At 60.9% G+C, this 57,429-nt stretch carries 48 protein-coding genes and 2 pseudogenes (1 of these 50 only partly in view); 37 read left to right on the top strand and 13 right to left on the bottom strand.

The genetic code is table 11. From position 1 onward, the window contains the following. Nucleotides 1–819, top strand: partial view of an alpha/beta fold hydrolase gene (locus ACIQV9_RS21930; RefSeq protein ID WP_403105818.1) — the 3' portion only. The gene continues 6 nt to the left of window position 1, outside the view; only the last 819 of its 825 coding nucleotides appear in the window; its start codon lies off the left edge, out of view; its stop codon occupies nt 817–819. Nucleotides 820–894: 75 nt separating this feature from the next. Further along, the gene (locus tag ACIQV9_RS21925) at nt 895–2,337 is read left to right on the top strand and encodes a catalase (protein WP_403105815.1); all 1,443 of its coding nucleotides are present in this window, start codon (nt 895–897) and stop codon (nt 2,335–2,337) included. A gap of 198 nt (nt 2,338–2,535) precedes the next feature. Here the strand turns inward: ACIQV9_RS21925 and ACIQV9_RS21920 are convergent, their stop codons facing one another. Next, nucleotides 2,536–2,952 (bottom strand): helix-turn-helix domain-containing protein, encoded by a 417-nt coding sequence (locus ACIQV9_RS21920; RefSeq protein ID WP_403105812.1) that lies wholly within the window; start codon nt 2,950–2,952, stop codon nt 2,536–2,538. A 207-nt stretch (nt 2,953–3,159) separates the two neighbouring features. On the opposite strand from ACIQV9_RS21920, the gene ACIQV9_RS21915 reads away from it, so the two are divergent. From ACIQV9_RS21915 to ycaC, 8 genes and pseudogenes are all read left to right on the top strand, one after another. Beyond that, entirely contained in the window at nt 3,160–4,146 is a 987-nt protein-coding gene (locus ACIQV9_RS21915) for an MBL fold metallo-hydrolase (protein ID WP_403105809.1), read from the top strand. A gap of 34 nt (nt 4,147–4,180) precedes the next feature. Continuing rightward, nucleotides 4,181–5,101 carry a LysR family transcriptional regulator gene (locus ACIQV9_RS21910; protein WP_403105806.1) on the top strand — a complete coding sequence of 307 codons (921 nt, stop codon included), beginning with the start codon at nt 4,181–4,183 and terminating at the stop codon, nt 5,099–5,101. 936 nt (nt 5,102–6,037) lie between these two features. After that, nucleotides 6,038–6,395: pseudogene (locus ACIQV9_RS21905) on the top strand (DUF6124 family protein). 181 nt (nt 6,396–6,576) lie between these two features. After that, nucleotides 6,577–8,337 carry a hypothetical protein gene (locus ACIQV9_RS21900; RefSeq protein ID WP_403105804.1) on the top strand — a complete coding sequence of 587 codons (1,761 nt, stop codon included), beginning with the start codon at nt 6,577–6,579 and terminating at the stop codon, nt 8,335–8,337. A gap of 218 nt (nt 8,338–8,555) precedes the next feature. Continuing rightward, nucleotides 8,556–8,972, top strand: a complete 417-nt coding sequence (locus tag ACIQV9_RS21895; protein WP_403105801.1) for a DoxX family protein — start codon at nt 8,556–8,558, stop codon at nt 8,970–8,972. Then, nucleotides 8,965–9,558: an antibiotic biosynthesis monooxygenase gene (locus tag ACIQV9_RS21890; RefSeq protein ID WP_403105798.1), complete on the top strand. Its 594-nt coding sequence runs from the start codon at nt 8,965–8,967 to the stop codon at nt 9,556–9,558. The genes ACIQV9_RS21895 and ACIQV9_RS21890 overlap by 8 nt, the downstream gene beginning before the upstream one ends. Further along, the gene (locus ACIQV9_RS21885; protein ID WP_403105795.1) at nt 9,555–11,393 is read left to right on the top strand and encodes an amidohydrolase; all 1,839 of its coding nucleotides are present in this window, start codon (nt 9,555–9,557) and stop codon (nt 11,391–11,393) included. The genes ACIQV9_RS21890 and ACIQV9_RS21885 overlap by 4 nt, the downstream gene beginning before the upstream one ends. A 67-nt stretch (nt 11,394–11,460) precedes the next feature. Next, a complete protein-coding gene (ycaC, locus tag ACIQV9_RS21880; protein WP_403105793.1) occupies nt 11,461–12,087 on the top strand; it encodes an isochorismate family cysteine hydrolase YcaC in 627 nt (208 codons plus the stop codon). A gap of 157 nt (nt 12,088–12,244) precedes the next feature. On the opposite strand, the gene ACIQV9_RS21875 is transcribed toward ycaC, so the two are convergent. Beyond that, complete coding sequence (locus tag ACIQV9_RS21875; RefSeq protein ID WP_403105790.1) at nt 12,245–13,681, bottom strand: mechanosensitive ion channel domain-containing protein; 1,437 nt, start codon at nt 13,679–13,681, stop codon at nt 12,245–12,247. A gap of 166 nt (nt 13,682–13,847) precedes the next feature. Then, on the bottom strand, nt 13,848–14,867 hold the full coding sequence (locus ACIQV9_RS21870) for an alpha/beta hydrolase (protein ID WP_403105787.1): 1,020 nt from the start codon (nt 14,865–14,867) through the stop codon (nt 13,848–13,850). 221 nt (nt 14,868–15,088) lie between these two features. On the opposite strand from ACIQV9_RS21870, the gene ACIQV9_RS21865 reads away from it, so the two are divergent. Next, nucleotides 15,089–15,985, top strand: coding sequence for a LysR family transcriptional regulator (locus ACIQV9_RS21865; protein WP_403105784.1), 897 nt, complete (start codon nt 15,089–15,091; stop codon nt 15,983–15,985). Nucleotides 15,986–16,132: 147 nt separating this feature from the next. On the opposite strand, the gene ACIQV9_RS21860 is transcribed toward ACIQV9_RS21865, so the two are convergent. From ACIQV9_RS21860 to gspG, 3 genes are all read right to left on the bottom strand, one after another. After that, nucleotides 16,133–16,759, bottom strand: coding sequence for a hypothetical protein (locus tag ACIQV9_RS21860; protein ID WP_403105782.1), 627 nt, complete (start codon nt 16,757–16,759; stop codon nt 16,133–16,135). A gap of 149 nt (nt 16,760–16,908) precedes the next feature. After that, nucleotides 16,909–18,096, bottom strand: coding sequence for a type II secretion system F family protein (locus tag ACIQV9_RS21855; RefSeq protein ID WP_403105781.1), 1,188 nt, complete (start codon nt 18,094–18,096; stop codon nt 16,909–16,911). A 15-nt stretch (nt 18,097–18,111) separates the two neighbouring features. Continuing rightward, entirely contained in the window at nt 18,112–18,546 is a 435-nt protein-coding gene (gene gspG / locus ACIQV9_RS21850) for a type II secretion system major pseudopilin GspG (protein ID WP_403105778.1), read from the bottom strand. Between the two features lie 194 nt (nt 18,547–18,740). Here gspG and ACIQV9_RS21845 point away from each other — a divergent pair, with 194 nt between their 5' ends. From ACIQV9_RS21845 to ACIQV9_RS21750, 20 genes are all read left to right on the top strand, one after another. Further along, nucleotides 18,741–19,349, top strand: coding sequence for a lytic transglycosylase domain-containing protein (locus ACIQV9_RS21845; RefSeq protein WP_403105775.1), 609 nt, complete (start codon nt 18,741–18,743; stop codon nt 19,347–19,349). Between the two features lie 424 nt (nt 19,350–19,773). Further along, nucleotides 19,774–25,599: a manganese-oxidizing multicopper oxidase MnxG gene (mnxG, locus tag ACIQV9_RS21840; protein ID WP_403105773.1), complete on the top strand. Its 5,826-nt coding sequence runs from the start codon at nt 19,774–19,776 to the stop codon at nt 25,597–25,599. Nucleotides 25,600–25,779: 180 nt separating this feature from the next. Next, nucleotides 25,780–27,732 (top strand): cytochrome D1 domain-containing protein, encoded by a 1,953-nt coding sequence (locus ACIQV9_RS21835; protein WP_403105770.1) that lies wholly within the window; start codon nt 25,780–25,782, stop codon nt 27,730–27,732. A gap of 13 nt (nt 27,733–27,745) precedes the next feature. Beyond that, nucleotides 27,746–28,402, top strand: coding sequence for an SCO family protein (locus tag ACIQV9_RS21830; protein WP_403105767.1), 657 nt, complete (start codon nt 27,746–27,748; stop codon nt 28,400–28,402). Further along, complete coding sequence (locus ACIQV9_RS21825; protein ID WP_403105765.1) at nt 28,399–29,019, top strand: SCO family protein; 621 nt, start codon at nt 28,399–28,401, stop codon at nt 29,017–29,019. The genes ACIQV9_RS21830 and ACIQV9_RS21825 overlap by 4 nt, the downstream gene beginning before the upstream one ends. Before the next feature lie 9 nt (nt 29,020–29,028). Then, nucleotides 29,029–30,579, top strand: a complete 1,551-nt coding sequence (locus tag ACIQV9_RS21820; protein ID WP_403105762.1) for an ABC transporter substrate-binding protein — start codon at nt 29,029–29,031, stop codon at nt 30,577–30,579. 14 nt (nt 30,580–30,593) lie between these two features. Next, nucleotides 30,594–31,547 (top strand): peptidylprolyl isomerase, encoded by a 954-nt coding sequence (locus ACIQV9_RS21815; protein ID WP_403105759.1) that lies wholly within the window; start codon nt 30,594–30,596, stop codon nt 31,545–31,547. A gap of 219 nt (nt 31,548–31,766) precedes the next feature. Further along, complete coding sequence (locus ACIQV9_RS21810) at nt 31,767–32,300, top strand: response regulator (protein WP_403105756.1); 534 nt, start codon at nt 31,767–31,769, stop codon at nt 32,298–32,300. Nucleotides 32,301–32,384: 84 nt separating this feature from the next. Further along, nucleotides 32,385–34,091 (top strand): GspE/PulE family protein, encoded by a 1,707-nt coding sequence (locus ACIQV9_RS21805; RefSeq protein ID WP_403105753.1) that lies wholly within the window; start codon nt 32,385–32,387, stop codon nt 34,089–34,091. After that, the gene (locus tag ACIQV9_RS21800; protein ID WP_403105751.1) at nt 34,072–34,875 is read left to right on the top strand and encodes a hypothetical protein; all 804 of its coding nucleotides are present in this window, start codon (nt 34,072–34,074) and stop codon (nt 34,873–34,875) included. Before ACIQV9_RS21805 ends, ACIQV9_RS21800 begins: the two co-directional genes overlap by 20 nt. 1 nt (nt 34,876) lies before the next feature. Further along, a complete protein-coding gene (locus ACIQV9_RS21795) occupies nt 34,877–35,422 on the top strand; it encodes a PilN domain-containing protein (RefSeq protein WP_094471713.1) in 546 nt (181 codons plus the stop codon). After that, nucleotides 35,409–35,957 carry a GspMb/PilO family protein gene (locus ACIQV9_RS21790; protein WP_403105747.1) on the top strand — a complete coding sequence of 183 codons (549 nt, stop codon included), beginning with the start codon at nt 35,409–35,411 and terminating at the stop codon, nt 35,955–35,957. Before ACIQV9_RS21795 ends, ACIQV9_RS21790 begins: the two co-directional genes overlap by 14 nt. Further along, the gene (locus ACIQV9_RS21785; RefSeq protein WP_403105744.1) at nt 35,957–36,475 is read left to right on the top strand and encodes a hypothetical protein; all 519 of its coding nucleotides are present in this window, start codon (nt 35,957–35,959) and stop codon (nt 36,473–36,475) included. Before ACIQV9_RS21790 ends, ACIQV9_RS21785 begins: the two co-directional genes overlap by 1 nt. Then, nucleotides 36,472–38,322: a secretin N-terminal domain-containing protein gene (locus ACIQV9_RS21780; protein ID WP_403105741.1), complete on the top strand. Its 1,851-nt coding sequence runs from the start codon at nt 36,472–36,474 to the stop codon at nt 38,320–38,322. Before ACIQV9_RS21785 ends, ACIQV9_RS21780 begins: the two co-directional genes overlap by 4 nt. A gap of 2 nt (nt 38,323–38,324) precedes the next feature. Further along, entirely contained in the window at nt 38,325–38,798 is a 474-nt protein-coding gene (locus ACIQV9_RS21775) for a type II secretion system protein (protein ID WP_403105738.1), read from the top strand. 3 nt (nt 38,799–38,801) lie between these two features. Further along, entirely contained in the window at nt 38,802–39,176 is a 375-nt protein-coding gene (locus ACIQV9_RS21770; RefSeq protein ID WP_042932745.1) for a type II secretion system protein, read from the top strand. Further along, the gene (locus ACIQV9_RS21765) at nt 39,151–39,696 is read left to right on the top strand and encodes a type II secretion system protein (protein WP_403105734.1); all 546 of its coding nucleotides are present in this window, start codon (nt 39,151–39,153) and stop codon (nt 39,694–39,696) included. Before ACIQV9_RS21770 ends, ACIQV9_RS21765 begins: the two co-directional genes overlap by 26 nt. Continuing rightward, nucleotides 39,693–40,085, top strand: a complete 393-nt coding sequence (csgE, locus tag ACIQV9_RS21760) for a curli production assembly/transport protein CsgE (protein ID WP_403105732.1) — start codon at nt 39,693–39,695, stop codon at nt 40,083–40,085. Before ACIQV9_RS21765 ends, csgE begins: the two co-directional genes overlap by 4 nt. Continuing rightward, nucleotides 40,082–40,501: a curli assembly protein CsgF gene (locus ACIQV9_RS21755; RefSeq protein ID WP_403105729.1), complete on the top strand. Its 420-nt coding sequence runs from the start codon at nt 40,082–40,084 to the stop codon at nt 40,499–40,501. Before csgE ends, ACIQV9_RS21755 begins: the two co-directional genes overlap by 4 nt. Nucleotides 40,502–40,532: 31 nt before the next feature. After that, a complete protein-coding gene (locus tag ACIQV9_RS21750; RefSeq protein WP_403105727.1) occupies nt 40,533–41,399 on the top strand; it encodes a CsgG/HfaB family protein in 867 nt (288 codons plus the stop codon). Nucleotides 41,400–41,992: 593 nt separating this feature from the next. On the opposite strand, the gene ACIQV9_RS21745 is transcribed toward ACIQV9_RS21750, so the two are convergent. Together ACIQV9_RS21745 and ACIQV9_RS21740 are read right to left on the bottom strand one after the other, a co-directional pair. Next, a complete protein-coding gene (locus ACIQV9_RS21745) occupies nt 41,993–42,382 on the bottom strand; it encodes a hypothetical protein (RefSeq protein ID WP_403105724.1) in 390 nt (129 codons plus the stop codon). Further along, nucleotides 42,375–43,718: a hypothetical protein gene (locus tag ACIQV9_RS21740; protein WP_403105721.1), complete on the bottom strand. Its 1,344-nt coding sequence runs from the start codon at nt 43,716–43,718 to the stop codon at nt 42,375–42,377. Before ACIQV9_RS21740 ends, ACIQV9_RS21745 begins: the two co-directional genes overlap by 8 nt. A 554-nt stretch (nt 43,719–44,272) precedes the next feature. Here ACIQV9_RS21740 and ACIQV9_RS21735 point away from each other — a divergent pair. Next, nucleotides 44,273–44,632: a DUF6124 family protein gene (locus ACIQV9_RS21735; protein ID WP_403105718.1), complete on the top strand. Its 360-nt coding sequence runs from the start codon at nt 44,273–44,275 to the stop codon at nt 44,630–44,632. Between the two features lie 190 nt (nt 44,633–44,822). On the opposite strand, the gene ACIQV9_RS21730 is transcribed toward ACIQV9_RS21735, so the two are convergent. From ACIQV9_RS21730 to ACIQV9_RS21715, 4 genes are read right to left on the bottom strand one after another with little or no spacing between them, the layout of a single operon-like run. Further along, nucleotides 44,823–46,271 (bottom strand): curlin, encoded by a 1,449-nt coding sequence (locus ACIQV9_RS21730; RefSeq protein WP_403105715.1) that lies wholly within the window; start codon nt 46,269–46,271, stop codon nt 44,823–44,825. Between the two features lie 27 nt (nt 46,272–46,298). Next, complete coding sequence (locus tag ACIQV9_RS21725) at nt 46,299–46,760, bottom strand: curlin (RefSeq protein WP_403105713.1); 462 nt, start codon at nt 46,758–46,760, stop codon at nt 46,299–46,301. A 60-nt stretch (nt 46,761–46,820) separates the two neighbouring features. Further along, complete coding sequence (locus tag ACIQV9_RS21720; protein WP_403105710.1) at nt 46,821–49,067, bottom strand: Ig-like domain-containing protein; 2,247 nt, start codon at nt 49,065–49,067, stop codon at nt 46,821–46,823. A gap of 35 nt (nt 49,068–49,102) precedes the next feature. Next, nucleotides 49,103–50,449 carry a hypothetical protein gene (locus ACIQV9_RS21715; RefSeq protein ID WP_403105707.1) on the bottom strand — a complete coding sequence of 449 codons (1,347 nt, stop codon included), beginning with the start codon at nt 50,447–50,449 and terminating at the stop codon, nt 49,103–49,105. Nucleotides 50,450–50,740: 291 nt separating this feature from the next. Here ACIQV9_RS21715 and ACIQV9_RS21710 point away from each other — a divergent pair, with 291 nt between their 5' ends. The 4 genes and pseudogenes from ACIQV9_RS21710 (at nt 50,741) to ACIQV9_RS21695 (ending at nt 55,724) form a co-directional block, all read left to right on the top strand. Further along, a complete protein-coding gene (locus ACIQV9_RS21710; RefSeq protein WP_403105704.1) occupies nt 50,741–52,189 on the top strand; it encodes a sensor histidine kinase in 1,449 nt (482 codons plus the stop codon). 186 nt (nt 52,190–52,375) lie between these two features. Further along, a pseudogene (locus tag ACIQV9_RS21705) lies at nt 52,376–52,597 on the top strand (hypothetical protein); the annotation flags it as partial. Nucleotides 52,598–52,834: 237 nt separating this feature from the next. Beyond that, on the top strand, nt 52,835–54,328 hold the full coding sequence (locus ACIQV9_RS21700) for a sensor histidine kinase (RefSeq protein ID WP_403105701.1): 1,494 nt from the start codon (nt 52,835–52,837) through the stop codon (nt 54,326–54,328). Next, nucleotides 54,297–55,724 carry a sigma-54-dependent transcriptional regulator gene (locus ACIQV9_RS21695; RefSeq protein ID WP_403105699.1) on the top strand — a complete coding sequence of 476 codons (1,428 nt, stop codon included), beginning with the start codon at nt 54,297–54,299 and terminating at the stop codon, nt 55,722–55,724. Before ACIQV9_RS21700 ends, ACIQV9_RS21695 begins: the two co-directional genes overlap by 32 nt. Nucleotides 55,725–55,727: 3 nt before the next feature. On the opposite strand, the gene ACIQV9_RS21690 is transcribed toward ACIQV9_RS21695, so the two are convergent. Beyond that, the gene (locus ACIQV9_RS21690; RefSeq protein WP_403105696.1) at nt 55,728–56,114 is read right to left on the bottom strand and encodes a hypothetical protein; all 387 of its coding nucleotides are present in this window, start codon (nt 56,112–56,114) and stop codon (nt 55,728–55,730) included. A 178-nt stretch (nt 56,115–56,292) separates the two neighbouring features. Here ACIQV9_RS21690 and ACIQV9_RS21685 point away from each other — a divergent pair, with 178 nt between their 5' ends. Beyond that, on the top strand, nt 56,293–57,099 hold the full coding sequence (locus tag ACIQV9_RS21685; protein ID WP_403105694.1) for a class I SAM-dependent methyltransferase: 807 nt from the start codon (nt 56,293–56,295) through the stop codon (nt 57,097–57,099). Nucleotides 57,100–57,429 lie beyond the last annotated feature (330 nt).

The following is a 57,429-nucleotide window of genomic DNA, read 5'->3' as shown; positions in this document are numbered from 1 at the left end:
ACGTTCACGACCCGAGACGGCACCGAGATTTACTACAAGGACTGGGGCACCGGCCAACCCATCGTCTTCAGCCACGGCTGGCCACTGAACGCCGACAGCTGGGAATCGCAGATGATCTTCCTGGCCTCCAAAGGCTACCGGGTGATCGCCCACGACCGTCGTGGTCATGGCCGCTCCAGCCAGCCGTGGAGCGGCAACGACATGGATACCTACGCCGATGACCTGGCGCAGTTGATCGAGTTGCTGGACCTCAAAGACGCCGTGCTGTTCGGCTTCTCCACCGGCGGCGGCGAAGTGGCGCGCTACATCGGTCGCCACGGCACCGGTCGCGTGGCCAAGGCCGGGCTGATTTCCGCGGTGCCGCCGCTGATGCTCAAGACCGAAGCCAACCCTGGCGGACTGCCGATCGAAGTGTTTGATGGCATTCGTCAGGCGTCCCTGGTCGACCGTTCGCAACTGTACATCGACCTCGCCAGCGGACCGTTCTTCGGCTTCAACAAACCGGACGCCAAGCCGTCCCAGGGCATGATCGACTGGTTCTGGATGCAAGGCATGCTGGCCGGCCACAAGAACGCCTATGACTGCATCAAGGCGTTCTCGGAAACCGACTTCACCGAAGACCTGAAGAAGTTCGACATCCCGACGTTGGTGGTGCATGGCGACGCGGACCAGGTGGTGCCGTTCGAAGCGGCGGGCATTGCGTCTGCAAAACTGGTGAAAGGATCTACGTTGAAGATCTACCCGGGCGCCCCTCACGGCTTGACTGATACCCACAAGGATCAGCTCAACGATGATCTGCTGGCGTTTCTCAAGGGTTGATGTACCCCGGCGCGGGCGTAGATCCGCGCCGGTTTTCGCTCCTGATGAGAGCAGACAACCATCGAGATCACGTTCATGAAAAAGCTCACAAATGCCACCGGCGCCCCGGTGGTCGATAACCTCAATATCCAGACCGCCGGCCCCCGTGGGCCGGCGCTCTTGCAAGACATCTGGCTGCTGGAAAAACTCGCCCACTTCGACCGCGAACTGATCCCCGAGCGGCGTATGCACGCCAAGGGCGCGGGCGCCTACGGCACGTTCACCGTCACCCATGACATCACGCGTTACACCAAAGCCAATATCTTCAGCTCAGTGGGCAAGGAAACGCCGTTGTTCGTGCGCTTTTCCTCGGTGGCCGGCGAACGCGGCGCGGCGGATGCCGAGCGCGACATCCGTGGCTTCGCGGTGAAGTTCTACACCGATGAAGGTAACTGGGACATTGTCGGCAACAACACGCCGGTGTTTTTCTTCCGCGACCCGCTGCGTTTCTCCGACCTCAACCACGTGGTCAAACGCGACCCGCGCACCGGCCTGCGCAACGCCACCAGCAACTGGGACTTCTGGACCCTGCTGCCCGAGGCGCTGCACCAGGTGACCATCGTCATGAGCGATCGCGGGATTCCCACCAGTTTCCGCCACATGCACGGCTTCGGCAGCCACACCTTCAGCCTGATCAACAGTGACAACCAGCGGGTGTGGGTGAAGTTTCACTTTGTCTGCCAGCAAGGCATCGAAAACCTCTCCGACGCCGAGGCGGCCGCGGTGGTTGGCAAGGACCGCGAAAGCAACCTGCGCGACCTCTACGAAGTCATCGAGCAGGGCAACTTCCCGCGCTGGAAGCTGTGCATCCAGGTGATGGAAGAAGCGCAGGCGCTCAACTACCGGCATAACCCGTTCGACCTGACCAAAGTCTGGCCGCACGGCGAGTTTCCGCTGATCGAAGTGGGCATCATGGAGCTCAATCGCAACGCCGAGAACCATTTCGCTGAGATCGAGCAAGCGGCGTTCTCGCCGGCCAACGTGGTGCCGGGGGTGAGCTTCTCGCCGGACCGCATGCTTCAGGCGCGGCTGTTTTCCTATGGCGATGCCCAGCGCTATCGCCTGGGGGTGAACTTCAATCACATCCCGGTCAACGCACCGCGCTGCCCGGCCCACAGCTACCACCGCGACGGCGCCATGCGCACCGACGGCAACCTCGGCGGCACCGCCAGTTACTTCCCGAACAGCGTGGGCGAGTGGCAGGATTCACCGGAACTGGCCGAGCCACCGCTGCCGCTGGAAGGCTTCGCGCAACACTATGATCATCGGCTGGAAGAGGACCATTACGAGCAGCCGGGGAACCTGTTCCGCTTGCTCGACCCGGTGCGCAAACAGCTGCTGTTCGACAACACCGCGCGGGCCATGAACGGCGTGCCGCAGGCGATTCGTCAGCGCCATATCGACAACTGCACCAAGGCTGATCCGGCGTATGGGTTTGGCGTGGCCGAGGCGTTGGAGCGCCTGACCCCGTTGGGCTGAAATCCCTGCGATCCGTAGGAGCCAGGCTTGCCGGCGAAGGCGATTTTACGGACGCCTTCGCGGGCAAGCCTCGCTCCTACAGGTTTTTGGGGGGGGCGAGGTGTGGATTCACATGAGACTTGTAGGAGCCAGGCTTGCCGGCGAAGACGATTTTACGGGCGCCTTCGCGGGTAAGTCGGATCGCCCCACCGCTCGCTGCTACAACGGCCCGCGAGAGAGGGCGCGCACAACACGGCAACGCCACGCAAACGGATTGATGCCTTCGCTGCGGGTGAAGATGTGGCAGAAATGCGCCTGATCGCAGAAGCCGCATTCGAGGCTGATTTGCGTCAGTGTCAGGTCGGTGCTCTGGATCAACTGCTTGGCCCGGGCGATGCGTTGGTGGCGAATCCAGTCTTGCGGCGAGAGCCCGGTGCTGCACTTGAACGCGCGGGAGAAATGACTGCGCGACAGGGCGCAGGCGCGGGCCAGTTCGGTCACTTCAACGGTTTCACCAAGGCGTTCGAGGATCAGCTGCTTGACCAGGCTTTCGCGCCACGGGGTCAGGCCGCCGGTGGTTTTCTTTCGCGCTTCAGTGACAGTTGCGCGGGCGGCGTTTTGCTGAGAATGGGCCATGACAGATGTCCGTGTCGGTGAGCTTCATTCTTGGTCGCAGGGCGCTGGCAGGCGAGTTAAACGTTGTTAATTCCATCGGTGCACAGGGGTGGCAACGGCGCTAACTCAGCACATTGCTGCAATTTCCAGGGGCACGATCCGTGCAAAATCGCCCTCATCCGGCGTCGTTCACATCGCCGCTTTTATGACTCGATCAAGGGTGAAGGCATGAAACATTCTCTGGTTTGCGCGCTGGGGCTCGCGGTCGCGCTGGCGTCCGGTATTGCCTCGGCTCAGGCACCGGCTCAGGTCGGCACACAAGTGCCGGGCTACTTCCGTCTGGCGGTCGGCGACTTTGAGGTAACGGCGTTGTTCGATGGCTACAACGACCTGTCGCCGAAACTGCTCAAGGGCCTGACCCAGGGTCAGATCCGCGCGCTGCTGGCCCGTCGCTCGATTGAAACACCGGGGGTGCAGACCGCGTTCAACGCCTTTCTGATCAACACCGGCAAGCAACTGATCCTGGTGGACACCGGTGCCGGCCAGTGCATCGGCGAAACGGCCGGCATGCTATCGGACAATATAAAAGCGGCCGGTTACGAGCCTGCGCAAGTCGACACGATCCTGTTGACTCACCTGCACCTGGACCACGTCTGCGGGCTGGTCGACGGCCAGCAGAAACCGGTTTTCGCCAACGCCACGGTCTTTGCTGCGAAGGCCGAGGCCGACTACTGGCTTGATCCGCAAGCCCTGGCCAAGGCACCCGAGGGCGCCAAGCCGTATTTCAAAATCGCCCAGGACTCGACCGCACCGTATGTGGCGCAAGGGCGTTTCAAGACCTTCGCCGCCGGTCAGTCACCGGTGCCGGGGGTGGTCGATGCCGAGTTGGAAGCCGGGCATACGCCGGGCAGTACCACGTACCGATTTACCTCGCAGGGGCAGAGCATTCTGTTCATGGGCGATCTGGTGCATAACCTCGCGGTGCAGTTCGAACACCCGGAAGTGTCGATCGGTTTTGACGTCAACAGTCAGCAGGCGATCAAGAGCCGCGCCAAAGTGTTCAGTGATGCGGCGGCGAGCAAGACCTGGGTGACGGCGGCGCACTTGCCGTTTCCCGGCATCGGTCACATCGTCTCAGAGGGCAAGCACTTCCAGTGGGTGCCGGTCGAATACGGGCCTTATAAACGTGCGGCGAAAGTGCCGTTGATCGAGTAAAGTCCTCGACTGAACACACAAGGAAACCGTGCCTATGAACCGTAACGATCTGCGCCGCGTCGACATGAACCTGCTGGTGATTTTCGAAGCGTTGATGTTCGAAAAGAACCTGACCCGTGTGGCCGAAAAACTGTTCATGGGGCAACCGGCGGTGAGTGCGGCGCTGGGGCGGTTGCGGGATCTGTTCGATGATCCGTTGTTGCTGCGCAATGGCCGCGGCATGGAGCCGACGGCGCGGGCGCTGGCGATTCTCAAGGAGCTGCAACCGGCGATGGATGTGATTTCCGGGGCGGTCAGCCGGGCTAAGGAATTTGATCCTACGACCAGCTGCGACGTGTTTCGCATCGGGCTGTCGGACGATGCCGAGTTCGGTTTGTTTCCGCCATTGTTGCGGCAATTGCAGGAAGAGGCGCCGGGGATCGTGGTGGTGGTGCGTCGCGCCAATTATCTGCTGATGCCGGCATTGCTGGCCTCGGGAGAAATTTCCGTGGGGGTGAGCTACACCACGGATTTGCCGGCGAATGCCAAGTGCAAGAAGTTGCGGGACATCCCTTGCAAAGTGCTGCGCGGGGACAAACGACCGGGGACGCTGACGCTCGACGAATATTGCGAACGTCCGCATGCCATGGTGTCGTTCTCTGGCGATCTGAGCGGCAACATCGATCTGGATCTGGCCAAGGTCGGCCGCAGCCGCCGGGTGGTGTTGGGCGTGCCGCAGTTCAGTGGGTTGCGGGCGTTGCTGGCCGGCACTGAGATGATTGCCACGGTGCCGGATTATGCGGCGTGTGCGTTGGTTGAAGGGTGTGCGTTGCGGGCGGAGGATCCGCCGTTTCCCATTGATGCGGCGCAACTTTCGATGGCGTGGAGCGGGGTGCATGACAATGATCCGGCGGAGCGGTGGTTGCGGTCGCGGATCAGTGAGTTCATGTCGAGGCCTTTGCCGGTTTCGGCTTGAACGTGGCGGCCTTCGGGCCGACCAGGTTCTTGGTGGTTGTGTACATATCCATTTCTGCGGTAACGGCGGCTGGCGGTTTCGCCCTTACGGCGACTCACTTTTTTTACAAACGCCTAAAAAAAGTAAGCAAAAAAACGCTCGCCCCAAGCGTCCGGCCCCTCGCTAAGGCTCGGCGTTCCTTCGCTCCGGTATCCATCCGGGGACACTGCCCTCCGGTCTGCTTCGCGACGACCTACATGCAGCGTGTTCGACTGCGTCGAACGGCGCTGCGCGCCACTCCCCGGATGAACACCTCCACTCAGCCTCCCGACGGGGCGGGTGGATCAAGATCAAGAGCTGCAGGCGAGCTAACGCTCGACCTGATGAGTGGTGAGAAGCGAAGCGTGTACACCGAACCCCTTGTAGGAGCGAGGCTTGCCCGCGAAGGCGGCCTGACAGCCGACCAGTCTCTTGCTGGTACACATCATTCCACTGTGGGAGCGGGCTTGCTCGCGAAGGCGGAGTGCCAGTCAACATCAATGCTGAATGGCACACCGCCTTCGCGAGCAAGCCCACTCCCACAAGGGGAACGTGTGTTGATGTGAGGGTTGTGTTTAATGGTGTTTAGCGTTACTTCCTGAAAGCTACAGATCCTTGCGCCGTTGCCTACGACTGCGCCAGGATCCGCCGGCTTGTGCGCTTTGACCCCGGTCTTTATCGTTTCCCCATCGCTGCCAATCAGCGATCGGGTTTAGCGACCCGGACTATTCAAAGTGCATCATTGCTCCAGACTTTCTTGCAGGCTTTTGACGTCTGCAATTACGTTATGGTGGCTGTGTGCGGGAGACCTTCGGATCTGCCGGGTGCCTTTGACCGGTTCGCTAACCCGTATGCAGTCGCCTCCTTACTTGTTTCGCGACGGGTTCTGGTGGCGCTATTTTCCAAAGGAGATTCACCCTGTTCAAAGCCACACCCAATCCCCCGGAAGCCGACGACGTTTCCCCCTACGATCCCCTCGATCCGAAAAAGCTCCACGAAGCCGCCGACCGCGCTGGATCACTACCTCAATCCGTCTGCCCTCAACGCCCCCGTCACCCGCAAGGCCTGCGCAATGTTCATCGTCGCCCCCGATATCGATAACGAAAGCCTGATGGCCCACGCTTGTGAGTCCCTGGCTTCGGCGAGTGTGCTGGCCAGTGATTTTGCCGGGCATCTGGAAGGGCCGCAGCGGTATGCGATGCTGGGCATTCAGCAGGTCATCATGCTGGCTGAGCTGGCGGTGAGTCGGACGCTGGATGGTGTTGGTCCGCGGTAGCTTCGTCGATTTAAAACGGTCTCGGCAGAGGTCGTTTTTTATGTCTGGCACACATGCCGTTCGTCTGTAAAAGCTGTCGACCTGTAAGTTCTGACAGTAGCCGTTGCTCTCTATTCGATGTGAGATAGGCTCGCACCCCAAAAAGCGGGGGGCCAGGTCAATCCCGCACAGAGAGCGAACGATGAACAGTCTGTCTACCTTAGTCACCAACGACCTGCCGCCCCCGTATGTCAAGGAAAACCCGGCCTTCACTCTCCTGAATCCAGTATCGGTCAGGCATACCCTTACTGTGGTTGTGAACTATGAAATGCAACCCACGGACCGGTTTAGCGTGAGGTGGCAGGGGGCACCGGGGACGCCGGCGGAGGGGTCATACACTTCGGACTTCGTCCAGGTCGGAAACACACGTCCCGTGGAGCTTCGCATTCCCAATTCGCTGGTGACATACAATCTGGGCCAAACGATTACGCTGACTTACACCGTCATCAGCGGCGACTCGGAGCCCAACACCTCACAGCCCTTGATTTTGTATGTGTTGCCACTGGCACAGGGCGATTTGCCCAGACCGTTTATTCCGCAGGCCGACAACGGTGGCGAAGGTTTGACGCTGGATGTGAAGGCTCTGACTGAATTCACCCTGCGAATAAACGGATGGCCTCTGATTGCTTACGATCAAAACTTCTGGCTTCGGCTCAGAGGGACCAACGCCAACGGCAGCCCTTTCGACGTTGTGTACTGGCCGAGCACCGTTGTCGATCAACCCTTTATCCTTAGGGGCTTTCACGCGCAAAACCATGACGCCGCCCCGCTCAATGGGCTCAGGAATGGCAGCACACTGATAGTGGAGATGATGGCGACTCTGGATGGGAGCCAGGATGAGGCCAAGGCTCTGAAGTTCGCGCCGCGAAACTACATCGTCAGCACGAACGCATCGAGACCCCCGGTGATCTTGTCGGTGAAAGATCCACTCGGTCGGGACATTGTCGATGGGGGGGAGACCGAGCACGGCATCGTGACGGTTGAAGGTACCGCAATGGCGGGTGGGGAAGTGGAAATCTTTGACGGGGACATTTCCAAAGGCACGGCCACGGTCGCGGCCGATTCCGGTAGGTGGACGTATGTGCTCACCGGACTGACTGACGGAATGCACGAGTTGCAGGTCAAAGCGTTGTATGGCGATGAAGCGGTATCCAATGTGTGGACGATCAACGTGATGCTGAAAGATCGGCAGTTGTCGATCAAAGAAGCACTCGATAACGTCAATCTTGATCCCCTCGCGGCTACGCAAAGTCTGACAGCCGTCCTGAATTACGAGATGGAGCCCAACGACAGCCTTACTGTGCAATGGACAGCCGCGCCAGGCACGCCGGCAGCGGGTTCGCACACGACAACCCCCGTTTTGGCTGGCACCGCTCGCCCAAGAGAAATAGCGCTGCCCGTTTCCTTGGTGGCGTTTAGTGTGGGGAAAAAGGCGGAGGTTACCTTCACCTACACACGCGGAGCATCACCTCCGGTGACCTCACAACCGTTTCCCCTTAACGTGCTGGCGATCCCGTCAACTGCGCTCATTGCTCCGGTGATTACCCAGGCGAACGGTACAGACGAACTCGATCTGAAAGACGTCATGGCCGGGGCAGCTCTCAGGTTTGGTGGCTGGCCGCATACCGCCACTGGGCAGCGGATCTGGCTGGATCTGGAAGGCGAGAACGCCACCGGTGAAAGTCACAATCGCACCGTGTGGACGGGGGTGCGCAATTCGGTTCATCGAAGTTGGGTTACGACCAATAGCCACAGCATTACGATTGCGTACAGCTATTTGCAACTATTGGCTGTCGGCAGCACATTGTCCATTCGCTTCAGGGTCAATCTGGATCAGGTCCCGGATCCCGCGACGGCGGTGGTCTTTGATGTCCGTGAATATACCGTTCGGGCCACTCCTTAAGCAGGGCCAGCGTCATGCCTGCGGTTTCGATGCGTTGAAAAAAAACGGCCTCGGTAGAGGCCGTTTTTTGTGCCCGGCATAAATCTGCCGAACGATGAAGATCCGGCTCATTGGCAAAAACAGCACGTACATCCAATTTCCCCCGCCCCCGTCCCGGCACTATCAAACCAGGTCCCGGCGCATGAACGCCGGTGGTTTTTTATTAGTGCGGGTAGCCCATGAATACGTCGCGATGGGATGAGCGGGCGCAGGATCTCGGACTGCTGTTTTTGCGGGTCAGTGGCGGTGTGTTTCTGCTGTGGGTGCACGGTTTGCCGAAGCTGCTTAACTACAGCGCTCAACTGCAAGTCATCGAAGACCCGTTTCACCTGGGCACGAACGTCACGCTGATGCTGGCGATTTTTGCCGAGGTGCTGTGCCCGTTGCTGATTATCGCCGGGGTGTTGGTGCGTCTGGCGTGCCTGCCGATTTTGGCGGTGCTGCTGATCGCGCTGCTGGTGGTGCACGCGCAATGGAGCCTCGAGGAAGGGCAGTTCGGTTGGCTGCTGTTGATTTTGTTCACCAGCCTTTTTATCGCCGGGCCGGGACGGCTGGCGCTCAATGTCCGATTTGCCGGAGCTTTGCGTTATGCCTGAATCCAATCGTTTCGAGGAAGTCGTGACCCTGGTCATCAAGCACCGGGTCAAGGCCGGTTTTGAAGCGCCCTATGAAACCTGGTTGCGCAACATAGTCAGCATCGCCGGGCAGCAGGAAGGGCACTTGGGCGTGGACGTCATGCGCGGTAAAAACGCCGGCCTGGACATGTACACCTGTGTGCTGCGCTTTTGCTCGACCGACGCGATGCAGCGCTGGCTCGATTCGCCGCAGCGCCTGTCGCTGGTCAACGAAGCCACGCCGATGCTCGCCGACGGCGACCAGACCGAGGTCAACCCGGTCAACGAATTCTGGTTCGCGCCGCAGGCCGACGACGCTTCGCCACCGCCGCCGCGCTGGAAGCAGGCCGTGGTGACGTTGCTGGTGATTCTGCCGCACACCTTGCTGGTGCCGCTGCTCTGGGGCCCGCTGCTGCAACTCAACGCCATCCTGTCCAATTACGTGGTCGCGACGTTCCTGATCACGCTGACCATCGTTGTCTCGGTGGTGTACCTGTTCATGCCGATGGCGACGCGCCTGTTCGCGCCCTGGCTTTCTCCTTCCACTCCGTCCAAGGAAACGCGATGAACGCCGATCTGATTTTATTCAATGGCCAATTTCATACCGTTGACCGTGAAAACCCGCGCGCCAGTGCGGTGGCGATCAGCGAGGGTCGCTTCGTTGCGGTCGGCACCGACGCCGAAGCCATGGCCCTGCGCGGGTCGGGCACGCAGGTCATCGACCTCAAGGGCCGTTGCGTCATTCCCGGCCTCAACGACTCGCACTTGCACCTGATTCGCGGCGGTCTGAATTACAACCTCGAACTGCGTTGGGAAGGCGTGCCGTCGGTGGTCGATGCCTTGCGCATGCTCAAGGACCAGGCCGATCGCACGCCCACGCCGCAATGGGTGCGGGTGGTCGGTGGCTGGAACGAATTCCAGTTCGCCGAAAAACGCATGCCGACCCTCGAAGAACTCAATCAGGCCGCGCCAGACACCCCGGTGTTTGTCCTGCATTTGTACGACCGCGCCTTGCTCAACCGCGCCGCATTGCGCGTGGCCGGTTATACCCGCAACACGCCGAATCCGCCGGGTGGCGAGATTGTACGCGACGCCAATGGCGAGCCGACCGGCATGTTGGTGGCGCGCCCCAACGCGATGATTTTGTACTCGACGCTGGCCAAGGGGCCGAAGTTGCCGCTGGAGTATCAGGTCAACTCGACCCGCCAGTTCATGCGCGAACTCAATCGCCTGGGTCTGACCAGCGCCATCGATGCCGGCGGTGGTTTCCAGAATTATCCCGACGATTACCAGGTGATCGAACAGTTGGCCAAGGACCAGCAGCTGACCATTCGTATCGCCTACAACCTGTTCACGCAGAAACCGAAAGAAGAGCTGACCGACTTCAAAAACTGGACGTCCAGCGTGACCCTGCATCAGGGCGACGATTACCTGCGGCACAACGGCGCCGGGGAAATGCTGGTGTTTTCGGCGGCAGACTTCGAGGACTTCCTCGAACCGCGTCCGGATCTGCCGCAGACCATGGAAGATGAGCTGGAACCGGTGGTCCGCCACCTCGTCGAGCAGCGCTGGCCGTTCCGATTGCACGCGACGTACAACGAATCCATCAGCCGCATGCTCGACGTGTTCGAGAAGGTCAACCGCGACATTCCGTTCAACGGTTTGCCGTGGTTCTTCGACCATGCTGAAACCATCACACCGCAGAACATTGAGCGGGTGAGGGCGTTGGGTGGCGGGATTGCGATTCAGGATCGCATGGCGTTTCAGGGCGAATATTTTGTCGAGCGTTACGGCGCCAAAGCCGCCGAGGCCACGCCGCCGATCAAGCGCATGCTGGCCGAAGGGGTACCGGTCGGCGCCGGCACCGATGCCACGCGGGTGTCCAGCTACAATCCATGGACCTCGTTGTACTGGATGGTCAGCGGTCGCACCGTCGGTGGCCTGGAACTGCACGCCGAGGGCCTGTCGCGGCAGACAGCGCTGGAGTTGTTCACCCACGGCAGCGCCTGGTTCTCTTCCGAGCAGGGCAAGAAAGGCATGATCAAGGTCGGCCAACTGGCGGATGTCGCAGCGCTCAGCGCGGACTTTTTCAGCGTCGATGAAGAAGCGATCAAGTGGATCGAGTCAGTGTTGACCGTGGTCGGCGGCAAGGTGGTGTACGCCGCCGGTGATTTCGAAAAACTGGGACCTGCCAGCGTGCCGGTGCTGCCGGACTGGTCGCCGGTGGTCAAGGTGCCGGGTCATTGGCGTCCGACGTCGCCGACGCATGCGCAGGTTCACCATTGCAGCGGGCCGTGCGGCGTGCATGCCCACAGCCATGAAAAGGCCCGTTTGTCGAACGCGCCGGTCAGCGATTTCGCCGGTTTCTGGGGCGCGTTCGGCTGTTCGTGTTTCGCGTTCTGAAGATCACAAAACGCGCCGATGCACTCGTCGGCGCCTTGCGTAATACCCATCCATCGAGGATTTTCACATGAGCAACGTTCCGTACAAACGCCTGAACAAAGACGATGCGGTAGTGCTGTTGGTCGACCACCAGACCGGCCTGATCTCACTGGTCCAGGATTTCTCGCCGAACGAATTCAAGAACAACGTGCTGGCCCTCGCGGACCTGGCCAAGTTCTTCAAGCTGCCGACCATCCTCACCACCAGTTTCGAAAACGGCCCGAACGGCCCGATGGTGCCTGAGCTCAAGGAACTGTTCCCGGACGCGCCGTACATCCCGCGTCCAGGCCAGATCAACGCCTGGGACAACGAAGATTTCGTCAAAGCCGTTAAAGCCACTGGCCGCAAGCAGCTGATCATCGCGGGTGTGGTAACCGACGTTTGCGTGACCTTCCCGACGTTGTCGGCACTGGCGGAAGGCTTTGAAGTGTTTGTGGTGACCGACGCCTCGGGCACCTTCAACGTCTCCGTACAGCAAGCGGCATGGGCGCGTATGTCGGCGGCCGGTGCGCAACTGGTGAACTGGTTCTCGGTGGCGTGCGAGCTGCAGGGCGACTGGCGCAACGACATGGAAGGCCTGGCGAACCTGCTGTCGCCGCGCATTCCGAACTATCGCAATTTGATGAACAGCTATGCGGTGCTGAGTTCGAAGTAAGCCCGGCGATCCACAAAAATGCCCGCGACCGTGCGGGCATTTTTTTGTCTGGCGAACAAGCTTTCTGTAGGAGCGAGGCTTGCCCGCGAACCAGGCGCCCAGGTGTTTCTGTCGGACCGCGTGATCGTTCTTCGCGGGCAAGCCTCGCTCCTACAGGTCACGTCTGTTGGCGTTTTTGCAGCCAGCTGAGGAAGCCGCTTTTCTTGATTTGCACCGGTTTGGCCATCAACGCCAACCGGCTGTTCTGCTGCCGCACCGCCTGCAGCTTGTTCAACGCCCGACCCACTTCAACCCGTTGTTCCATGCAGCTACGGGTCAGGGATTTGTCGATCCGGTAAATGATGCACGAGGTCAAGGTGGTGAAGGTGGCCTGGGACGGCGTATCGGTGAGAATACTTTGCTCACCCATCACCTCACTTGGCCCCATGCGACCCGCTTCGGTCTGACTGGTGCCATCGGGCACGGTGGCGCTGACCACGCCCGTGGCAATCACCATCAGGCTGTCCGGCACTTCGCCCAATTCCAGCACCACCTGACCGGCCGCGTATTGTTGCGGGACCATGGACTGAGCCATTTGATCGCGCTCGTCCTCGCTCAAGGAACGGAAGACCTTCACTTCATCGAGCAATGCCCGAGCGCGGGTTGTCGGTTCAATCACGCCATCGATCTGCCGGGAAATGCCCGCCGCTTCGAGGTGCCGATGCGCCAGGTCAAACAGCTGATTGCGCACGTCGCTCTTCTTGCCGAGCTCGGCGATAAAGCCGCTGGCCACGTATTCGGACAGGGTTTCGCCAGCCTCTTTGAGCACCGCTTTCGGTGCCGGGTTAAGCAACAAACTGCTGCTGCCTTGAAGCGTGCGCTCCAGTGCATCCAGCACCCGACGCGGGCGAATGTGGTTGGGTACCTGAATGCTGATCGACACGCCGTGCATGTTGTTCGGCCGGCTGAGGTTGACGATCTTCGCCTTGGCCGCCACCGAGTTCGGCACCACGGCGGTGCTGCCGGCGCTGGTCAACAGGTGCGTGGCGCGCCAGTCGATGTCGAGCACTTTGCCCTCGACGCCATCGATCATGATCCAGTCATCCACCTGATACGGCTTGGTGGTGTTCAGCACGATCCCCGAAAACACGTCGCTCAAAGTGCTTTGCAACGCCAGACCGACGACGATTGCCACGACGCCGGATGTCGCCAGCAAACCTTTCACCGGCAGCTCCAGCACGTAACCGGCCGCCGCGACGATGGCGATCAGAAACACCAGCGCGCCGATGACGTCCTGCAACAAGCGACCGCTGTGACCGATGCGGCGCATCAGCACCAGGCCGATGACTTCGGTGAGTACCCGCGCGGCGTACAGCCACCAGAGAATCCCCAGCGCCGTGGCGCCCAGCTGCGCGACGCGATCCTCAGCCAACTGCGGCGCCTGCAACGGGCTCACACCGGCATTGATCACCAGCGCGCTGAACAGCACAAACAACGCCAGCCGCACACCAACCCGCGTGACGCGATGCTTGAACGGCGCGAGATGCCAGAGCACGGCGTCAATCACCAGCAACAGGGCACTCCAGGACAGCAGATGGGCGAGGACAAAGGACATGGGGAAACTCCGAAGGATGGGTGCTTGTTGGCGGGGAATCGCTTTGCTTTTTTGTAGGAGCCAGGCTTGCCGGCGAAGGCGTCCTCAAGTACGCCGTCGCCGGCAAGCCTGGCTCCTACAAAAAAGCAGCTTCGCCACGCATTTCTGTGTGGCGAAGGGGAGGGACTCAGTTCAGATACGTCTTGAGCTCCAATGCCACCTGGCGAACCGCCGCTTTTACCTCCGGAATCTGGCTCAGCGGGTTGAGCAGGCCGAAGTCGTGAATCATGCCGTTGTAACGTACTGCCGTGACCGGCACACCGGCTGCGTCGAGGTGGCGGGCATAGGCTTCGCCTTCGTCACGCAACACGTCGAACTCGGCGGTTTGCACCAGGGCGGCGGGCAGGCCTTTGAGCTGTTCGGCACTGGCTTGCAGCGGTGAGGCATGGATCTGTGCGCGCTCGGATTTGTCCGTGATGTAGCTGTCCCAGAACCAGTTCATCATGTCCTTGGTCAGGAAGTGGCCTTCGGCAAATTGCTGGTACGAGCCGCTGTCGAACTGCGCGTTGGTCACCGGCCACATCAACAGCTGGAAGCGCAGTGCCGGGGTTTTCTGTTCCTTGGCCATCAACGCCACGACCGCCGCCATGTTGCCGCCGACGCTGTTGCCGGCCACCGCCAGGCGTTTGCCATCGACGCCGATGTCCTTGCCATGCTCGGCCACCCAGCGGGTCGCGGCGTAGGCCTGGTTGATCGCGGTCGGGTAATGCGCTTCCGGTGACGGCGTGTAATCGACATACACCGCGACAGCACCGGAGCCCACCACCAGGTCATGGATCAGACGCTGGTGAGTCGGGTAATCGCCCAGCACCCAACCGCCACCGTGGAAGAACATGAACACCGGCAATTCACCTTTGACCTTGGTCGGCCGCACGATTTTCAGGTTGATGGTTTGCCCGTCAACTTTGATCGCTCGGTCGCTGACGTCTACACCCGACAGATCAACCTTCACCGAATTTTGCGCACCGGCCAGCACCGCACGGGCATCCTTCGGGCTCAACTGCTCAAGCGGCTTGCCACCCCCGGCGGCGAGGACTTCGAGGAAGGCCTGGGTGGTGTGTTCGACACCCGGGCTGCCGGCGGCGAATGCGTTGCCGATGGAAAGGGCGAGAAGGGACGCGGTCAGGGTTTTGTTGACGATGTTCATGGGGCAAATCCTTTTTAATTGTCTGTCGGTCCCTGTAGGAGCTGTCGAGTGAAACGAGGCTGCGATCTTTTGATCTTGTTTTTAAAAAATCAAAGTCAAAAGATCGCAGCCTCGTTTCACTCGACAGCTCCTACAGGTGTTGGGTTGGAACACAGATTAATAGGTCGCCCAAAAGGGAAAAAGCGGCTATAAAGTGTTTGACTGTCAACCGAGACGTGACAATGAATCCGTTCGAAGATATGCGTATTTTTTGCCAGGTCATGGACTCCGGCAGCTTCACCTCGGCAGCTGATCAATTGGGCCTGTCCAAGCAGTTCGTCAGCCGTCGCCTGATGCAGCTCGAAGAGCGTCTGGGCGTGCGTTTGCTCAACCGTTCCACCCGCCGACTGGACGTCACGCCGCTGGGTCAGAGTTATTACGAGTCGGCGTTACGCTTGCTCGGTGAAGTCGAGCAGGTGGAGCAGGGCATCGCCGGCCAGACCACCGAGCCGCGCGGCACCATTCGCGTGAGCGCGCCGTTGTCGTTTGCGCTGGCGCACCTGGGGTGTCTGCTGCCGCTGTTTTTACAGCGTTACCGCGATGTCACGGTGGAAGTGGACTTGAGCGATCGGCCGGTGGACTTGCTCGGTGAGGGGTACGACCTGGCGTTGCGCATCGGCATCCTTGAGGACTCGACCCTGATCGCCCGCCGCATCGCCTCCATCCAGCGCGTGTACTGCGCCAGCCCGGCTTACCTGGCTGAACGCGGCACGCCGCTCAAACCCGAAGATTTGCACAATCATGACTGCTTGCCTTACGGCCACGGGCGTCAGGTGCAATGGCGTTTCGAAGGGCAGGGCAAGCCGTTGACCGTCAACGTGACGGGCAGGATGCGGGTCAACAACGGTGAGTTGCTCAAGGATGCGGCGGTGGCCGGGATGGGGATTACGTACTTGCCGACGTTCATCGTCGGCTCGGCGCTGAAGGAGGGGCGGCTGGTGCCGGTGCTGGATGAGTTTCGTCCGCAACCGCTGACGTTGTCGGCGGTGTATCCGCAGCATCGCCAGAGTTCGCGGCCGGTGCAGGCGTTGATCGAGTTTTTGCGCGAGCGGCTGGATCGGGTTGAGTGTGGTTTGTAGCACACCGGCTCCCACCATCCCTTGTAGGAGCGAGGCTTGCCCGCGAAGGCGTCGTGACATTCAAAACAAGCGTGGACTGATACGACGCTTTCGCGGGCAAGCCTCGCTCCTACAAGGGATTTGTGGCGTTTTTGAGGTTAGTGTTTGTCAGGACCTTTTGTCATCGCCTGGCTCGCCACCGACATGCACGCCGTGGTCATCACCGGCTTCGCCGGAACGATGCACGCCGTGGTCGTCGCCGATTTCGCCAGAGCGATGCACGCCGTGGTCATCACCGACTTCGCCGGAACGATGCACGCCGTGATCATCACCGGGTTCGGCGTGAGTGCCACTGCGTCCGGAGGAGGCTGTGTTGCCGGAGTGTCCCGAACCATGGTCGCTGCCACTGTGACCACTGTGACCACTGCCGCTATTGCCGCCGCTACCACTATTCCCGCCGCCGCCACTTCCGCCATGACCACCGCCATTGCCGCCGCTGCCGCTTCCACCGTGACCACCGCCATTGCCGCCGCTGCCGCTGCCGCCGTGACCACCGCCATTGCCGCCGCCACCGCTTCCGCCGCCAGAGCCGCCACCGCCGGAACCACCGCCCCCACCACCATTGCCGCCTCCGCCAGACCCGCCCCCACCGCCGCCGGATCCACCGCCGCCGCCACTACCACCATCCTTGGCCTGGGCACTCGACACCCCGGACAAACTATCCGGAATCAATACGGTCGACGCCGACAGAACTGCGCCAATAGCTACTGCAAGTAAAAGCTTGTTGATGTGCATATCGTTCTCCGTCTTCTTATCGGGTTGGAACGTTGATGAACAATGCAACTTGCTGCTCGATTCAATGGGTGAACACCGCAGCGCGCTGATTAATTCAGTTGCAACGTGGATGAACGATGAACGGTACAACTCAACCCTGTTCCAGAAGGTCAGTGAATACTCGAGGCCAGCTCGAAAATCGGGATGTACATCAAGATCACGATGACCCCGATCAGCAGGCCGATGAAGGTCATGAGCAAGGGTTCGAACAGGCGCACGAACCATTCGATCCAGCGGCTGATTTCTTCGTCGTAGAAGTCGGCGCTGCGCTCCATCATCTGGCCGAGGTTGCCGGATTGTTCGCCCGCTCGAAGCAAGCGCAGGGACACCGGGGTCACCAGGTGATTGAGTTCGAGCGCGGCCGACAGCGATTGCCCTTCGCGCACCCGCTCACAAGCCTGGTCCAGGCGCACGCGGGAGGCGGGGGTGAGCAGGCCGCGAACCATGCCCATGGCGGTGACGAGGGGGATGCCGCCCTGCAGCAGGATTCCCAGGGAGCGATAGAAGCGCGCCAGTTCGTACATGAAAATGCGTTGATGGACCGCCGGGAGTTTTTCGATCACACGATCGACGCCCCGGCGAAAGGCCGGTTGTCGCTGAAGAAAGCCGAGGGCGACGATGATCGCCGCCAAAGCGCCGAAGAATTCACCCTGGTGGGCGTGCAGGAACATCCCGCAGCTCATCAACACTTGCGACAGCCACGGCAGATTCGACCCCAGCCCTTCGAACACCAGGCTGAAGCGCGGCACCACGTAACCCATCAAGAACAACACCACGCCACTGCCCACCACCAGCAACAGCAGGGGGTATATCGAGGCACTGACGATTTTTTGCCGGACCTCGTCCATGCGCTGGCGATAGCTGACGTAGCGGCCCAGGGCATCGCCCACGGCGCCGGTCTTCTCGCTGGACTGAACCAGCGCCACGTAGAGCGGAGGGAACACCGCCGACAGCTGGGCCAACGCCTGGGAGAACGATTTGCCTTCATAAAGCAGGCGCACCAGTTCGCTCAGGGTTTTACGGGCCTGTGGCGCGTTCTCTTTTTCCGCCAGGCTTTCCAGCGCATCGATCAACGGCAGGCCGGCATTGAGCAAGGTGGTCAGTTCCTGGCTGAACAACACCAGGTTGAAAGTCTCGCGTTGTCGAAGGCGCAACGCGCGCCAGTGCCGCTCGACGTGCAGGCTGACCACCCGCAAGCCCTGGTCTTCGACGATGCGCCGGGCTTCGCTGTGGCCGGGCGCCTCGACGGTCATCGAGACCACACCGGCCTTGCCCACGGCCTTGAGATGAAAGCGCATGGTCGTCACTCCCCGTCATTGCCAGCTGGTGACTTCGGCGTTTTCGCCTTCGCCGCCGGGTTGGCCGTCCTTGCCCATGGACAGCAAATCGTATTCGCCGTTTTCACCCGGGTAGCGGTAGTTGTAATTACGGCCCCACGGATCCTGCGGCAGCTTTTTCTGCAAGTAAGGACCGGTCCATTTGGTTTCATCGCTCGGCGCAGTGACCAGCGCCTGCAAACCCTGTTCAGTCGACGGGTAATGGCCGACCTCCAGACGGTAAAGGTCGAGTGCTTTGCCCATGCCTTCGATTTGTGCCTTGGCCACCTTCACTTCGGAGCGGCCCAGTTGGGCGAAATACTTCGGCGCGACGATGCCGGCCAACAGCCCCAGCACCACCAGCACCACCAACAGTTCGAGCAGGGTGAACCCGCTTTGAGGACGCGGGGCGGAACGCAAACGCTGATTCATGATGACCTCACACAGTCGGCAGAAGGGTCGCCCTGAAGGCGTATGCAATTGCCATGCTCACCCCCGAACATCCTTGTGAAACCCCTGTATTACGGGCCTTTGCGCTTTCGGCACAGTGCTTGCGTATGGCTTGTTAACTACCGGCCATTGGGGCATTACCCCCATTTTTCGGGGCCGGGCAGGGGAGGCAAATAATGAAAACACTCACCACAGGACTGCTCGGCTGTTTGCTGCTGACGAGCGTCGCACAGGCCGATGTGTTCGTTTCCGTGGACGCCAAGGGCAGCTACGTGCTGTCCAATGTTCACCGTCCCGGCCGCACCTATGAACGGGTCATTCACGAGCCCCAATCGTCGCTGGTCGGTCTTGATCAGCAGCCCCAAATGATTGCCAGGCAACCTTATGCAGAGCTGGTGTCGGCGGCCGCCACGGCCAATGAATTGCCGGCGGCGTTGTTGCACGCCGTCATCCGCGAAGAGTCGCGCTACAACTCGGATGCGACGTCCCCCAAAGGCGCCGGTGGATTGATGCAACTGATGCCCGATACCGCGCGGGAGATGGGGGTGAAAAACGTCTATGACCCGAAAGCCAACATCCAGGGCGGCGCCAAATACCTCAAGCGCCTGCTGACCCTGTTCGACAACGACATCACCCTCGCCGTGGCGGCCTACAACGCCGGGCCACAAGCGGTCCTGAGCCGTGGCGGGGTGATCCCGCCATTCGCTGAAACCCAGCGTTATGTGCCCAGCGTCTTGCGCCAATACCGCCGCTTGCAGGGCATGGCCGTGGATGCACCGCTGTGATGGGGGGGATCCCCCATATGTGGGGCAACCCGGTTTGTTTTGGCGTGGGTGCTTGCCCCCGCATTGGTCCAAACACACCAGCCCGTTGTAGCAGCTGTCGAGCTTGCGAGGCTGCGTTCGGCTGCGAAGCAATCGCATTACCCGGCAACGCGGTGTTTCAGGAAAACCTCTCGCTCAGGTTTTACGACGGCTTTGCCGCCGAACGCAGCCTCGCAAGCTCGACAGCTGCTACGGGATTTGAGTTTTTGGGTGGAGGTTGTCATCCACCCGGAAAAGTGGGGGATAAGTGGGGATTATCCCCCGAGTTATTAGATCGTTGCTTCAAGTGGCTGAAAACTAACTGAAATATTTATGGCATGCGGATTGCTCTAGGGGATTTGTCGAGAATTATTGCCTGTGAGCACCCACAGCGAGGCCCGTTATCATGACCGGCATAACCAACGCTTCGTCCTTGTTTAAATTTGCGCTGTTGGTGGTGTCGATGTTCGGCATTGAGATGGCCGAGGCGGCCTTGCGCTGCGAGCGCAACCTGGTGGCGAACGTCGTGGCGCTGGATCAGCCGCTGATGTTCAACCGCCTCGGCGCGCAGAACGTCAACGGCATGATGTTCGCCCTGCGCCGCGATGTGGTCGACGACCACAATGTGTCCCTGGCCCAGGGCGGCGCGGCAGTGCCGGGCAAAGTCTCGCTGCGGCCCGACAAGCGTCCGCGCCCCCTGGTGTTGCGGGTTGCCGCCGGTGACTGCCTGACGATCAACCTGCAGAACCTGCTGGCTTACCAGGCCAACCCCGGCAGCCACGAAAACGGCGAGGAAGGGGTTGAGGGTGAGGTCGAAGTCGGTAATGTCGAGCAGTTCAAAGTCGATGAGCAGGTCGCTGACCGCCACGTCGGCTTCCAGGTCAACGGCATGCAAGCGGTCAACAGCATCGACGACATCGCCTCGTACACCGGGCGCAACGGCAATTCGCTGGTCGCCCCGGGCGCCACCCGTTCCTACACTTTATTCGCCGAGCGCGAAGGGGCGTTCGCCGCCAGCAGCCGTGGCGCGACCTTCGGTGGTGAAGGTGATGCGGGCAACGTTGCCAACGGCCTGTTCGGCCAGGTCGTGGTGGTGCCCAAGGGCGGCCGCAGCTATCGCAACACCGTAACGGAAGAAGAGATGCGCCTGGCCAGCGCCGGACGTACCCCGGCCGGTCAACCGATCGTCGATTACCAGGCGCGTTACCCACAACGCGAACCGTGGATCCGTGAAGGCAAGGCCGGCACACCGATCATCAACATGGTCGATGGCAATGAAATCATCTCCAGCGAAAGCGACGCGATTGTGATGGGCAGCAACGCCGACGGCAGCTTCCCGCCGTCGACCTATCCGCTGGAAGCCGTCGGCAAACGCAACCCGGCAATTCCGAACCGGCTGGAGCCGTTCCGCGATTTCGCCTCGCAGTTCCAGGATGAAACCGCCGCGACGCAGGCGTTCCCCGCTTATTGGGCGGACCCGGTGATGGCGCATGTGCTGGAGCCGACCCGCGATTCGTTCATGATCAATTACGGCTCCGGCGGCATGGGCGCCGAAGTGGTGGCCAACCGTTTGGGCGTCGGGCCGATGCACGATTGCCTGTCCTGCGCCTATGAAGAATTTTTCCTCAGTTCGCACACCGTCGGCGATGTGGCGATGCTGGTGGACGTACCGGCCAACGCCGGGCTGGAAGGCATTCTTCCGGGGCAGGTACCGCGCGCCGATCAGATCGGTGTCAAGGCGACCATGGCGCTGTACCCGTCCGAGCCGTCCAACGTCAACCACAGCTACATCGGCGACTTCGTCAAATTCCGCAACACCCACAACGGACATGAGCAGCACATCTTCCACCTGCACGGCCATCAGTGGCTGTTTAACCCCAACGACGACAACTCCGACTATGTGGACGCCCAGGGCATCGGCCCGGGCGCCGGCTACACCTATGAAATCGCCAACGGGGGTTCGGGTAACCGCAACCGCGTCGCCGGCGATGCGATCTACCACTGCCACTTCTACCCGCACTTTGCCCAGGGCATGTGGAGCATGTGGCGGGTCCACGACGTGTTTGAAGAAGGCACGAAGCTCGAAGTCTCCCAACAAGGCACCGACGGTTTCCACAACGAACCCTACGCGTTGCGCAGCGGCAAACCGGCGGCGGGCGCCCGGGCCTTGCCCGATGGCGAAATCATTGCCGGTACACCGATTCCTGCGGTCGTGCCGCTGCCGGGCAAAGCCATGGCGCCGATGCCAGGCAAGGTCGCGGTGGTGCCAAAAATCGGCGAAACCCTGGTCGCCGGTAGCGATGACGACGATGACGAGGAAGATTACGACGGGGAACATCACGGCGGCAGCGGCGGCGCTCAGGCCATCGGTTCCCTGGCCTTGGTGGATCGCAGCGAAGCCAACCGCAATGCCGACGGCAGCCTGAAAAACCCTGGCTATCCGTTCTGGATCGGCGGCATGGAAACCTCGGTCGGCCAACGTCCACCAACTCCACCGCTGGACATGCTCGACGCGGCCAAGGCCCAGTCCTTGAAAACCAGCGGCAACGCCTTGTGGGCCAACCTCGACCCGACTTCGTCCGGTGGTTGGGACGGCGGCCTGGGGCGTCATGCCCTGGACGGTTTCTCCGCCGGTGGCGTAGCGAACACCATTACCACGTCGCTGGATTTCTCCAAGGAAGTGACCCGCGCCAAACCGATCTACATGCCGGAAGAGGGCACCGAAGTCGAACAGGCGGCCATGGCCTTCCACGCCAAAAAGGACCACCCCAGCTTTGCCGTGCTGCCCGGTAATCAAATCGTGGCGAAGGCCTTCCGCACCAACGGTGCCTTGCCGATTGCCGGCGCGCCGTACTACGAACCGTGCATGGATGACCGGCAAAAACGCCTGACCAGCAGCGCCGGCACCGGCGAGTTTGCCAGCGGCGAACGGGTCGACGGCATGTCGTTCACCGGTTCCTCGACCTTCACCGCCGACCGCCCTCGCATCTATAAAGCGGCGAACATCCAGTTCGATGCGGTGTACAACAAGGTCGGCTACCACTTCCCGCAAGCGCGCATTCTGGCGCTGTGGGAAGACGCCTGGCCGGTCATCACCAAGCAGCGTCCGCCAGAGCCGCTGGTAATGCGCATGAACACCTTCGACTGCGTGCAATACCAGCAAACCAACCTGGTGCCGGCCACCTATGAGATGGACGACTATCAGGTGCGCACGCCGACCGACGTGATCGGCCAGCACATTCACCTGCCCAAATGGGACCTGACGGCGGCCGACGGTTCGGCCAACGGCTGGAACTACGAAGATGGCGTGCTTTCCCCTGGGGCCGTGCAAGAACGCATCCGCGCCATTCGCGAGTTCAACCAGTGCGAAGGCACCGATCCACGTGACGGCACTCCGGTCTGTCCGAAAGCCAAGAATCACCCGTACTTCGGTCAGTATGGCCGGGCGGATTGGGTAGGAGCGCGCACGGCGATGCAGCGCTGGTTCGTCGATCCGGTGGTGAACGCCAAAGGTGTCGACCGTGGCCTGGGGACCATTTTCACCCACGACCACCTGGGCCCATCGACTCACCAACAGATTGGCCTGTACGCCACCGTGCTGGCTGAACCGGCCGGTTCCACCTGGTTCCACGCAGAAACCGGCGAGCCGTTGTACAGCGGCGCACGTCAGGACGGCGGGCCGACTTCATGGCAAGCGGTGATTTCTACCGGTGACCTGGATGGCGACGGCAAGAACGACAGCTTCCGTGAGTTCTTCCTCGAATACAGCGACTTCCAGCACGCTTATGAAGCCGGTGTGTATGTAGGCGCCGGTCCTAACGGCGTGCCTAATCCGCAAGCCTTCCCGGCTACGGCGGACAGTTTCCGCTACGCGATCAATCCGCCGGTGCGTAACAACGCCAGCACCTTGCTCGACGGCATCATCGAAGTGCAGGGCGGCATGGTGCCGGGTTGTCCGACTCGGCCATGCCCACAGGCGATCTCGGTCGATGACCCTGGCATGTTCGTGGTCAACTACCGCAACGAACCGCTGGCCCTGCGGGTGTACGACCCGAACAAGGTGGGCCCGGACGGCAAGCGCGGCATGCAGGCCGACGGCCTCGGCGGTGACCTGGCGTACGCCATGCAAAGCCGCACCGACCGTGCCATCCCGGCGATGAACCTGGCACCGAACCTGGTCACCTCGGCCACCGGTCCAACCGGCGGCACCACGCTGTTCCCGCCGCACGTCAACCGTGGCGGCGCGGAGCCGGGTGACCCGTTCACCCCGATGTTGCGCACCTACACCGGTGACAACGTGCGGCTGCGGGTGCATGCCGGCGGTCACGAAGAAGAGCACAACGTGACCCTGCACGGCGTGAAATGGCTGCAAAGCGGTTCCGGCTTCGGCAACAGCTCCAACTCCGGCTGGCGCGCGTCGCAGATGGTCGGTATCTCCGAACAGATGGGCTTCAACGCACCGGTCTCGATGCTTTCCAGTTCGGCAGCGACCACGGGGGATTACCTGTACTCGATGGACGCTTCCATTGAAGGTTACTGGAACGGCATCTGGGGCGTGATGCGCAACTACACGGCCCAGCGCAGCGATCTATTCGCCGTGCCAAACAACCCAAAACCGGCGGGCATGCGCAACACCGTGGCGTTCGATGGCATCTGCCCACGGTACGGCGCCAACCCGAACGGCATCGGCACCCGGCCGACCGTGCAACGCAACTATGAAGTGGTTGCAGCGCTGGCCAACGACATCCTGCGCAATCCGTTGAACCTGACCATCGGCGATCCGGCCGGTATCGGGCAACACGTGGGCGGGCCGTTGAATCCGGCGGGTGGCACCCTGGTGTTCAACTCGCGACCGGTGAATATCCCTCAGGTCACCGTGGTCGATCCTGAAGATGGCGAAACCATCACCATAGGCGGTCAAAGCGGCCCGTTGCATGATCCGACTGCGATCCTGTACGTGCGCAAATCCGACCTCGATCCGGCCACCGGCAAGCTGAAAGCCGGCGTGCCTGTCGAACCGCTGGTATTGCGCGCGGCGGCGGGTGACTGCATCAACGTCACGCTGGAAAACCGCTTGCCTGTGGTCATGCCCGACCTGACCCAGACTGCCGTGATGCAAGGGCTGGTCAAGCGAGATCGTAACAATGGCCAGGGCTCGACCATCTTCACCAACAACCTGCTGCGGCCGTCGAGCCACGTGGGTCTGCACGCGCAACTGCTGGCGTACGACATCACCAAATCCGATGGCACCAACGTCGGCGCCAACCCGATCCAGACCGTGCCACCGCGCATCGGCAACAGCGGCGCGTACCCGACCCGTACTTATCAGTACTACGCCGGGCACCTGGAGCGCGAAGGCAAACCGGTCACGCAACTGGGCCGCAGTGTCGACAACATCTACGCCACGGCGGTGGAGTTTGGCGGACTGAATATCACGCCGGCGGACCTCATCAAACAACCGCAGAAAGGCTTGGGTGGGGCGATGACCATCCTGCCGATCGGCGCGACCTGGGTGGAGGATGCGCGCAAAACCAACGCAACGGTCACTGCGCCAGGGCAGACCACTTACCGCGACTTTGCGATGGTCTGGCAGAAAGCGTTGAACATCCGCTGGGCCGATGGTCGGCCGGTGGAAGGCATTGCCGCCGAAGGCTTCGGTGTACCGACCGATCCACAGGACAACTCGAGCATGGCCATCAACTACAAGGCCGAGCCGATCTGGTTCCGCTTCGGGTTGGCGCCGGATGCACCGTTCGGGCATGCCGATGGCGCCGGTTACGGTGACGTGCCGAACGCGCATATGGCCTACAGCAATGCGCTGATCGGGGGCGATCCTCAGACGCCGGTGCTGTATGTGAAACCGGGTCAACCGTTCCGCACCCACATCATGATGCCGAGCGGTGGCAGCCGCGGCACGACCTTCCAGCTGGATGGTCACGTCTGGTCGGTCAACCCGTTCCAGTCAGAGAAGAGCGACTCCGGTGGCTATCCGATGATGACACCTGGGGTGGGGTCGGTGCGGTTCGGCTACAACCCGATGTCGATGTACATCGGCGCGCGTGAAAGCATCCTGCCGGCGGCGCACTTCAGCTTCATGCACCCGAGCGCCGGGGGCAGCAATGCAATACCGGGCGACTACCTGTACCGCGACTACGGCGCCTACGGCAACACCGCCGGGCTTTGGGGATTGCTGCGGGTGACCAACGAGCCAGAACCGGCACCGGCACCGTAAAGCCAGGGATTGGGGGGTGGCTGACACCCCCCAATCCCTGTAGGAGCGAGGCTTGCCCGCGAAGGGTTCACCTCGGTGTAGGTGGTGTCACAGATGACGCCTTCGCGGGCAAGTCGGATCGCCGCACCGCTCGCGCCTACAAGGGACAAGGCAGGCACAGATCTGTAAGGGGAGAGGGTTATGAGCAGGACTACAAAAATCGCCGGTTGTGCGCTGGTCGTCGCAGTGGCACTCATCAGCTTCGGCGTCTGGCGCACCGCGCCGCCCAACCTGCTGAGCCAGGTCGCGCTGCCGGACACCTGGAGCAGTCAGAACCTCTCCCGTGACGGGATTTCGGTGGCGCTTGAGGTCAAGTCACTGGCCGCGGACGGCGTGTTGCGTGAAGGCGAGTTTGCCGACGTGCAGTTCCGCGTCAGCGACAGCACTTCGGGCCAGCCGCTGTCGGGCATCAATCCCGGTGCCTGGCTCGATCCGGAAACCGTCGCCGCCGACAAGGCTCAGGGCCGCGAGCAAAGTTGCAAATCCCGGGTCGGAGTCTTCCTGAAATCCAGCATCGGCGCACGGCCGATGCTCGATCTGAACAGCTACTTCCTGTTGGTGATGAACCGCGACGCCAGCGTCTCGGTGGTCGATCCGTCGGTGTCGGTGGGCGGCATCACCAGCACCATGGCGCGCATCGACATCAAAAAACCGCCGATGGACTGGACCACGCCCAAGGACAACAAACGGGTGTTCGTCTCCATGCCGACCGCCGATGAAGTGGCGGTGATCGACAGCGAGCAGTTCAAGTTGGTCGACTCGGTCGCCGCCGGCAGCAACCCGGTGCGCGTGGCCTTGCAACCGGACGAGCGCCTGCTGTGGGTCGGCAACAATGCCAAGACAGCTGAGCAGTCCGGGGTCACGGTGATCGACACCCGCAGCCTCAAGCCCCTCAAACACCTGGCCACCGGGGCCGGGCACCACGAAATCGCCTTCAGCAAAGACAGCCGTTTTGCCTTCGTCAGCAACCGCGATGACGGCACGCTGAGCATCATCGACATCGCCAGCCTGACGATAAGCAAGCAACTCAAGACCGGCTCGCACCCGTTGTCGGTGGCGTACTCGCCGCTGTCCCAGGCGGTGTATGTCGCCGACGGCAAGGACGGCAGCGTGACCGTGGTCGATACCGTCAGCCTTGCGGTACGGCGGGTAATCAAGATGAAACAGGGCCTGGGCCCGATGGGGTTCAGCGCGGACGGGCGTTTCGGAATCGTCCTCAACACCCTGGAAAACCAGGTGGCAGTGATCGACGCGGCCACCGATTCGATGATCCACGAGCTGGACGTGTCCGCCGAACCCTACCAAGTGGTGTTCACCAAGGCCTACGCCTACATCCGCGGACTGGCCTCGGCCAAGGTCACGATGATCAACTTGTCGTCTCTTGGAACTGGTCGCACGCCGATCAGCCAGGGCTTCGAAGCCGGGCCTCAGGCACCACGGCTGGCCGGTGATTTGCCGCTGGCCTCGAGCCTGGCGGTGTCGCGGGACGACAACGCGGTGTTCGTGGTCAACCCGGTGGACAACACCACTTACTTCTACGCCGAAGGCATGAACGCGCCGATGTCCGGCTACCCCAATCGCGGGCAAGTGGCGCGGGCGGCCATGGTCATCGACCGCAGCCTGCGCGAGGTCGAGCCAGGACTTTACAGTTCGCGGATCAAGCTGCCAGTGGCCGGGCGTTTTGACGTGGCGTTCCTGCTCAACCAACCGAACATCATCCATTGCTTCACGGCATTGGTTGAGCCGGACCAAAACCTCGCCAGGCTCCCCGGCGTGCCAAAAGTCGAGTTCATGCTCGACGCATCCACCGCCGCCCTCGGCAGCCGTTACACCGTGCGGTTTCGCATTGTCCAGGGCCAGCAGAAGGTACAGCGCAGCGGGGTCAAGGACGTTCAAGTGCGCTACTTCCGTGCCCCGACTTCCCGGGCTCAACAGGTCGCGGCCCTTGAAGTGGGCAACGGCATCTACGAAGCCCCGGTGACCCTCGACCAGAACGGCGCCTGGTACCTGCATGTACGCGCGGCGTCCCTTGGCGCGAGTTTCGATGACAAGACCTTTGCCAGCGTTCGGGTGATACCCGGCAACGCCCACTGAAGAGGAAACAGACATGAACCGATTCGCACACTGTGGACTGCTGACGTTCTGCCTGTTGGCCGTCGGCATCGGCCAGGCCCTGGCCCACTCGGCGGATGAGCACGCGGGGCACAATATGCCGCCCAAAAGCGCCCGTTCGGAGAGCGCCCAGGTCAAATTCGCCGACGTCGCGCTGGTGGACCAGAACGGCAAACCGGTGCGTCTGGAAAAGGATCTGGTGACCAACAAGATCGTGGTCATGAGTTTCATCTACACCAGTTGCACCACGGTGTGCCCGGTAGTGTCCTCGATCATGGGCAAGGTGCAGAAGCAACTTGGCGCCCGGGTCGGCGACGAGGTGCAGCTTGTATCCATCAGCATCGACCCGCAGCGCGATGACGCCAAGCGCCTCAATGACTACGCCCGCAGCTTCCAGAGGGGGCCGGGCTGGAGCTGGCTGACCGGCAGCTCGCAGTCGATCAACGAAACCCTCAAGGGCCTCGGCTCCTTTAGCGGTGACTTCAAAAGCCATCAGCCGCTGATTCTGGTGGGGGACGGCAACAGCCGCCACTGGACGCGCTACTACGGCTTCACCGACCCGACCGTGCTGACCCGTGAAGTCGAGAAACTAAGCGGCCAGCGCAACGCCCACGCCAAACACACGGCCATTGCCATGGAGCACCAGCCATGAAAGCCCTCGTTTTGATCTTCCTGACGATGAGTTTTTGCGTGATCAGTTTTATGGCGTTTTCCCACGAGGAGCATCACGAGCCCTCGCCGGCAGTCGCCGCCACACAACCGGCCAGCGGCACCCGGGATGCGAAAACCTGGTTTACCGACACGCCGTTGCAGGACCAGAACGGCAATACGCTGCGCTTCTACAGTGATGCGCTGCAAAACCGCGTGGTGGTGTTGAACGTGATTTTCACCAGCTGCAACGATGCTTGCCCGCTGATCACCCAAAAACTCAAGGAAGTCCGTGAGGTGCTGGGCGACAAAGCCGATGGCATCACCTTTATCTCCCTTACCAGTGATCCGCTGCGCGATACGCCGGCGGTACTCAAGGCTTACACCTTGAAGCAGGGCGTCGATGGCCCCCACTGGCTTTTTCTCACCGGCGACAAGGCGCAAATGGACCTTGTACTGGGGCGCATCGGCCAGATTGTGCCGACCCCCGAGCAGCACTCGACGCAGCTGATTGTCGGTGACGTGGCCAACAAGCGCTGGAGCAAGATCCGTCCCGATGCACCGGCCGCCGCCATTGCCCAGCGCTTGCAGTTGCTGACAATGCCCGTGGCCGGTCGTTGAGCGCGCGCCATGAAGACCGCCCTCGTCCTCGGCCTGCTACTGCTTGGCGGCATCAATCTCGCCGCCAATGCGTTGCCGCTGAGCCCCAGCGAAAGCGCCGGTAAACGGTTGTATCGCGAGGGCGTGTCCGCAAGCGGTGAGCCGATCATGGCTCGGGTGGGCGCGGCGGACATGCTGCTGCCCGCCACCAGCCTGCCCTGCGCCAATTGCCATGGCGCCGATGCCCAAGGGCGACCCGAAGGCGGGGTACGGCCGCCGGACATCAGCTGGTCGCGGCTCTCCAGCCATTACGGTCAACAGCAGATCAACGGTCGCAATTACCCGGCCTACACCGAGGGCACACTGGCCCGGGCGATCCAGGAGGGGCGCGACTCGGCGAACAATCGGCTCGACCCGGCGATGCCCCGGTTCGTGCTGTCGATGAATGATCAGCGCAACCTCACGGCCTACCTCAAGCGTGTGGCCGATGACCGCGATCCAGGGTTGACCGCCGACAGTCTGCACTTGGGCACTTTGTTGCCGAGACAGGGACCGCTGAGCACGGAGGGTGCCACGGTGGCCGCGGTACTCAAGGGCAGCGTGGCGCGGATCAACCAGGCGGGCGGGATTCATGGCCGGCAACTGCGCCTGACCATCCTCGATCCGGGCCCGGACCGCGTCAGTGCCGAACAGGCGCTGGACCGCTTGATTGATCAGGAACAGGTGTTCGCCCTGATCGCACCGCTGGCACCTGTGCTCGACATGGAGCTGGTCACGCGGCTGGAACGCGCCGGCATTCCGCTGATCGGGCCGCTCTCGCTGCAGGGCATGGCTCCGGTCAGTCGGCAGATTTTCGAACCGCTGTCAGGGCTGCGCGAGCAACTGATCGCCTTGGCCGACTACGGTGCCGCTCAGTTGCGCTTGCTCCAGGGACCGACGCTGATTGTCTATCCGGATGAGCCGAGCCAACGACTGGCGGCGCAAAACCTCGGCCAGTACCTGCAAGATCACGCCTGGCAGCAAGTGCGGCTGCAGGCTTACAACTCGGCGCAGGACGAACTGCCGCTGGGCTCGCGATCGGTGTTTTACCTGGGCAGCGGCGTCGGTTTCAGTCGCCTCGCCGAGCGCCTGCAAACGGCGGGGCAGGTGCCTTACCTGTTCGCCGCGTCGAATCAGGTGGCAGGCGACCTGGTTCAATTGCCCAGCGGTTTTTCCCGGCGGGTGTTTCTGGCCTATCCGTTCGTGCCCAGTGACTGGACGCTGGCCGGGCGCCTGGCTTTGACGCAACTGCGCGAGCACCAGGGGCTCGGCGGTGAGCACGCGGTGCTTCAAGTGGGCGCCTACAGTTCGATGCTGCTGCTCAGCGAAGGCATGAAGCAGGCCGGGCGCGACGCCAGCCGCGAGAAGCTCATCAGCGCCCTGGAAGGCTTGCACGATTTCGACACCGGGCTGACCCCGCTAATCAGTTTCGGTCCGGGCCGTCGACTGGGCTTGAGCGGTGCCCATATCGTCACCGTAGATTTGCCCGACCTGCGCTTCTTTCTGGTCGCGCCGTACAAACCCATTGCCGCGACACCCTGACGGGAGGCCTCATGATGAAATTCAAGACGCTGCTGATCCTACTGACGCTGTGGGCCCCCATGGCGCTCGCCAGCAATGGCCAGGCCGCCGCGCGCGTTAACGGCGAGGTCATTTCCGAGTTCCGTCTCGAGCGTTATTTCACCGAGTACCTGGAGGACCAGGGCCGGGCGGTCAGCAGCATTCGCAGCCCCAAGGCGTACAAACAATTGCGCCAGAAAGCACTGGACGCCCTGATCGACAAAGAGTTGCTGTGGCAGGAGTCGCGCAAACGCGGGGTGGAGATCAGCGATGAAGTGGTGAAAAGCCAGGTCGAGCAGACGCGGCAAGCGATCGGTGGTGCAGAGGTGTTCGCCCGCCGGCTCGAAGACGCCGGTTTCGACGAAGCCACCTATATCGAGTACACGCGCCGCGAGCTCGCGGCACAAAAGGTGTTTGCCGAGCTGGTCCAGGCGGCTGAGCCGGACGAAAAACAGGTTCGCGCGTTCTACGAGGAACATCGCGCCGAAATGAGCACACCGGAGCAAATCCAGGCGCGGCACATCCTGGTCAAAGTGCCTCAGGAGGCCGATGCCGCTACAGTTGAAGCAGCCCGGCTACGCTTAGAAGAGATGCGGGTGAAAATCAGCCAGGGCGATGACTTTGCCAGCGTTGCCCGGGCCGGTTCCGAAGATGCTTCCGCCACCGAAGGCGGGGATTTGGGCTATTTTCCGCGTGGGCGAATGATGCCGGAGTTCGAAGCAGTGGCGTTTTCCCTGGCGCGGGGGGCCGTCAGTGCGCCGGTGCGTACACCGCTGGGATGGCATTTGATTTACCTGCAGAACCACCAGGAGGCCGCCGATGTCTCAGAATCTCAGGGGCTTGAAATGGTTCGGGCTTACCTTGCCCGACAGCAAAAGGATCAGGCTCGTCTACAGGTTCTGGCGCAGTTGCGATCCAGCAATCGTATCGAACGGATTGACGATGATTGAAGCGTCCCCCCCAAATGTGGGGAAAGCTTCAGGGGCAATTCCGAGCGCTTCCCCGCCTTTGGGGGACGGGGTTCCTGAACGAAAAGATTTTTTCATGAAAATCATAGAGATGAAGCGGTCGAAAACCGGCGCTCAGTCTGGCATGAAGTGTGCGTTAGCCTAATTAAGGCGCGTACTCCCAGGCACGAATATCGGACCTGCGGTTTCAAGGAGTCCACCTTGTTAAACAAAGTACTGGTTGTTGAAGACGAACAGCTGCTGGCGGATAACCTCAAGAAATATCTCGAGGCGCAAGCACTGGAAGTCCGGATAGCTCACGACGGTGCCAGGGCAATCGACGAAGTCGAACGTTTTGCACCCGATGTGATGGTGTTCGATTACCGCTTGCCCGATATGGAAGGCTTTGAGGTGCTCGATGCCGTCCGCCAGAACAGGAAGTGCCATTTTGTGCTGATTACCGGGCACCCAACCGCTGAAGTCTGTGAGCGGGCCCGGCAACTGGGAGTCAGCCATATCCTGTTCAAACCGTTTCCGTTGGCGGAATTGGCCCGTGCAGTCTGTGACCTTCTGGGGATGGAGCGCGAACACCGGGCAGGCGCGAGCCCATCCGAAGGATTCGTCGAACGACGCCAGAGCAGGACCGAAAGCTTCCCACTGCAGTTGTATGACGGCAGTTGGGTGCTGGCAGATCGTCGACGAAGCCCATCGACCTCCAAGGCACCAGACGACCAGCAATTGCTCACCGGGGAGTAGTGGCGCGACAAGACGTTCCGGCCTACGCCGCAATGGCCTGCCGCGTCGACAGGGCTCAAAGCCCCCGGCGTTGGAGAGCATGCCATGGACCGTCTATCCCTTGCCGTCGAACCGGCGCTGTTGGAATGTGTACCGTCTCGCTTTTCCAGTGAACAACTGGCCCAGGCCCGGGCCCGGGCAACCAGTTCCGGCGAGCGGGTTCTGGAAGCCCTCGGGGTGTTGTCCGAACTGGCTCCCATGCCCTTCATCCAGTGCCTCGGCGCTACCCTGCATTATCCGGTGCTCGAAACCGATACCCTGTTTCAAGCCACCCCGGTGTTCGACCGGGTCACCCTGGCCCAATGCCTCAAGCGCGAATTCATCCTGCTGCGTCACGACGAGGCGGTCATTGGCGTGTTTGCCGACCCGTTCGACACGGCTCGTCTGGCCTGGATCGACGACTGCCTGCACGGCGCGCCGCTGTACCTGGTGCACGCCGACGACCTCAAAGCCTATCTGGCGCGTCATGAAGAGAGCTTCCACGCGGTGGAATCGCTCAACGCCCAGGCCGACGCCAATGTCGAAATCGATACCCTGCAAAGCCTGTCCCTGACCAGCATCAGCGAGGATGCCAGCGTCGTCGTCAAACTGGTCAACTCGACCCTCTACGACGCGCTGAAAATGCACGCCAGTGACATCCACCTGGGCACCACCGGCAGCGGCCTGGTGATCAAGTACCGGATCGACGGCGTGCTGAACAACATCAGCAAAATCCAGGGCAGCGAGTTCGCCGAGCAGGTGATCTCCCGGGTCAAAGTCATGGCCGAACTGGACATCGGCGAAAAACGCGTGCCCCAGGACGGTCGCTTCAAGATCGGCATCAGCGGCCGGCAGATCGACTTCCGGGTGTCGATCATGCCGAGCATTTTTGGCGAAGACGCGGTGCTGCGGGTGCTTGATAAACAAGACCTGGCGGACAAGGTCAGCGGCGTGCAGTTGCAGGCCCTGGGCTTTGAAGAAGACACCCTGCGCCAGTTGCGCCGGCTGGCCGCCGAACCTTACGGCATGGTGCTGGTGACCGGCCCGACCGGTAGCGGCAAGACCACCACCCTCTACGCGATGATCACCGAGATCAACCACGGCGTGGACAAGATCATCACCATTGAAGACCCGGTGGAATATCAACTGCCGGGCGTGCTGCAGATCCCGGTCAATGAAAAGAAAGGCCTGACCTTTGCCCGTGGCCTGCGCTCGATCCTGCGCCATGACCCGGACAAAATCATGGTCGGTGAAATCCGCGACCCCGACACCGCCCAGATCGCCGTGCAATCGGCCCTCACCGGGCACCTGGTGTTCACCACCATTCACGCCAACAACGTGTTCGACGTGATCGGCCGCTTCACCCAGATGGAAATCGACCCTTACAGCCTCGTCTCGGCCCTCAACGCCGTGCTCGCCCAGCGGCTGATCCGTTTGGTGTGCGCCAGTTGCAGCGCGCCGAGCAACCCGACCGATGAAGAACTGCGCCTCTCCGGGCTCGATCCGCAAAAGGTCGATCACTACCACTTCGTCCATGGCAAAGGCTGCGGCCATTGCCGCGGCACCGGTTATCGCGGGCGGACTGCGATTGCCGAGCTGCTGCATCTGGACGACGAACTGCGGCAAATGATCGTCGAGCGCCAACCGGTTTCGAAGATCAAGGCACACGCTTGCAAACGTGGCTTGCGCTTGTTGCGCGAGTCAGCCCTGGAACTGGTTGCTGAGGGGCGGACCACGCTCGAGGAGATCAATCGTGTCACTTTTGTCTCGTGATCGTTATATCGCCGTGCTCGGCGCCAGTGGTGTCGGCCTGGGCCAGCGCAAGGGTGGCGACACCCTGTGGCTGGGCAGCGTCGGCTTTATCGACGAAGGCTTCCACGCCTGGGCCGTCGCCCTTGAAACCCTCGACCGTTTGCTGGGCGAACACGCCCCCGCCGGTGCGGAATTGAGCGTGGTGGTTTCCGGTCACTTCAGCCGCTTCTGCCTGGTGCCCTGGAGCGAACAAATCACCAGCCCTGACGAATTGCTCGGGTATGCCCAACTGTGTTTCGAAGACCTCTACGGCGTACCGACCCAACCCTGGAACATGGTGCTGTCGGCCGAACCTGCAGGTTACGACCGGATCGCCACTGCGCTGCCGCAAGACTTGCTGGCGCGTCTGCGCAGCCTGGTCAGCGGTCGTGGCCTGCGTCTGCGTTCGGTGCAGCCGTACCTGATGGCGGCGTTCAATCACTTCGATAAAAGTCTTGATGCCGGCGACTTCCTGTTCGTGGTCGCCGAGCCGGTGCGCAGTGTCTTGCTGCTGGCCAGGGAAGGGCGCTGGACCTCGGTGCGTTCGGTGGGCAGCAGCGACAGCGATGCCGCATTGACCGCGCTGATCGGCCGGGAACGCCAGTTGCAGGCCTCCACCAGCGAGCGGCCGTTGAACGTTTACCTGCACGCGCCAGCCCGCATCGATGTACAGCCCGACGTACCCGGTGTGCACTTGCGCACCCTCGAAGAAGACCGGACAGCCGTACACGATTGTTTGTACGTGATGTCCCGGGCGGTGGCCTGACATGCGCGCGCTGACGCTCGACTTCCAGCCACGCCGCCGCTCGGGCCCATTGGGCTGGAGCCTGTTGGCGGGCGGCGTGGTGCTGGTGGTGACCTGTTTTGTCGCCCAGCAGCACGTCGCCGAACAGGCCTCGCAACAGCAAGGCCATTTGCAGCACGCCCAGCGCGAACTCACCGGCGACACCGGCAGCAAAGTCACCCTGAGCCCGGCCGAAACCCGCGAGCAGGCCCAGAACCTGGCGGAAATGCGCAAGGTCTCGCAGCAACTGCGCCGGCCCTGGGAACGCCTGTTCGCCATGCTCGAAGCCATGCCGCGCGACAACATCGCTTTGCTGACACTGACCCCGGATGCCCGCAAAGGCCAGGTGCGCATCAGCGCCGAAGCACGGGACCTGGAAGCGATGCTCGATTTCCACCGCCGTCTCGAAGCCAGCGACGAGCTCTCCGATGTGTCGCTGCTCAGCCACGAAATCGTCGTGAAATCACCGGAACAACCGGTGCAATTCAACCTGTCGGCTAGCTGGGAGATCGGCGATGCAAATCCCTAGATTGATCGTCCACGAATACCTGCAAGGCCTGGGCGTGCCCGGTCTGGCTGGCTTGGCGATGTTGCTGCTGGCGCTGGCCTGGACCCTGGGTGGCTTGATGCCGGACTGGAATTCGTTGCAAACCCTCAGCCAGCAGACCCGTGAAGCCGGCGAGTACCTGGCCAAGGTTGAAGACGGCAGTGTCGCCGCCCCGGTGGTGCCGCAACGTCAGCTCGACGACTTCCGCAGCAAGCTGCCGTCGCAGCCACAAGCCACCGTGGCCATCGACAAGATCTACGCGCTGGCGGCCCAGGAACACATCACCCTGGCGCGCGGTGAATATTCACTGGGCATCGACCCCAAGACCCATCTGGCCCGCTATCAGATTCTGCTGCCGGTGCGTGGCAGCTACCCGCAACTGCGGCGCTTCCTGCACGCGTTGCTCAACCAGTTGCCGGCCGTGGTGGTGGAGGACGTGGAGTTCCAGCGTAAAAAAATCGCCGACACCGACCTGACCGGGCGGATCCGCATGACCCTTTACCTGTCGAGGTCATGATGAATACCAAACGCGTAGTGGGTTGGGTGGCGTTCATCGGGGTGGCTGCGGCGCTGACCTGGGGGCCTGATTACTTCATGCCGTCGGAGGACGGCGATGCGTCGGTTGCGAGCGTTGCCACGCCCGCCAAAAGCAAAACCCGTGGCACGCTGCCGGCTGCTTCAGCCAGCGGAAAACCGGCGGTGATCAAGGACCTCAGCCCGTCCGGCGACCTGTTCGCCGCCCGCAGCTGGAAGGCTGCACCGACACTGGCCAGCGTCACAGAACAACCCGTCAACCTGACCCCGGTGGTGCAAGTCCCCAGCGCACCGCCGATGCCTTTCCAGTTCGTCGGCAAGCTCCATGACCGCTCCGACCTGCAAGTGTTTTTGCAGAACGGCGAAAAAATATACGTCGTGCGCAAAGGGGATGTGATCGACGACACCTGGCGGATCGAGGGGATTTCCGATGTGGAACTCAGCTTTGTCTACCTGCCTCTGCATTTGTCCCAGACCTTGTCTGTGGGGAGCACGCAATGATCAGATCATGCCGTAATACGATAGGAGCGCTGATGAGCCTTTGCGTTTGCGTTGGGCTGGTCGCGTGCAGCTCGGCGCAGGTTGCCAAAGAGGAGGGGACCGACCTGATGGAGTCGGGGCAGTACGAAGCCGGCCTGGCCCGTATCGAGGAAGGGCTCAAGGAAAACCCTCGCGACACTGAGTTGCACATCGCCCTGACCAGCGGCCGCGCTCGTGCGGTGACGGCGTTGTTGGCCCAGGGCGACATGGATCGCGCCCAGCGTGATTTCGCGTCGGCACGCATGGCGTATAGCCGGGTGTTGACCCTCGAACCGAACAACCGCCGTGCCCAGGATTCCCTGCGCCAACTCGAACACATGCGCAGCCTCGATGACAAACTCGAACTGGCCCGGGGCGACCTGCGTCGCGGCGACATCTACGGTGCCGATCGCCAGGTCAAACAGATCCTCGAACTGGACCCCAAGAATGAAGGCGCCCTGGAGCTGCAAAGCAATATCCGTCTGGTGCAAAGCCGCAACGTCATTCCTTACCCACAATTGCGCACCCGTCTCGACCGGCCGGTGACCCTGGAATTTCGCGACGCCAACCTGAAAACCATCTTCGAAGTGTTGTCCCAGGTTGCCGGTTTGAACTTCATCTTCGACAAAGACCTGCGCCCCGACATGAAAGCCACCATCTTCGTGCGTGACGTGCGCATCGAAGACGCCGTGGAATTGCTGCTGCAACAGAACCAGTTGCATCAGAAAGTGGTGAACGAAAACACCTTGCTCATCTACCCCGACTCGCCGCAAAAGCTCAAGGATTACCAGGAGCTGGTGATGCGCACGTTCTACCTGACCAGCATCGATGCCAACACCGCGCTGAACATGATCAAAACCATGCTCAAGACCCGTGACGTATTCGTCGATGAACGCCTCAACACCCTGACCATGCGCGACACCGAAGACGCGGTGCGCATGGCCGAAAAACTCTTGCAGTCGCAGGACCAGTCCAACCCGGAAGTGGTGCTGGAAGTGGAGGTGATGGAAGTCGCCACCCAACGCATTCTCGACCTTGGCCTGCAATGGCCGAACACCTTCGGCGTGGTCAACAGCGATGGCTCGGCGGTGACCCTGCTTGATCAACTCAAAGGCATCAACTCCAGCCGGATCACCATCTCACCGTCGCCACAGGCCAAGATCAACGCTCAGGACAATGACATCAACACCCTGGCCAGCCCGGTGATTCGCGTCAGCAACCGTGAACAGGCGCGCATCCACATCGGTCAGCGTGTGCCCATCATCAGCGCCACCTCCGTGCCGTCGACCCAAGGTCCGGTGATCACCGAAAGCGTCACCTATCTGGACGTCGGTCTGAAGCTCGAAGTGCAGCCGACCATCCATCTGAACAACGAAGTGGCGATCAAGATCGCACTCGAAGTCAGTAACGCCACACCACTGGAACCGACCCGCCAGGGCACGATTCCGGTTCAGGTCGACACCCGCAACGCCCAGACCACGCTGCGTTTGCATGACGGCGAAACCCAGATCCTTGCTGGCCTGGTGCGTAACGACCATGGCGCCACCGGCAACAAGATTCCGGGCCTTGGCGACATTCCAGGACTTGGCCGGTTGTTCGGCAGCAACAAGGACACCGTCGGCAAGTCGGAGCTGGTGCTGTCGATCACGCCGCGGATCGTGCGCAACCTGCCGTACCAGAGCCCCTCGGACATGGAATTCCCCACCGGCACCGAAACCAGCATGCACATCCAGGCACCGGACCGCCGGCTGCAACCGCCGATTCAGAACGAACACATCGACCGGCCGGTTGCGTCCAATTCCACCACTGTCGTCGTCGAGAAGCCTTGATCATGAACGCCTCGCAACGTGGTTTTACCTTGATCGAAGTCGTGGTGACGCTGGCCCTGATCGGCCTGCTGGCCGGCATGGCCGCGCCGCTGACCGAGACCGTGGTGCGCCGGGGCAAAGAGCAGGAATTACGCACGGCGCTGTACCAGATCCGCGACGCCATCGACGCCTACAAACGCGCCTTCGACGCCGGTTACATCGAGAAATCGCTGAACAGCAGCGGCTATCCACCGAACCTGCAAGTGCTGGTGGAAGGCGTGCGTGATGTGCGCAGCGCCAAGGGGGCCAAGTTCTACTTTTTACGGCGGGTGCCCCATGACCCGCTGACGCCGGTCAAGCGTGACGACGACGGTGGCTGGGGCTTGCGCTCCTACGACAGCACGGCTCAAAACCCGCGGGAGGGTGAAGACGTTTTCGACGTTTACTCCCATGCACGCGGCAAGGGTCTCAACGGCATCGCGTACAAGGAGTGGTGAATCATGCGTCGGGAAAAGGGTTTTACCCTGCTGGAACTGATGGTGGTCATGGCAATCATCGCGACGCTGATGACCATCGCCTTGCCACGCTATTTCAACAGCCTCGAGGCCTCGAAAGAAACCACGCTGCGCCAGAGCCTGTCGGCCATGCGCGAAGCACTGGATCACTACTACGGCGACACCGGACGCTATCCCGATTCCCTGGAACAACTGGTGGAGCAGCGTTACTTGCGCAACCCGCCGATGGACCCGATTTCCGAACGCAAGGACCTCTGGGTACTGGTCGCGCCGCCGGACGGCGTACCGGGCGGGGTCGCCGATATCAAAAGCGGTGCCACAGGGAGGGCGCGGGATGGCAGCCTTTATTCCGAGTGGTAAGCCCGCCGACGAGGCCGGGTTCACTTACCTGGGCGTGCTGTTTCTGATCATGGTGATGGGCATGGGCCTGGCCAGTGCCGGTGAGTTGTGGTCCACCGCCTCGCGTCGTGATCGCGAACGCCAGTTGCTGTGGGTCGGCACTCAATACGCCCAGGCATTGCGCAGTTATTACCGCAGTTCGCCGGGGCTGGCGCAGTACCCCAAAGAGCTTGAAGACCTGTTGCAGGACGAGCGTTTTCCGACGCCCAAACATCATATTCGCCAGCTCTACCCGGACCCGATTGGCGGCGGTGAATGGACCTTGATGCGTGGCTTCGACGGGCGCATCACCGGCCTCAACAGTCCTTCCACGGACCTGCCGCTGAAGCAGTCGGACTTTCCCAGCCAGTGGTCGGACTTCACCGGCATGGCGAGCTACAAGGACTGGCAGTTCGTGGCCGAGAAAGCCTTCCTCGATGGCGCCACGGGCCCGGTGAATAACCAGGCCGGATCGCCTTCGCCTCAGGCGGTGACGCCATGAACCGCCAATGGCTGTCGGCCCTGATCCTCGCGTGTATGGCGACGTTCGCGAACGCGAGCGAGGAGGACGAAATGAAGGGTTTTATCGTCGATGACACGATCTCGCACATCGGCCACGACTTTTACTACTCGTTCAGTGAACGCCTGCGCGCCACCAGCCCGATGGATTTCAACCTGGTGGTACGCGAACGACCTTCGGCACGCTGGGGCAGCCTGGTGACCGTGGAATATCAGCAGCGACTGGTTTATCGACGCTTCCTGCCGCCGAACACCGTGGAACTCAAGGACGAGGCCTATGACGCCGCCGACTGGGTTCGCGGGCAGATTGTCCAGCGCAAACTGGAAGCCTTGTTGCAGGACACTACGGACCTTGAGAGGGACGAATTATGAAAACGAAAACTGTCTCACGGAACCTCGGGCTCTGGTTGATCGGGCTGGGAAGTTGCAGCCTGGTGCAGGCCACGGAGTTGGTTTACACGCCCATCAACCCCTCGTTCGGCGGCAACCCGTTGAACGGCACCTGGTTGCTGAACAACGCTCAGGCGCAAAACGACTACGACGATCCCGACCTGAAAAACCGCACGTCGGTGGCCGGGACTTCGGCCCTCGAACGCTTCACCAGTCAGTTGCAATCGCGGCTGCTGGGGCAGTTGTTGGACAACATCTCCACGGGCAACACCGGGAGCCTGTCCACCGACGCTTTTATCGTCAACGTCGTCGACGACTCCGGTGCACTGACCATTGAAGTGACCGACCGAGCGACCGGTGAAATTTCGGAAATCCAGGTGAATGGCCTCGCCCCTTGATGGGGATTCGGGCTGATGGGGAGCGACGGACATGAAGAAAATAATAGCGCTGGGGTTGATGTTGGCGGCATTGCAAGGGTGCAGTTTACGTGAGCCGATGGGTGCCGAGCAGGACACCGAAACCCCGACCCTGACACCTCGGGCATCGACCTATTACGACTTGATCAACATGCCACGACCCAAGGGCCGGTTGATGGCGGTGGTGTACGGCTTCCGGGACCAGACCGGGCAGTACAAACCGACCCCGGCCAGTTCGTTTTCGACCAGCGTGACTCAGGGCGCGGCGAGCATGTTGATGGATGCGTTGCAGGCCAGTGGCTGGTTTGTGGTGCTGGAGCGTGAAGGGCTGCAGAACCTGCTGACCGAGCGCAAGATTATTCGCGCCTCGCAGAAGAAGCCGAATACGCCGGTGAACATTCAGGGCGAGCTGCCACCGCTGCAAGCGGCGAACATGATGCTCGAAGGCGGGATCATTGCCTACGACACCAATGTGCGCAGTGGCGGGGAAGGGGCGCGCTACCTGGGGATCGATATTTCCCGGGAGTATCGGATAGATCAGGTCACGGTCAACCTGCGGGCGGTGGATGTGCGCAGTGGGCAGGTGTTGGCGAATGTGATGACCAGCAAGACGATTTATTCCGTGGGCCGCAGTGCCGGGGTGTTCAAGTTTATCGAGTTCAAGAAGTTGCTTGAGGCTGAGGTCGGGTACACCACCAACGAACCGGCGCAGTTGTGCGTGTTGTCGGCGATCGAGGCGGCTGTCGGGCATCTTTTGGCCCAGGGGATCGAGCGGCATTTGTGGCAGGTGGCGGGGGATAATTCTTCGCCTGATAACAATGCGACGCTGGATCGTTATCTGACTCAGGCCAAGGTTGTGCCGGAGGGTGAGGAAGAGTGAGCCGAGGCGGCCTTCGGGCCGACCTGGTTCTTGTTGGTCGGGTACATATCCATTGTTGCGGTAACGGCCGCTTATGGTTTCGCTCTTACAGCGAGTCCCTTTTTCAAACGCCAAAAAGGAACCAAAAGGCTTCGCCCCAACGTCCGGCCCCTCGCTTAGGCTCGGTGTTCCTTCGCTCCGGTATCCATCCGGGGACACTGCCCTCCGGTCTGCTTCGCGACGACCATGCAGCGTGTTCGACTGCGTCGAACGGCGCTACGCGCCACTCCCCGGATGAACACCTCCACTCAGCCTCCCGACGGGGCGGGTGGATCAAGATCAAAAGCTGCAGGCGAGCTAACGCTCGGCCTGTTGAGTGGTGAGAAGCAAACGGTGTACGCCGATCCGTTTTTGTAGGAGCGAGGCTTGCCCGCGAAGACGGCCTGACAGGCGACCAATTTCTTGCAGGTGAACACCAAACCCTGTGGGAGCTGGCTTGCCTGCGATGGCGGCCTGACAGCCGACCATTTTCCTCAAGTCATACACCGATCCACTGTGGAGCGGGCTTGCCCGCGAAGGCGTCCTGACAGCCGACTTGGTTCCGGTGATAGAACTCACTCCAGCAGGCCGATGTATTTGCCCCAACCGTATACAACGAACATCCCTATGAACGAACACGCATTAATGCGATAGGGGATCTCGATCCAACGTCGCAAATGCAGAGGAAAGCAGCGAATATCTTCAAGTGCACGAGGATCGTCCAGTAAGAGTAAAGAAGGTGGTTTGCTTAGCATGGCCGTAATTAAGTTGAGCCTGTATCTACGGCTGAAGAAACCGTATCCATTTTCCCGACGGTTGGCCTGGATGAGATAACAATTTTCAAGATGTGATTCCATTTCTTTGAGCTTGAAAAGTCCTACATAAACCATAATCGCCAAGTTGATAGTCGCCACAGTGAACAAAGAGATCACGACGGCTGCGTAGAGCAGTCTTGTTTCAGTCATGGGTACTCGATTCGTATAAAACTTCAGCGGTTGACTCGACGGCTTTCGAACCTGCGTTACCTCCAAGCGACGCTGCCGCACCGCTTATGACCAAGACGCAAATCACTCCACCGATACCACGCGTTTTCAGTGCCACACCTGCGCAGTACTTCATTGTTATAGGTGCGGTGTACGAAGTTGCAATGGCAGCCCCTCCAACGTTGCCCGCCAGTTTTGCTCCTTCGATATATTTCACCTTCCGGCAGGGCTCATCAGCTCCTGCCCGACAGACTTCATTGATCCGCATACTGGCTGCTGCTGTCGCCAAGCCAATTCCGACGTAACCACCAGCTTTCATGTACTTTGCCGCTCGTGAGACACCCTCAATGTTCGTTGCATACCCAGGCAACTGTGTCGGCGCCCCAGCCTTGTCCCAACGATGAATCACTCTGCGAGTTGATAACCCCAAGGCTCGCTTGAGTTTTGGGTGGTCCGCAATGCCGGTGCCTTTGCGCACAAGTGGTCCTAATCCGGCATCCAGATTCGCCATAATGCGTTTTCGCTTGGCAAAAAATTCCGGGGAATTGAGGTGACCGTACTGTCTGTAATGCTGCTGATGCAGCTCTTCCAGATTTTTCAGATTATTTTTCAGGCTTTCCAAATGCTGCCCAATCATAAACGACGCCACACCCAATGAACCCGCCGACACCTCCAAAAACGGCTCAATCACCTCATGGTGCTCAACCATGAACGAAGCCTCTTCATCACTCAGCTCCTTGAGCGCTTCGTTAACCTTCTGCGCAGCAATCATCATCTGCGCTTCTTCACGCCGGCACATGTAATGCCGTGAGTCGCTGAAGATCACCATTTGCCCCGGCTTCACGTGGTCACCCAGATGACGATTGAGCGAACGGAATTCGCGACGTAACGCATCGCTGGGCGAGTTCTCGTACAGCGAGCGCTCCAGGGATTCAAGACTCATGGGCTTTTCCACAATGTGAAACCCCGACTCCGCTGGTTTCGGCTGGGTGAAGGCGTGATCTTCGACCAGATGTTGCGCCGGGGGTGGTTCGGGTTGGGTCTTGAATCCATTCCATGAGCCGCCCCCGTTATCCGGATTGACGCGAGGTGTGACTACTGCCCAATCGCCGCTGATCACGGCGTTGATCAGTTTCTGCTGGTGGGCGGCTTGCATGTAGTTGGAGTGATTCGCGCCCACGGCATTCAGCAGGTCGTCGAAGCCTTGCACGTCGTACGGGTAGTTGAGGGCTTGGCGAAGCGCGTCGGCAGCTTGATGGCTGTCGAGTACCTGGCCGCGCTCTCCGGCGAGTTGGTGATGGGGGATGAGTTTTGTCACGCGTTATGCCCGGTCCTTGGAAACGGGGCACTTTGGCGATGGGGCTCAATTGTGAATGCCGGAGGATTCGGTAAAACGTGTAGGGCAAGTCCGAAATCCTGGCGGCGTTTGGGGGAGAGGGTTTAGTCAGCAGGTGATGGGCTGGATTGAGGGGCCAATCGCGGGCAAGCCACGCTCCCACAAGGAATGTGTGTTGATTCGAGGTCATGTTTAATAGTGTTTAGAATTACTTCCTGAAAGCTACAGATCCTTGCGCCGTTGCCTACGACTGCGCCAGAATCCGCCGGCTTGTGCGCTTTGGCCCTGGTCTTTATCGTTTCCGTATCGCTGCCAATCAGCGGTCGGGTTTAGCGACTCGGACTATTCAAAGTGCATCAGTGCTCCAGACTTTCCAGCAGACTTTTGACGTCTGAAATTTTGTCATGGTGACTGTGTGCGGGAGACCTTCGGGTCTACCGGGTGCCTTTGACCGGTTCGCTAACCTGCATACAGTCGCCACCCTTACTTGTTTAGCGACGGGTTTTGGTGGCGCTATTTACCAAAGGAGATTCACCATGTTCAAAGCCACACCCAATCCCCCAGATTCCGACGACGTTTCCCCCTACGATCCCCTCGATCCCAAAAAGCTCAACGAAGCCTCCGACCGTGCGCTGGATCATTATCTCAATCCGCTGAAAGGCGCGATCCCACCACGCAAGCCCAGCACCATTTACCTCATCGCCCCGGATATCGACACCGAAACTCTGTTGGTCAATGCCTGCGAATCCCTGGCTTCAGCCAGTGTCATGGCCAGCGACTTCGCCGCGTTTCTCGAAGGTCCGCAACGCAACACGATGCTGGGTATTCAGCAGGTCATCATGCTGGCTGAGCTGGCGGTGAATCGGGCGCTGGATAACGTCGTTCCCCAGGGGTAAGCCACACCACTGATCGTTCCCACTCTGCGTGGGAATGCTGCCGGGGACGCTCCGCGTTCCGTTTCGGATGTGACGCTGAGGGTCACGGGATGCATTCCCACGCAGAGCGTGGGAACGATCATTCGCCACAGACTTACCGAAAAAAAACCGCGACCCTCCCCCAAGGGCCGCGGTTTTTTATGCCTTGCGATTACTGCTGCAGCACGGTCGCCCGGTTGTCAGCACCCATCTGTTGAACCGTCGCCGTTTGGGTCACGCCACTCTGATCAATACTGGCCGTGTTCCCGGTACCCCCTTGAGTCACATACGCCACGTTCATGGTGTCAGCCTGTTTGACGGTGATCATGTTGTCGCTGCCATACAGTTGCGTGGTGAACGCCTGGTTGCCGGTGCCGGACTGGTCGAACTCGGTGGTGTTGCCCGTGCCGTTGGTGGTGCCCTGGGCCAGGTTGGTGGTGCCACGCTGGTCGGCGATCAGGATGTTGTCGCTGCCGTTCTGGTCGAAGTACAGCTCGTTGTAGTTTTCAGCCTGGCTGACGGTGGTTTTGTTGCCGCTGCCGGTCTGGTTGGTGGTCATGATGTGGCCGACGCCATCCTGTTTGAAGCTGGCGATGTTGCCGTCGCCGGCCTGAGTGACGGTCGCACGCTGGTTGCTGCCGAATTGGCCGCCCAGTTGCGGGCCTTTCCAGTTGCTGGCGTAGACCTTGTTTTCGGTACCCACGGAGGTGGCGGTCAGCACATGACTGTCGCCGCTCTGATAGGTGAAGTGCACGTTGCCGGTGCCTTGCTGGTACAGCGCGAGCACCGAGCCGACGGAGTCGAACTGGTCGGCGTAGATGGCGTTGACATCGCCGACTTGCAGGACCTGGGCGTTGTTGTTTTGGCCGAAGCTCTGGTCGACCACCGCTTCGTTGGTTTGCCCGTACTGGTTGACGGTGGCTTCGCTGGCGGTTTGTGCGCCTTGCCAGACTTCACTGCCGTTGAAGTCGCCGAACTGGTTGATGGTCACGACGCCGCCGTTGCCGTCGCGTTGATCGCCATAGGCATAGTTGCCTTCACCGGCCTGGTTGATGCCGATCTCGCCGCCCATGTGCGCGATCTGTTCGGCAGCGCCGTAGTTGGCGGTGCCGTACTGGATGATCGTCGCGTTGTTGGCGATGCCCAGTTGAATCTGCTCGATATTGGCCTCGTTGGCGTCACCGAACTGGAAGGTCTGGCCTTTGGTGGCTTCCTGGCTGTCCTGATAGAGGAACGAGAAGTTGCCGCTGCCCGCCTGTTGTTGCAGTGCCTGGTTTTCGCCCATGCCGATCGACTGGCTGGCATGGCTGGTGTTGAGGCTGCCGACCTGTTGCTGGACGATGGTGCTGCCGTTCTCGAACAGTTGCTCACCGTAACCGGCGTTGTAGTCGCCGACCTGATCCTGGGTGATGGTGCCGGTGGCGGTGTCTTGCACCGCCATGGCATCGTTACCCAGGCCGATTTGCTGTTGGGTCGCGGTACTGAACGGCGCCGCAGTCTGTTTCACTTCGGCAATGTTGGCGGTGCCGACCTGGTCCTGGGTGGAAACGCTGTCGTCGGCCATCGCCTGGGCACTGACAATGACCAGTATGGCGGCGGTGAGGGGCGTCAGTTTGAACATGATGAAACCTCCAAGGGGTGCAGTGCTTTAGCGATACTGTTTGACCGAAACGCTCATGCCGTTGCCCGACTGGGTCACGGCGCTTGAAAGCCCCGTACCGGCCTGGTCGATGCTGGCGTCGTTGTTATTACCGTTCTGGGAAATCTGCGCGCGGTTGTGGCTGCCGTTCTGTGTGATTGAGGCGGCGTTGCCGGAACCTTGCTGGGTGATCATTGCCATGAGGTCGCTGCCTTGTTGCAGGATCCAGGCTTCCTGGTTACTGCCCGACTGGACGATGGTGCCGAGCAACGACTGGCCGTTCTGTTGCACCAGCGCCACGTTGGCCTGGCCGTTCTGATCGATCAGCGCGTGCTGGCCGACCGGTGGAGGCAACTCGCCGAGGTCGGCGGCGGGTGCCAGGTCGTCGTTCTCCATCAAATCGTCGGCGCGCACGCCTGCACTGCTGCAAAGCAGAAGCAGGCAGAGCAGGGCGGCGGTCGGCGTTTGCATGGCGTTGTCCTATGGGAAGAGGCCGGCCCCACCCACCGAATCGGCGGGTGGGGCGAGGGCTCAGTTGGAGATGACCGTCACGGTACGCACGGTGCCTTGGGACGAGCGGATGGTCGCCGTCGGATTAGCTGACGGGATCACCGTGGTGCTGTTGCTCACCGTCAGCCTCCAGCGTCCGGTCACCGGCACCGTGGTGGTGCCCAGAGTTACCAGCCCGGTCGGGGTGGTGACCTGTACGGTGATGGTGTTGCCGGTGATCACCGATGAGGTGCCTGTAAAGTCCCAGTTGAAGCGGTTATTGGAGCGGGCTGTCACCGTGGCCGCGGTCACCGTGAAGGTTTCCGCCGCAGGCCGTGGCGAGACTTGCACCGTGACCGTGGCCGAAGGCGACAGGGCGCCGAAGCTGTCCCGGGCGACGTAGGTGAAGGTCGTGGTGAAGGCCGTGGTGACCGTAGCCGGTGGGGTGTAGGTGATGACGGTGCCGTCGGTAGTGACGGTGCCGCGACCCGCTGCCGGTTGGGTCAGGCTGGCGACGGCGAGCGGCACGTTGCCCTCCGGGTCGGTGTCGTTGGCCAGCACGTTGATTGGTATCGCCACGCCCAGGGTCGCGATGCTGTCGGCGACGGCCACCGGAGACTGGTTAGGCGCCACGGTGATGGTCACGGTCGCCGGAGCGGTCGAGGCCAGGCCTTTGACGTCTTGAGCCTTGTAGGTGAAGGTCGTTGTCAGCGGTGCATTGACCACGGCGGGCGGGGTGTAGACCACCGCCGTGCTGCCGCTCAATGCCACGGTGCCTTGCCCGGCAGCCGGTTGGGTCAGCGCGGTGATGCTCAGCGGCGTGTTGCCGTCGGGGTCACTGTCGTTGGCCAGCAGGTTGAGGGTGATCGGTACGCCGAAGCTGGTGCTGCCGGCGTCTGCGACGGAGAGCGGCGCCTGGTTTTCGCCGGTGTCCGGTGCCGTCCCGACGACCACGACGGGCTCGGTATCACTGCCGCCAGCGGCGGATTTGACCGTGACGGTAGCTGGTGGCTGAGTCAGGTCTGCAATGGTCAGTCGTTGCAGGGTGCCGGATTTCGACAGACGTCCGTATCCCTGCGCGACCATGTCCGGCACCGCCACTTCATCCGTGGAGGTGGCCTCGATCAGCAGGCTGTGATTGCTCCAGTTGTAGCGAGCAGTCTGGATTTTCACCAGGTCAGTGAGCTTGCTCGACACCGCCGTAGGGCGGGTGGTGCCGGTAGGGTTGGTGGCAGTGACCACCACGACCGGAGGTACGGGGCCGGTGATCAGGTGATTGCCGAAGAACAAGCCATTGTTGTCACCCGGCATGCTGGTCTGGCACGGCGTAGGCGGTGGTCCGGGGACCAGTGCGATGGTTTCGCGCATGCACAGGGCTGAACTGCTGTCTGATTTGGCAAAGACTTCGACCCGGGTGCTGGTGCCTGTACCCGAAGTGGTGCGCCGGTATGTAGCGCGATCAACCTCCACGGGAGTTTGTGCACGGCTGTCGAGGACTTTACCGGACAGGTTGAACAAGTTGGTTTGAATGGTCCCGGCCGGACCTGTGATGCGGACGAAGTTGGTGTCGTTGGGACTGCCGGTGACTTGTTCGGTGAGGTTCGGGTCGCCGACGTAGGTTTCGATGGCGCCGGTGTCCGGGTTCACCTCGGTATAAGGACCGTTGACGCTGCGCAGGAACGGCCCGATGTTGCCATTCAGCGTACCGCTGAAATTCCCTGGCGCACCGATGCCGATGTCCCGGGTGATGTTGATGGCACGGCGGCCAGGCGTGGTGACGTTGACCGTTTCGACCCCGTAAGGGTGGGTGATGGTGTACACCCCGGCAGTTGGCACCGAGACCCGAACGCGAATCCGCGCGAAGGCCACTTGATCGCCATCGAGCGGATTACCTCCACCGAATGCAGCCTCGATCCCGGCCACGTAGGCATCCAGTTCATAGCCGCTGTTGCCGATTTGCGGGATCGCAGTCTCAGCCAGGAACCAGAACGCTTCCGGCGGCCAGTTGTCGGGGAAGATCATGGGCTGGGCATCGTCGTAAATGCCCGGTTCAGCCAGCAGGATGCACATGTAGGCCGGCGGCACACTGGTCCCTACCCGCGAGCTCACTGCCCGGGACTGGCACAGTTCCATCGAGAGTAAATTGTTGTCCTGATACCACATCGGGAACTTCCCGGTGGCGAAGGTATAAGGGCCGGGGTCGACAGCAGCGAGTTGCGCGAATGCGCTTCCGGACAGCGATAGAGTCAGTCCCAGGGCGTTGAGCGCCAGGCGTGGCCAATTGTTCATGATGCCTCCTGATGAGGATCTGGGCATGTGAGCGTTCATGGCAGGATGACCACTTCTTCGGTATCGGTGCCGCCATTGGATGACGTCACTCGAACGTTGGCGGGTGGAATCGGCGAGATACCGGTGGCCAGGGATTTCACTGCGCCGTCGCCACTGAGGGCGCCGATGGCGGCACCGCTGGCGGAGGTAGCGGTAAGCACTGGCGGCGAGGTTTCATCGCTGGTCGAGGCCACGAGCGTCAATTGCCCGGAGCTCAGGCTGTACTCGGCACGCTGGATCACCACCAGGTCGGTCAGGACCATGGACAAAGAAGTCGGTGTGCTGCTGGGGATAGCCACGCGGTTGTCGGCCGTCACTTGCAGGGTGCTCGGCAACGTCGGGTTGTTCGAGGACTGCGCATACCAGTTGCCGGTGGTGTCAGCCTCGGTCAGGTGCAGCGCCGGGTTGTTGCTGTCCAGGGTTACGGTGGCCGGTGGCGGCGGGGCCATGACGAACACATCTTGCTGGGCCACCGGGGCGCTTTCACCGGCCTTGCGCGAGTAGGTGCTGCGCTGTGTGATCATCGGAGTCGGACGGACCACCGTCGATAACTTGCCGGAGATGGCCATCACCGTTGTGCGCAAGTCCAGTCCGTTGGGCCCTTCGATGCGGATGAAATTGGTGTTGAAAGGGCTGCCGGTGAAGGCTTCCGGAAGGTTCGGGTCGCCGACGAATTGCTCCGCCGCACCGGTCACCGGATTGGTTTCGGTGTAAGGGCCATTGACGCTGCGCAGGAACGGCCCGATGTCACCCTTGAGGGCGCCGTCATAGGTTTTCGGCACGCCGATACCGATGTCCCGGGTCATGTTGATCGCCCGCTGCCCGGGGGTATCGACGTTGAACACATCGACGCCGTAGGGGTGGGTGATCACATAGGTGCCGGCAGTGGGCACGTCCACACGAATGCGGATGCGGGCGAAGCTGATCTGGTCACCTTCGAGCGGGTCGCCACCGCTGAAGGCCGCTTCGATGACACTGACGTAGGTCAAGTCAATGCCCCTGGCGACATCAACGATTGCGCCGTCGCCGGTGAACCAGAACGCTTCGTCGGGGAAGTTGGTCGGAAAGACGACGGGTTGCGCATCATCAAAAACCCCGGGAGCCGGTAGCAAGTTGCACATGTACGACTGTGCACCGGGAGCGCCGGGGACTCGCGAACTGACCGCCTTGGACAGGCACAGATCGAGGGTTCGACCATGGGTGTCCTGATACCAGGCGGCGAACGAGCCGTTGGCTGGCACATAGGGGCCGGGGTCGACGGCAAACAGCGCTGCCTGGGCAACACCTTGGGCGAGAGCGCTGACGACCAGGGCGGCCGCCGTTTTGGACAGTAAAGGGTGCATGAGTATTCCCTCTATCAGAGTACCTGCCCCGTAGGGATGGGTCAGTGGGGAGGGCTTCGGCAACTTCCATACCAATCTTTCAAAACAGCCGGCAGAGGCCCGCAGTGAAGGCGTGTATCGCGCAAACGGTTTCGCGGGACCGAGGGCGCAAGCGGGCAACTGTCCCCAGCATTGGGGGTAGATGGGGGCGGTGGGTCGTGTGGGGAATCGGTGGGGGGGGCAGAACCCGATATCGGGCAAACATCGAGCAGTGGGCTATAACCCTATAGGTAGTCCCCGGGGAAAACGTCCATGAATGTCCAGACAAAAACCCTCCAGAAGGAAGAGGGCGATATCCGCTTGAGCTCGCGCAAACAGCCGTTCAATCTGCTGCGCTGGTTCTCGCTCATCAGCATGGCCGTGATTGGCACGGTGGCCGTGGCGCTGGGCGCGGTGTCCACGCGTTTCGTGATTACCGAAAGCGTGCAGCGCGATGCGTTGCTTACGTCCCAATTCGTTCAGGCGATTGCCTCGGCCGAGGTGCGCCATGTCTCGATCCCCAACGTGCGGACCATGGGCGAATTGCTGGACCCGCGTAAAGACAGGGACTTTCCCGACGTTGACCCAATGGCCCGCGCCAGTGCCCGTGGTGAATTCCTCGACCATATCGAGCACTTGCCGGACGTGATCCTGGCCAACATTTATGCCCCTGACCGCATGGTGATCTGGTCCACCAACCCGGCACTGATGGGCACCACGATCCATGCCGACGAAGATCTCGACCAGGCCTTCTCCTCCAAGACCCCGGTGTCGGCCAGTTATCACAACGTCGACAAAAGCCGCATGGAGCAGAAGTTCGTCACGCCACCGGACTACATCTTCATTGAGAACTACATTCCGCTGTTTGATGCTGATGGCGACACGGTCACGGCGATGGTCGAAATCTACAAGGAACCCAAGGACCTGATCGACCGCATGGAGCGTGGCCTGGTGCTGATCTGGCTGGCCACTGCCCTGGGCGGTGGGCTGATTTATTTAGGGTTGTACTGGATCGTGCGGCGGGCAGCCATTTTGCTGGCGGCGCAACAAAAACAACTGATCACCAACGAAACCTTCGTGGCGCTCGGCGAGATGTCCTCGGCGGTTGCCCATAGCCTGCGCAACCCGTTGGCGACCATCCGTTCCAGCGCTGAACTGGCTCTGGAGTTCGACACTGGCCCGGCCCACAAGAACATCAACGACATCATCGGTCAGGTGGATCGCATGTCGAAGTGGGTCAGGGAATTGCTGCAGTCGTTACGCCCGCTCAACGATGAGGCCGAGCCGGTGAACCTGGTGGCGGCGTTGCAGGACAGCCTCATGGCCTTCGAGCATCAGATTGCCAAGGCCGGGGTGAAGGTGGTGTTCGAGCCGCAGGAGACGCCGATGGTGTTGAGCCAACAGGTGCAACTCACGCAGATCCTCAACAGTTTGCTGGCCAATGCCGTGGAAGCGATGGACAGGGGCGGCACGCTGAGCATCACCCTGGAGTCGACCGACACCCCGGGCATTTGCGTCATTGTGAGCGACACCGGCAAGGGCATGAACGAAGAACAGCGCAGCATGGCGTTCCGGCCTTTCTTCACCACCAAGCAAGGCGGTCTGGGTGTCGGGCTGGTGCTGGTGAAGCGGATCATGGAGCGTTTCGGCGGCGCGGTGACCCTGGGCAGTCGAGAAGGCGAGGGCACGAGTGTCCGCCTGTCGTTCAAGCGGATTCCCTGAAACTGGGTGTGAACTTTCCCCGCTAGCGGGTGTAAGGACCCAGTCGGTTTCACCGGTCGCGGCACATTGATGTTCATAAGCCATTGTTTTGTAGCGTGTTAATACTTTTGTATAAAGCCGTTACAAATCTGGCGAGGTCCTTGCAAATCCACCACTACCCCCTTCATGACTTCGAGGCGGCTGGTGATGGACCGAAAAGCGCGGTTCCCCTGCAAATGGTTCGGCCTGATAACGCCTCTAAGCGTCCTTCTGACAACGACACTGGACACAGCGACGCTGCGTGCCAGCCCCATCGATGACGAACGAGAGCCTGAGCCGACCGATCCTTCCCGACACTACGATGAACCGGCGGACGAAGCGGCGGCGTTGAACGCCATCTTGACCATGCCCGAGGCCAACGAAGACTCCGAGCCGTTTGAACGTTTCGACAGAATCCCGATACCCAACCGGCGCCTGGATGAGAACGCTGCCCAGTCAATCATGGGGTTTTTGCAGGAAGAAACCGAGCGCCAGCAACCGCTGCAAACGGCGCAATTGCAATAGCGGCGAAATACTGTCAGTGAAGCCGTCAACCACGATCAATGCCACCTACACTGATCCCAGATACGGCTGAAAAGGCTTGATGCAAGCACCCAGGACACGCCCATGCAGACGCTGGAACAACAAAAAATTCCTGCGCCGGACACGCCGGCAGCAGGGACGCCGTGCCGGCGGGGACAGTTCAATCTGCTGCGCTGGTTTTCCTTGGGCAGTTTTTTCATCATCGCTGCCGTGGCGGCGGGGCTCGGCTACATTTCCACGCGTTTCGTGGTCACCGAAAGCATCGAACGCGACTCCATGCTGACCGCGCAATTCATTCAGGCCATTGGCGACGCGGAAATCCGCCATGCCTCCATCGGCCCGAACAGAACCATGGGTGAAATGCTCGACCCGCGCGAGGACAACGCCTATCCCGATGTCACCCCGCAGGCCCGTGCCGCTTCGCGCATCGAGTTTCTCGATCATGTGGAACATCTACCGGATATTTTGCTGGCCAACGTGTATGCCCTTGATCGCACTGTGGTCTGGTCGACCAACCCGCAACTGATCGGTGCGCGTATCGAAGACGACGATGAGCTCGATGAATCCTTTGAAATGAAGGAAGCGGTGTCCACCAGTTACCACGAGATCGATGGTGAGCGCCCTGAACAGAAACTGCTGCGTGAGCCTGAGTATCTGTTCATCGAGAACTACATCCCGATGTTCAATGCCGACAAGAGCAAAGTCATCGCCATGGTCGAGATCTACAAGGAGCCGACGGATCTGGTGGCGCGCATCCAGCGTGGCTTCAAGGCGATCTGGCTGGCGACCCTGCTCGGCGGCGCGGTGATTTACCTGGGGCTGTTCTGGATCGTGCAACGCGCGTCCATGTTGCTGCAGAGCCAGCAGAAACAACTGATCACTGACGAGACCTTTGTCGCCCTGGGGGAAATGTCCTCGGCAGTCGCCCACAGCTTGCGCAATCCACTGGCGAACATACGCGCCAGCGCCGAACTGGCCCAGGAAATCGCCAGCCAGAGTGCGCAGAAAAACATCGGCGACATCATCAACCAGGTCGATCGCATGTCGCGCTGGGTCCGGGAGTTGCTGGTGTCGTTGCGGCCCATCAACGAGGACTCCGAAACGGTGGACCTGGTGCAGGCCATCGACGACACCCTGAGCGCTTTCGACGCGCTGATCCGACGCTCGAACTTGGAGGTGCGCTTCACGCCGCAGACCTGCCCAACGGTCGTCAGCCAACAGGTGCTGCTGACCCAGATTCTTAATAGCCTGTTTGCCAACGCCCTGGAGGCCATGCCCAAGGGCGGCATGCTCAGCGTCGATATCGAACAGCCCCGGTCGGGTCAGGTGCGGATGACCTTGAGTGATACCGGCAAAGGCATGACCAAGCAGCAGCAACAGATGGTCTTCAAGCCTTTTTTCACCACTAAACAGGGCGGGTTGGGCGTTGGCCTGGCCCTCGTCAAACGAATAATGGAGCGTTTCGAAGGCTCGGTCGAACTGACCAGCCAGGAGCAGGAAGGAACCCGCGTCTGTCTGAATTTCAAAGTGGCAACGGGAGGGGAATATGGAGCACAGCATACTGCTGGTCGAGGATGATGAACTGCTGGCCGAGAATATTCAGACCTACCTGGAGCGCAAAGACTTCGAGGTGACGGTCTGCCACTCGGCTGAACAGGCGTTGGAGCAATTGGGTACGTTCGCCCCTGATGTGGTGTTGACCGACAACTCGCTGCCGGGCATGAGCGGTCACGACCTGATCCAGAAGCTGCGCATCAGCGCGCCGGATCTGAAAGTGATCATGATGACCGGCTACGGCAACGTCGAAGATGCCGTGGTGGCGATGAAAGAGGGCGCTTTTCATTACGTCACCAAACCGGTGGCCTTGCCGGAGCTCAAGCTGCTGCTGGACAAGGCCCTGGCCACTGATCGAATGGAGCGCACGCTGTCGTTTTATCAGGAGCGCGAGGCACAGAAGTCAGGCGTACAGGCGTTGATTGGCGAATCGGCTCCGATGCAATATTTGAAGAACACCATCGCCCAATTGCTCGACGCCGAGCGCCGCATGGCCAACACCGACCTGCCGCCGGTGCTGGTGGAAGGCGAGACCGGTACCGGCAAGGAACTGGTGGCCCGGGCGCTGCACTTTGACGGCCCGCGCGCCAAGGGCCCGTTCATTGAATTCAACTGCGCGTCGATCCCTTCCAATCTGGTGGAGTCGGAACTGTTCGGCCACGAGAAGGGCGCCTTCACCGACGCCAAGGACCGTCGTACCGGCCTGGTCGAAGCGGCCGATGGCGGCACGTTGTTTCTCGATGAAGTCGGTGAAATGGACCTGCTGCTGCAAGCCAAACTGCTGAAGCTGCTGGAAGACCGGACCATCCGCCGGGTCGGCTCGGTCAAGGAGCGCAAGGTCGATTTGCGGGTGATCAGCGCGACCAACTGCAACCTCGAACAAATGGTGCAACAGGGCAAGTTTCGTCGTGACCTGTTCTTTCGCTTGAGGATCATTTCGATCAAGGTGCCGCGCCTGTATGCCCGCGGCGCCGATATCTTGCTGCTGGCCCGGCATTTCCTGGCGATCCACGGCAAACGTTATGGCAAACCGAACCTGCATTTCAGTGATCAGGCTGAAGAGTTGCTGCTCAGCTACAGCTGGCCGGGCAACGTGCGCGAATTGCGCAACATGCTCGAGCAAACCGTGCTGCTGGCGCAGAGCGATACGATTGCCGCCCATCAGCTCAACGTCTGCCTGAGCCTGGTGGATGACCCGATCGTGCTGCAAGAACCCCAGCACCACGAACCGCGACCGGCCTACAACGGCACCGAGTCGATGAACCTGCCGGAAGTCGAGCGCGACATGGTGCGCAGGATGCTCGACAAGACCGACTGGAACGTCACCAAGTCCGCACGCTTGCTGGGCCTGAGCCGCGACATGCTGCGTTACCGGATCGAGAAACTCGGCCTTGCGCGCCCGGACAAACGTCAGTGGTGAGGTTTATTGCAACGTAGCCCCCTGACGGATGAGGCATTCAAGCACGCATGTGGGGTCGAGGACTTCTTCGTTGACGTAGACGCCACGTACCGCATCGTAGGAGCGGATGAATACCCGGACTGAGGCATCCGCGACGGTCGGCAATACAGAGTCGTAGAACTCATGCTGGCTGGCAATCGGGATGAAATCCTGAGGCGCTGTCGGGATGTATGACCGAGGCGGCACGGTGCTCAGGGAAGGCGGCACCGGGTGGGCGAAGGGCTGGTCGGCCCCGTAATAATTGAAGTTACTGCTGTAATCGGTGGTGGGTGTCAGCGTGTCGTCCGCATGGGCGCCGGTGATGGCGGTCAGGCTGAGGACGAACAACAGCGTCAGATCAGTTTTTTTCATGGCAACACCTGCGAAATCGGTTTTCCCGCACTTCCCCAAGGCCATTAACTATAGCTGCCGTATGGGCACGCGTTCGCGATGCCTGGATTACAACATTCCAACAAACGCCCAATGGGTTTTCTCTGAACCCTGACCTAGACTCGTGCCGGTCAACAAAGCCCGAATCCTGGAGTGCGCAATGGAAATGCCGACCAAAGAAAATGCCATCGCCAGCAACCGCGATGCCTGGAATGACTCCGCCCGACACCACAAAGACGCCCCCGATTGGCAGGCCCTGGTGAAGGCGGTCAGTCATCGCGATTTTTGCTGCATCGATGACACACTCCGCGGTGTGCTGGAGCAGGTCGGCGTCGATGGCAAGGACATGGTGCAACTGGGCTGCAACAACGGGCGGGAGAGTATTTCGCTGTTTGCACTGGGGGCTCGCAGCGTGGTGGGCGTCGACCAGTCCGAGGCGTTTCTCGATCAGGCGCGGGAACTGGCTGGCCTCTCACCGCATGACCCCCAGTTCATCGAGGCCGACATTCATCACCTGCCGGCTCAACTGCATGACCGCTTCGACGTGGCGCTGATCACCATTGGCGTATTGAACTGGATGCCGGACATTGGCGAGTTCTTCCGCCATGTCGCGCAGACCCTCAAGCCTGGCGGTGCGTTGGTGGTGTACGAAACCCATCCGTTCCTGGAAATGTTCGACCCCGAGGCCGCCGATCCCTATCGCCTGGACAGCTCGTACTTTCGCAGCGAGCCGTTCGTGCAGGACCAGCCGATCGTCTACGAGGGCAAAATCGACCAGCGAGCCGCGTCGTCCTACTGGTTCGTCCACACCCTGGGCGCCATCTTCACCGGCGCCATCGAGGCAGGGCTGCAGATCAGCCACTTCAAGGAATACCCGCATTCCAACCGCGAGGAAGTCTATGACCAATATGAGCGGCAGACGGCGCAGTTGCCGTTGTGTTTTACGTGGGTGGGGGTGAAGCGCTGAGAACTGATTCGCTCCCACCGCCATCGCGAGCAGGCTCACTCCTACATTTGATTCCCGTCGAACACAATATCTGCGTGCGCTGGAGATCCACTGTAGGAGCGAGCCTGCTCGCGAAAGCGATCTGTCAGTCACATCAATGCTGAATGACCCACCGCCATCGCGAGCAGGCTCACTCCTACATTTGATCGTCGTCGAACACAAAATCTGCGTGCGCTGGAGATCCACTGTAGGAGCGAGGCTGATCTGGCCTAATGAATTTGGACACATCAATAGGGCGCTATGATGGCGCCCAAATCTGAGGTGTGCATGATGATGCGAAAATCCTATTCC

It is taken from the genome of Pseudomonas sp. NPDC099000 (genome assembly GCF_044759925.1).
In the GTDB taxonomy this organism is placed as follows: domain Bacteria; phylum Pseudomonadota; class Gammaproteobacteria; order Pseudomonadales; family Pseudomonadaceae; genus Aquipseudomonas.
This window is presented reverse-complemented; position numbering and strand designations above follow the sequence as displayed.

What these genes read in the sequence shown, in the direction of transcription:
- ACIQV9_RS21895 (WP_403105801.1), top strand. Translation starts at nt 8,556, where the DNA reads ATGAATACGTCGCGATGGGATGAGCGGGCGCAGGATCTCGGACTGCTG.
- ACIQV9_RS21745 (WP_403105724.1), bottom strand. Translation starts at nt 42,382, where the DNA reads ATGACTGAAACAAGACTGCTCTACGCAGCCGTCGTGATCTCTTTGTTC.
- ACIQV9_RS21725 (WP_403105713.1), bottom strand. Translation starts at nt 46,760, where the DNA reads ATGCAAACGCCGACCGCCGCCCTGCTCTGCCTGCTTCTGCTTTGCAGC.
- ACIQV9_RS21925 (WP_403105815.1), top strand. Translation starts at nt 895, where the DNA reads ATGAAAAAGCTCACAAATGCCACCGGCGCCCCGGTGGTCGATAACCTC.
- ACIQV9_RS21685 (WP_403105694.1), top strand. Translation starts at nt 56,293, where the DNA reads ATGGAAATGCCGACCAAAGAAAATGCCATCGCCAGCAACCGCGATGCC.
- gspG (WP_403105778.1), bottom strand. Translation starts at nt 18,546, where the DNA reads ATGAATCAGCGTTTGCGTTCCGCCCCGCGTCCTCAAAGCGGGTTCACC.
- ACIQV9_RS21780 (WP_403105741.1), top strand. Translation starts at nt 36,472, where the DNA reads ATGATCAGATCATGCCGTAATACGATAGGAGCGCTGATGAGCCTTTGC.
- ACIQV9_RS21715 (WP_403105707.1), bottom strand. Translation starts at nt 50,449, where the DNA reads ATGCACCCTTTACTGTCCAAAACGGCGGCCGCCCTGGTCGTCAGCGCT.
- ACIQV9_RS21860 (WP_403105782.1), bottom strand. Translation starts at nt 16,759, where the DNA reads ATGCACATCAACAAGCTTTTACTTGCAGTAGCTATTGGCGCAGTTCTG.
- ACIQV9_RS21785 (WP_403105744.1), top strand. Translation starts at nt 35,957, where the DNA reads ATGAATACCAAACGCGTAGTGGGTTGGGTGGCGTTCATCGGGGTGGCT.
- ACIQV9_RS21885 (WP_403105795.1), top strand. Translation starts at nt 9,555, where the DNA reads ATGAACGCCGATCTGATTTTATTCAATGGCCAATTTCATACCGTTGAC.
- ACIQV9_RS21900 (WP_403105804.1), top strand. Translation starts at nt 6,577, where the DNA reads ATGAACAGTCTGTCTACCTTAGTCACCAACGACCTGCCGCCCCCGTAT.
- ACIQV9_RS21910 (WP_403105806.1), top strand. Translation starts at nt 4,181, where the DNA reads ATGAACCGTAACGATCTGCGCCGCGTCGACATGAACCTGCTGGTGATT.
- ACIQV9_RS21875 (WP_403105790.1), bottom strand. Translation starts at nt 13,681, where the DNA reads ATGTCCTTTGTCCTCGCCCATCTGCTGTCCTGGAGTGCCCTGTTGCTG.
- ACIQV9_RS21700 (WP_403105701.1), top strand. Translation starts at nt 52,835, where the DNA reads ATGCAGACGCTGGAACAACAAAAAATTCCTGCGCCGGACACGCCGGCA.
- ACIQV9_RS21820 (WP_403105762.1), top strand. Translation starts at nt 29,029, where the DNA reads ATGAAGACCGCCCTCGTCCTCGGCCTGCTACTGCTTGGCGGCATCAAT.
- ACIQV9_RS21920 (WP_403105812.1), bottom strand. Translation starts at nt 2,952, where the DNA reads ATGGCCCATTCTCAGCAAAACGCCGCCCGCGCAACTGTCACTGAAGCG.
- ACIQV9_RS21805 (WP_403105753.1), top strand. Translation starts at nt 32,385, where the DNA reads ATGGACCGTCTATCCCTTGCCGTCGAACCGGCGCTGTTGGAATGTGTA.
- ACIQV9_RS21710 (WP_403105704.1), top strand. Translation starts at nt 50,741, where the DNA reads ATGAATGTCCAGACAAAAACCCTCCAGAAGGAAGAGGGCGATATCCGC.
- ACIQV9_RS21815 (WP_403105759.1), top strand. Translation starts at nt 30,594, where the DNA reads ATGAAATTCAAGACGCTGCTGATCCTACTGACGCTGTGGGCCCCCATG.
- ACIQV9_RS21690 (WP_403105696.1), bottom strand. Translation starts at nt 56,114, where the DNA reads ATGAAAAAAACTGATCTGACGCTGTTGTTCGTCCTCAGCCTGACCGCC.
- ACIQV9_RS21825 (WP_403105765.1), top strand. Translation starts at nt 28,399, where the DNA reads ATGAAAGCCCTCGTTTTGATCTTCCTGACGATGAGTTTTTGCGTGATC.
- ACIQV9_RS21790 (WP_403105747.1), top strand. Translation starts at nt 35,409, where the DNA reads ATGCAAATCCCTAGATTGATCGTCCACGAATACCTGCAAGGCCTGGGC.
- ACIQV9_RS21830 (WP_403105767.1), top strand. Translation starts at nt 27,746, where the DNA reads ATGAACCGATTCGCACACTGTGGACTGCTGACGTTCTGCCTGTTGGCC.
- ACIQV9_RS21720 (WP_403105710.1), bottom strand. Translation starts at nt 49,067, where the DNA reads ATGAACAATTGGCCACGCCTGGCGCTCAACGCCCTGGGACTGACTCTA.
- ACIQV9_RS21750 (WP_403105727.1), top strand. Translation starts at nt 40,533, where the DNA reads ATGAAGAAAATAATAGCGCTGGGGTTGATGTTGGCGGCATTGCAAGGG.
- ACIQV9_RS21770 (WP_042932745.1), top strand. Translation starts at nt 38,802, where the DNA reads ATGCGTCGGGAAAAGGGTTTTACCCTGCTGGAACTGATGGTGGTCATG.
- ACIQV9_RS21915 (WP_403105809.1), top strand. Translation starts at nt 3,160, where the DNA reads ATGAAACATTCTCTGGTTTGCGCGCTGGGGCTCGCGGTCGCGCTGGCG.
- ACIQV9_RS21865 (WP_403105784.1), top strand. Translation starts at nt 15,089, where the DNA reads ATGAATCCGTTCGAAGATATGCGTATTTTTTGCCAGGTCATGGACTCC.
- ACIQV9_RS21775 (WP_403105738.1), top strand. Translation starts at nt 38,325, where the DNA reads ATGAACGCCTCGCAACGTGGTTTTACCTTGATCGAAGTCGTGGTGACG.
- ACIQV9_RS21765 (WP_403105734.1), top strand. Translation starts at nt 39,151, where the DNA reads ATGGCAGCCTTTATTCCGAGTGGTAAGCCCGCCGACGAGGCCGGGTTC.
- csgE (WP_403105732.1), top strand. Translation starts at nt 39,693, where the DNA reads ATGAACCGCCAATGGCTGTCGGCCCTGATCCTCGCGTGTATGGCGACG.
- ACIQV9_RS21795 (WP_094471713.1), top strand. Translation starts at nt 34,877, where the DNA reads ATGCGCGCGCTGACGCTCGACTTCCAGCCACGCCGCCGCTCGGGCCCA.
- ACIQV9_RS21735 (WP_403105718.1), top strand. Translation starts at nt 44,273, where the DNA reads ATGTTCAAAGCCACACCCAATCCCCCAGATTCCGACGACGTTTCCCCC.
- mnxG (WP_403105773.1), top strand. Translation starts at nt 19,774, where the DNA reads ATGACCGGCATAACCAACGCTTCGTCCTTGTTTAAATTTGCGCTGTTG.
- ACIQV9_RS21890 (WP_403105798.1), top strand. Translation starts at nt 8,965, where the DNA reads ATGCCTGAATCCAATCGTTTCGAGGAAGTCGTGACCCTGGTCATCAAG.
- ACIQV9_RS21870 (WP_403105787.1), bottom strand. Translation starts at nt 14,867, where the DNA reads ATGAACATCGTCAACAAAACCCTGACCGCGTCCCTTCTCGCCCTTTCC.
- ACIQV9_RS21730 (WP_403105715.1), bottom strand. Translation starts at nt 46,271, where the DNA reads ATGTTCAAACTGACGCCCCTCACCGCCGCCATACTGGTCATTGTCAGT.
- ycaC (WP_403105793.1), top strand. Translation starts at nt 11,461, where the DNA reads ATGAGCAACGTTCCGTACAAACGCCTGAACAAAGACGATGCGGTAGTG.
- ACIQV9_RS21855 (WP_403105781.1), bottom strand. Translation starts at nt 18,096, where the DNA reads ATGCGCTTTCATCTCAAGGCCGTGGGCAAGGCCGGTGTGGTCTCGATG.
- ACIQV9_RS21755 (WP_403105729.1), top strand. Translation starts at nt 40,082, where the DNA reads ATGAAAACGAAAACTGTCTCACGGAACCTCGGGCTCTGGTTGATCGGG.
- ACIQV9_RS21835 (WP_403105770.1), top strand. Translation starts at nt 25,780, where the DNA reads ATGAGCAGGACTACAAAAATCGCCGGTTGTGCGCTGGTCGTCGCAGTG.
- ACIQV9_RS21845 (WP_403105775.1), top strand. Translation starts at nt 18,741, where the DNA reads ATGAAAACACTCACCACAGGACTGCTCGGCTGTTTGCTGCTGACGAGC.
- ACIQV9_RS21695 (WP_403105699.1), top strand. Translation starts at nt 54,297, where the DNA reads ATGGAGCACAGCATACTGCTGGTCGAGGATGATGAACTGCTGGCCGAG.